The sequence below is a fragment of the Bradyrhizobium sp. SZCCT0231 genome (assembly GCF_018130245.1).
GTDB classification, from domain to species: domain Bacteria; phylum Pseudomonadota; class Alphaproteobacteria; order Rhizobiales; family Xanthobacteraceae; genus Bradyrhizobium; species Bradyrhizobium japonicum_F.
This window is the reverse complement of sequence record NZ_JAFCKP010000003.1, coordinates 1-55,142: the sequence shown is the minus strand read 5'-3', so window position 1 is coordinate 55,142 and position 55,142 is coordinate 1. Positions and strand designations below refer to the sequence as shown.

55 protein-coding genes and 2 tRNA genes (1 of these 57 running past the window's edge) are annotated in these 55,142 nt (G+C 64.7%); 21 read left to right on the top strand and 36 right to left on the bottom strand.

Annotated features, from left to right (window positions below; translation table 11 throughout):
* Positions 1 to 839, bottom strand: the 5' portion of a protein-coding gene (gene ispH / locus JQ566_RS10660; RefSeq protein WP_212372198.1) for a 4-hydroxy-3-methylbut-2-enyl diphosphate reductase. It extends 130 nt beyond the left edge of the window; the window shows 839 of its 969 coding nt (coding positions 1–839); the start codon lies at positions 837 to 839; the stop codon falls past the left edge of the window.
* Between the two features lie 264 nt (positions 840 to 1,103).
* Here ispH and JQ566_RS10655 point away from each other — a divergent pair, with 264 nt between their 5' ends.
* A complete protein-coding gene (locus JQ566_RS10655) occupies positions 1,104 to 1,799 on the top strand; it encodes a DUF1013 domain-containing protein (RefSeq protein ID WP_197966587.1) in 696 nt (231 codons plus the stop codon).
* Between the two features lie 155 nt (positions 1,800 to 1,954).
* On the opposite strand, the gene JQ566_RS10650 is transcribed toward JQ566_RS10655, so the two are convergent.
* The 5 genes from JQ566_RS10650 to JQ566_RS10630 all read right to left on the bottom strand — a co-directional run bounded on the left by JQ566_RS10650 (position 1,955) and on the right by JQ566_RS10630 (position 7,980).
* Positions 1,955 to 2,701, bottom strand: coding sequence for an OmpW/AlkL family protein (locus tag JQ566_RS10650; protein ID WP_212372197.1), 747 nt, complete (start codon positions 2,699 to 2,701; stop codon positions 1,955 to 1,957).
* 192 nt (positions 2,702 to 2,893) lie between these two features.
* Positions 2,894 to 3,163 (bottom strand): hypothetical protein, encoded by a 270-nt coding sequence (locus JQ566_RS10645; RefSeq protein WP_212372196.1) that lies wholly within the window; start codon positions 3,161 to 3,163, stop codon positions 2,894 to 2,896.
* Between the two features lie 238 nt (positions 3,164 to 3,401).
* Positions 3,402 to 5,348 (bottom strand): propionyl-CoA synthetase, encoded by a 1,947-nt coding sequence (locus JQ566_RS10640; protein ID WP_212372195.1) that lies wholly within the window; start codon positions 5,346 to 5,348, stop codon positions 3,402 to 3,404.
* Between the two features lie 349 nt (positions 5,349 to 5,697).
* Entirely contained in the window at positions 5,698 to 7,089 is a 1,392-nt protein-coding gene (locus tag JQ566_RS10635) for a tetratricopeptide repeat protein (RefSeq protein ID WP_212372194.1), read from the bottom strand.
* Between the two features lie 132 nt (positions 7,090 to 7,221).
* Positions 7,222 to 7,980 (bottom strand): tetratricopeptide repeat protein, encoded by a 759-nt coding sequence (locus tag JQ566_RS10630; protein WP_212372193.1) that lies wholly within the window; start codon positions 7,978 to 7,980, stop codon positions 7,222 to 7,224.
* Between the two features lie 82 nt (positions 7,981 to 8,062).
* On the opposite strand from JQ566_RS10630, the gene JQ566_RS10625 reads away from it, so the two are divergent.
* Both JQ566_RS10625 and JQ566_RS10620 read left to right on the top strand, forming a co-directional pair.
* A complete protein-coding gene (locus JQ566_RS10625) occupies positions 8,063 to 9,640 on the top strand; it encodes a cation:proton antiporter (protein WP_212372192.1) in 1,578 nt (525 codons plus the stop codon).
* Positions 9,641 to 9,878: 238 nt separating this feature from the next.
* Positions 9,879 to 10,649, top strand: a complete 771-nt coding sequence (locus JQ566_RS10620; protein ID WP_212372191.1) for a hypothetical protein — start codon at positions 9,879 to 9,881, stop codon at positions 10,647 to 10,649.
* Between the two features lie 93 nt (positions 10,650 to 10,742).
* Here the strand turns inward: JQ566_RS10620 and JQ566_RS10615 are convergent, their stop codons facing one another.
* The 5 genes from JQ566_RS10615 to JQ566_RS10595 all read right to left on the bottom strand — a co-directional run bounded on the left by JQ566_RS10615 (position 10,743) and on the right by JQ566_RS10595 (position 15,905).
* A complete protein-coding gene (locus JQ566_RS10615) occupies positions 10,743 to 11,549 on the bottom strand; it encodes an SDR family NAD(P)-dependent oxidoreductase (protein ID WP_212372628.1) in 807 nt (268 codons plus the stop codon).
* Between the two features lie 60 nt (positions 11,550 to 11,609).
* Complete coding sequence (locus tag JQ566_RS10610; protein ID WP_212372190.1) at positions 11,610 to 12,023, bottom strand: DUF1850 domain-containing protein; 414 nt, start codon at positions 12,021 to 12,023, stop codon at positions 11,610 to 11,612.
* Positions 11,984 to 14,095, bottom strand: a complete 2,112-nt coding sequence (locus JQ566_RS10605; RefSeq protein WP_212372189.1) for a TRAP transporter permease — start codon at positions 14,093 to 14,095, stop codon at positions 11,984 to 11,986. The genes JQ566_RS10610 and JQ566_RS10605 overlap by 40 nt, the downstream gene beginning before the upstream one ends.
* 199 nt (positions 14,096 to 14,294) lie before the next feature.
* The gene (locus JQ566_RS10600) at positions 14,295 to 15,242 is read right to left on the bottom strand and encodes a TAXI family TRAP transporter solute-binding subunit (protein ID WP_212372188.1); all 948 of its coding nucleotides are present in this window, start codon (positions 15,240 to 15,242) and stop codon (positions 14,295 to 14,297) included.
* Positions 15,243 to 15,425: 183 nt separating this feature from the next.
* A complete protein-coding gene (locus tag JQ566_RS10595; protein ID WP_212372187.1) occupies positions 15,426 to 15,905 on the bottom strand; it encodes a hypothetical protein in 480 nt (159 codons plus the stop codon).
* Between the two features lie 196 nt (positions 15,906 to 16,101).
* Here JQ566_RS10595 and JQ566_RS10590 point away from each other — a divergent pair, with 196 nt between their 5' ends.
* Positions 16,102 to 16,404, top strand: a complete 303-nt coding sequence (locus tag JQ566_RS10590; protein ID WP_212372186.1) for a hypothetical protein — start codon at positions 16,102 to 16,104, stop codon at positions 16,402 to 16,404.
* A gap of 200 nt (positions 16,405 to 16,604) precedes the next feature.
* Here JQ566_RS10590 and JQ566_RS10585 read toward each other — a convergent pair whose 3' ends face one another.
* Complete coding sequence (locus tag JQ566_RS10585) at positions 16,605 to 17,825, bottom strand: hypothetical protein (protein WP_212372185.1); 1,221 nt, start codon at positions 17,823 to 17,825, stop codon at positions 16,605 to 16,607.
* A 56-nt stretch (positions 17,826 to 17,881) separates the two neighbouring features.
* A complete protein-coding gene (locus JQ566_RS10580; RefSeq protein ID WP_212372184.1) occupies positions 17,882 to 18,508 on the bottom strand; it encodes an NUDIX hydrolase in 627 nt (208 codons plus the stop codon).
* A 68-nt stretch (positions 18,509 to 18,576) separates the two neighbouring features.
* Between JQ566_RS10580 and JQ566_RS10575 the strand changes: the two genes are divergently transcribed.
* From JQ566_RS10575 to JQ566_RS10560, 4 genes are all read left to right on the top strand, one after another.
* A complete protein-coding gene (locus JQ566_RS10575; RefSeq protein WP_212372183.1) occupies positions 18,577 to 19,002 on the top strand; it encodes a PaaI family thioesterase in 426 nt (141 codons plus the stop codon).
* A gap of 296 nt (positions 19,003 to 19,298) precedes the next feature.
* Entirely contained in the window at positions 19,299 to 20,309 is a 1,011-nt protein-coding gene (locus tag JQ566_RS10570) for an aldo/keto reductase (RefSeq protein ID WP_212372182.1), read from the top strand.
* Between the two features lie 12 nt (positions 20,310 to 20,321).
* Positions 20,322 to 21,635, top strand: coding sequence for a tetratricopeptide repeat protein (locus JQ566_RS10565; protein ID WP_212372181.1), 1,314 nt, complete (start codon positions 20,322 to 20,324; stop codon positions 21,633 to 21,635).
* A 203-nt stretch (positions 21,636 to 21,838) separates the two neighbouring features.
* On the top strand, positions 21,839 to 22,417 hold the full coding sequence (locus JQ566_RS10560) for a hypothetical protein (RefSeq protein ID WP_212372180.1): 579 nt from the start codon (positions 21,839 to 21,841) through the stop codon (positions 22,415 to 22,417).
* Positions 22,418 to 22,420: 3 nt separating this feature from the next.
* On the opposite strand, the gene JQ566_RS10555 is transcribed toward JQ566_RS10560, so the two are convergent.
* Entirely contained in the window at positions 22,421 to 24,001 is a 1,581-nt protein-coding gene (locus tag JQ566_RS10555) for an oleate hydratase (protein WP_212372179.1), read from the bottom strand.
* 75 nt (positions 24,002 to 24,076) lie between these two features.
* Positions 24,077 to 25,924 (bottom strand): AMP-dependent synthetase/ligase, encoded by a 1,848-nt coding sequence (locus tag JQ566_RS10550; protein WP_249139374.1) that lies wholly within the window; start codon positions 25,922 to 25,924, stop codon positions 24,077 to 24,079.
* A 90-nt stretch (positions 25,925 to 26,014) separates the two neighbouring features.
* Here JQ566_RS10550 and JQ566_RS10545 point away from each other — a divergent pair, with 90 nt between their 5' ends.
* Positions 26,015 to 26,362: a DUF3088 domain-containing protein gene (locus tag JQ566_RS10545; RefSeq protein WP_212372178.1), complete on the top strand. Its 348-nt coding sequence runs from the start codon at positions 26,015 to 26,017 to the stop codon at positions 26,360 to 26,362.
* Positions 26,363 to 26,698: 336 nt separating this feature from the next.
* Positions 26,699 to 27,013: a hypothetical protein gene (locus JQ566_RS10540; RefSeq protein WP_212372177.1), complete on the top strand. Its 315-nt coding sequence runs from the start codon at positions 26,699 to 26,701 to the stop codon at positions 27,011 to 27,013.
* 54 nt (positions 27,014 to 27,067) lie between these two features.
* On the opposite strand, the gene JQ566_RS10535 is transcribed toward JQ566_RS10540, so the two are convergent.
* The 6 genes from JQ566_RS10535 to JQ566_RS10510 form a co-directional block, all read right to left on the bottom strand.
* Positions 27,068 to 28,339, bottom strand: coding sequence for a flavin monoamine oxidase family protein (locus JQ566_RS10535; RefSeq protein ID WP_212372176.1), 1,272 nt, complete (start codon positions 28,337 to 28,339; stop codon positions 27,068 to 27,070).
* 52 nt (positions 28,340 to 28,391) lie between these two features.
* Positions 28,392 to 29,066, bottom strand: coding sequence for an FABP family protein (locus tag JQ566_RS10530; protein WP_212372175.1), 675 nt, complete (start codon positions 29,064 to 29,066; stop codon positions 28,392 to 28,394).
* A gap of 185 nt (positions 29,067 to 29,251) precedes the next feature.
* Complete coding sequence (locus JQ566_RS10525) at positions 29,252 to 29,500, bottom strand: hypothetical protein (protein ID WP_212372626.1); 249 nt, start codon at positions 29,498 to 29,500, stop codon at positions 29,252 to 29,254.
* A gap of 308 nt (positions 29,501 to 29,808) precedes the next feature.
* Positions 29,809 to 32,448, bottom strand: coding sequence for a bifunctional diguanylate cyclase/phosphodiesterase (locus JQ566_RS34835; RefSeq protein ID WP_212372174.1), 2,640 nt, complete (start codon positions 32,446 to 32,448; stop codon positions 29,809 to 29,811).
* 291 nt (positions 32,449 to 32,739) lie between these two features.
* On the bottom strand, positions 32,740 to 33,519 hold the full coding sequence (locus tag JQ566_RS10515) for a DUF2182 domain-containing protein (RefSeq protein WP_212372173.1): 780 nt from the start codon (positions 33,517 to 33,519) through the stop codon (positions 32,740 to 32,742).
* A 63-nt stretch (positions 33,520 to 33,582) separates the two neighbouring features.
* Positions 33,583 to 34,215: a DUF1326 domain-containing protein gene (locus JQ566_RS10510; protein ID WP_212372172.1), complete on the bottom strand. Its 633-nt coding sequence runs from the start codon at positions 34,213 to 34,215 to the stop codon at positions 33,583 to 33,585.
* Between the two features lie 601 nt (positions 34,216 to 34,816).
* Between JQ566_RS10510 and JQ566_RS10505 the strand changes: the two genes are divergently transcribed.
* The 7 genes from JQ566_RS10505 to JQ566_RS10475 all read left to right on the top strand — a co-directional run bounded on the left by JQ566_RS10505 (position 34,817) and on the right by JQ566_RS10475 (position 41,226).
* A complete protein-coding gene (locus tag JQ566_RS10505; RefSeq protein WP_349643317.1) occupies positions 34,817 to 35,407 on the top strand; it encodes an aminoacyl-tRNA deacylase in 591 nt (196 codons plus the stop codon).
* A 112-nt stretch (positions 35,408 to 35,519) separates the two neighbouring features.
* A complete protein-coding gene (locus JQ566_RS10500) occupies positions 35,520 to 35,939 on the top strand; it encodes a CBS domain-containing protein (RefSeq protein WP_100232197.1) in 420 nt (139 codons plus the stop codon).
* Positions 35,940 to 36,434: 495 nt separating this feature from the next.
* Entirely contained in the window at positions 36,435 to 37,562 is a 1,128-nt protein-coding gene (locus tag JQ566_RS10495) for a TRAP transporter substrate-binding protein (RefSeq protein ID WP_212372171.1), read from the top strand.
* A 116-nt stretch (positions 37,563 to 37,678) separates the two neighbouring features.
* On the top strand, positions 37,679 to 38,281 hold the full coding sequence (locus JQ566_RS10490) for a TRAP transporter small permease subunit (RefSeq protein WP_212372170.1): 603 nt from the start codon (positions 37,679 to 37,681) through the stop codon (positions 38,279 to 38,281).
* The gene (locus JQ566_RS10485) at positions 38,278 to 39,627 is read left to right on the top strand and encodes a TRAP transporter large permease (protein ID WP_212372169.1); all 1,350 of its coding nucleotides are present in this window, start codon (positions 38,278 to 38,280) and stop codon (positions 39,625 to 39,627) included. Before JQ566_RS10490 ends, JQ566_RS10485 begins: the two co-directional genes overlap by 4 nt.
* Positions 39,614 to 41,059, top strand: a complete 1,446-nt coding sequence (locus JQ566_RS10480) for an amidase (protein ID WP_249139373.1) — start codon at positions 39,614 to 39,616, stop codon at positions 41,057 to 41,059. The genes JQ566_RS10485 and JQ566_RS10480 overlap by 14 nt, the downstream gene beginning before the upstream one ends.
* The gene (locus tag JQ566_RS10475) at positions 41,056 to 41,226 is read left to right on the top strand and encodes a hypothetical protein (RefSeq protein WP_212372168.1); all 171 of its coding nucleotides are present in this window, start codon (positions 41,056 to 41,058) and stop codon (positions 41,224 to 41,226) included. The genes JQ566_RS10480 and JQ566_RS10475 overlap by 4 nt, the downstream gene beginning before the upstream one ends.
* 73 nt (positions 41,227 to 41,299) lie before the next feature.
* On the opposite strand, the gene JQ566_RS10470 is transcribed toward JQ566_RS10475, so the two are convergent.
* Positions 41,300 to 42,127 carry an NAD(P)H-dependent oxidoreductase gene (locus tag JQ566_RS10470; RefSeq protein WP_212372167.1) on the bottom strand — a complete coding sequence of 276 codons (828 nt, stop codon included), beginning with the start codon at positions 42,125 to 42,127 and terminating at the stop codon, positions 41,300 to 41,302.
* Positions 42,128 to 42,230: 103 nt separating this feature from the next.
* On the opposite strand from JQ566_RS10470, the gene JQ566_RS10465 reads away from it, so the two are divergent.
* Positions 42,231 to 43,154, top strand: a complete 924-nt coding sequence (locus JQ566_RS10465; RefSeq protein WP_212372166.1) for a LysR family transcriptional regulator — start codon at positions 42,231 to 42,233, stop codon at positions 43,152 to 43,154.
* A 31-nt stretch (positions 43,155 to 43,185) separates the two neighbouring features.
* Here JQ566_RS10465 and JQ566_RS10460 read toward each other — a convergent pair whose 3' ends face one another.
* The 9 genes from JQ566_RS10460 to JQ566_RS10420 form a co-directional block, all read right to left on the bottom strand.
* Complete coding sequence (locus JQ566_RS10460; protein WP_212372165.1) at positions 43,186 to 43,365, bottom strand: hypothetical protein; 180 nt, start codon at positions 43,363 to 43,365, stop codon at positions 43,186 to 43,188.
* Positions 43,365 to 43,440: transfer RNA gene (locus tag JQ566_RS10455), tRNA-Phe, on the bottom strand. Before JQ566_RS10455 ends, JQ566_RS10460 begins: the two co-directional genes overlap by 1 nt.
* Before the next feature lie 186 nt (positions 43,441 to 43,626).
* Positions 43,627 to 43,809 (bottom strand): DNA gyrase inhibitor YacG, encoded by a 183-nt coding sequence (gene yacG, locus JQ566_RS10450; protein ID WP_212372164.1) that lies wholly within the window; start codon positions 43,807 to 43,809, stop codon positions 43,627 to 43,629.
* A 154-nt stretch (positions 43,810 to 43,963) separates the two neighbouring features.
* Positions 43,964 to 44,593: a Maf-like protein gene (locus tag JQ566_RS10445; protein ID WP_212372163.1), complete on the bottom strand. Its 630-nt coding sequence runs from the start codon at positions 44,591 to 44,593 to the stop codon at positions 43,964 to 43,966.
* A gap of 311 nt (positions 44,594 to 44,904) precedes the next feature.
* Positions 44,905 to 45,372 (bottom strand): arsenate reductase ArsC, encoded by a 468-nt coding sequence (locus JQ566_RS10440; protein WP_212372162.1) that lies wholly within the window; start codon positions 45,370 to 45,372, stop codon positions 44,905 to 44,907.
* 5 nt (positions 45,373 to 45,377) lie between these two features.
* Positions 45,378 to 45,875, bottom strand: coding sequence for a UPF0262 family protein (locus JQ566_RS10435; RefSeq protein ID WP_212372161.1), 498 nt, complete (start codon positions 45,873 to 45,875; stop codon positions 45,378 to 45,380).
* Positions 45,872 to 47,167 (bottom strand): histidinol dehydrogenase, encoded by a 1,296-nt coding sequence (gene hisD, locus JQ566_RS10430; protein ID WP_212372160.1) that lies wholly within the window; start codon positions 47,165 to 47,167, stop codon positions 45,872 to 45,874. The genes JQ566_RS10435 and hisD overlap by 4 nt, the downstream gene beginning before the upstream one ends.
* A 251-nt stretch (positions 47,168 to 47,418) precedes the next feature.
* Positions 47,419 to 47,862 (bottom strand): DUF2948 family protein, encoded by a 444-nt coding sequence (locus tag JQ566_RS10425; RefSeq protein ID WP_212372159.1) that lies wholly within the window; start codon positions 47,860 to 47,862, stop codon positions 47,419 to 47,421.
* A gap of 166 nt (positions 47,863 to 48,028) precedes the next feature.
* Positions 48,029 to 48,967, bottom strand: a complete 939-nt coding sequence (locus JQ566_RS10420; RefSeq protein ID WP_212372158.1) for an SDR family oxidoreductase — start codon at positions 48,965 to 48,967, stop codon at positions 48,029 to 48,031.
* Positions 48,968 to 49,055: 88 nt separating this feature from the next.
* Here JQ566_RS10420 and JQ566_RS10415 point away from each other — a divergent pair, with 88 nt between their 5' ends.
* The gene (locus JQ566_RS10415; RefSeq protein ID WP_212372157.1) at positions 49,056 to 49,697 is read left to right on the top strand and encodes a TetR/AcrR family transcriptional regulator; all 642 of its coding nucleotides are present in this window, start codon (positions 49,056 to 49,058) and stop codon (positions 49,695 to 49,697) included.
* A gap of 51 nt (positions 49,698 to 49,748) precedes the next feature.
* Here JQ566_RS10415 and JQ566_RS10410 read toward each other — a convergent pair whose 3' ends face one another.
* The 5 genes from JQ566_RS10410 to JQ566_RS10390 all read right to left on the bottom strand — a co-directional run bounded on the left by JQ566_RS10410 (position 49,749) and on the right by JQ566_RS10390 (position 53,994).
* Positions 49,749 to 50,573: an alpha/beta fold hydrolase gene (locus tag JQ566_RS10410; RefSeq protein ID WP_212372156.1), complete on the bottom strand. Its 825-nt coding sequence runs from the start codon at positions 50,571 to 50,573 to the stop codon at positions 49,749 to 49,751.
* Between the two features lie 123 nt (positions 50,574 to 50,696).
* Positions 50,697 to 51,206, bottom strand: coding sequence for a hypothetical protein (locus JQ566_RS10405; RefSeq protein WP_212372155.1), 510 nt, complete (start codon positions 51,204 to 51,206; stop codon positions 50,697 to 50,699).
* A gap of 328 nt (positions 51,207 to 51,534) precedes the next feature.
* Entirely contained in the window at positions 51,535 to 51,843 is a 309-nt protein-coding gene (locus JQ566_RS10400; RefSeq protein WP_212372154.1) for an EthD family reductase, read from the bottom strand.
* A 216-nt stretch (positions 51,844 to 52,059) separates the two neighbouring features.
* Entirely contained in the window at positions 52,060 to 53,766 is a 1,707-nt protein-coding gene (locus JQ566_RS10395; protein WP_212372623.1) for an FAD-dependent oxidoreductase, read from the bottom strand.
* A gap of 39 nt (positions 53,767 to 53,805) precedes the next feature.
* On the bottom strand, positions 53,806 to 53,994 hold the full coding sequence (locus JQ566_RS10390) for a hypothetical protein (RefSeq protein WP_212372153.1): 189 nt from the start codon (positions 53,992 to 53,994) through the stop codon (positions 53,806 to 53,808).
* 316 nt (positions 53,995 to 54,310) lie between these two features.
* Here JQ566_RS10390 and JQ566_RS10385 point away from each other — a divergent pair.
* Together JQ566_RS10385 and JQ566_RS10380 are read left to right on the top strand one after the other, a co-directional pair.
* Positions 54,311 to 54,385, top strand: a tRNA-Thr gene (locus JQ566_RS10385).
* A 79-nt stretch (positions 54,386 to 54,464) separates the two neighbouring features.
* The gene (locus JQ566_RS10380) at positions 54,465 to 54,815 is read left to right on the top strand and encodes a RidA family protein (protein ID WP_212372152.1); all 351 of its coding nucleotides are present in this window, start codon (positions 54,465 to 54,467) and stop codon (positions 54,813 to 54,815) included.
* Positions 54,816 to 55,142: the final 327 nt, after the last annotated feature.

Sequence of the window (55,142 nt, the reverse complement as noted above, 5' to 3'; positions counted from 1 at the left end):
ACTTCCGGCGCGGAGGCGCCCGCGGTGATGCCGAGGCTGGCGATGTTGCCGAACTTGCCCCAGTCGATGTCGGTGGCGCGCTGCGCCAGCACCGCGATCTTGCAGCCCTCGCGCTCGGCGACCTCGCGCAGGCGCTGCGAGTTCGACGAATTGGGAGCACCGACAACGATGAGCGCGTCCACCACCGGTGCCACCTTCTTCACCGCAAGCTGGCGGTTGGTGGTGGCGTAGCAGATGTCTTCCTTGTGCGGGCCGTTGATGTTCGGGAAGCGCTCCTTGAGCAGCGCGACGATCTCCGCGGTGTCGTCGATCGACAGCGTGGTCTGGGTCACGAAGGCGAGGTTGTTGGGGTCCTTCGGCGTGATGGTCTTGGCGTCCTCGGCGGTCTCGATCAGGGTCACGGCGCCGGGCGGAAGCTGGCCGAGCGTGCCGACCACCTCGGGATGGTGGGAGTGGCCGATCAGGAAGATCTCGCGGCCGCGCTTGAAGTGGATCGCAGCCTCGCGATGCACCTTGGTCACCAGCGGGCAGGTCGCATCCAGCGAAAACAGATTGCGGGACTGGGCGTCGGCCGGAACCGATTTCGGCACGCCGTGGGCCGAGAACACCACCGGGGCGGTGGTATTCTCCGGGATTTCAGCCAGTTCCTCGACGAAGATCGCGCCCTTCTTCTTCAACCCGTCGACGACGTACTTGTTGTGCACAATCTCATGGCGAACATAGACGGGGGCGCCGTACTTATCGAGCGCCCGTTCCACGGTGTCGATCGCCCGGACCACCCCGGCACAAAAGCCGCGGGGAGAACAAAGCACGATCTTGAGGTCTGGTTTGGCTGACATTGAGCAATCTCGGGACCGAATCACCCGTTTCGCCTTCTGGCGGGGGCGGTCGATGGATGGAATAGGGCTTAAAACTGTCGGCTTGAACCTTACAGCGGTTCAAAGGGAATTGGGCCCCCTTTCGGGCGGTGTCAAGGCACTATCTATAGCAGAACCATTGCATGGCCAGCCCCTCCGGGCTTATATAGCGCGAATTCCCTGTCATCGCTGATGACCACCGGTTTCGCCTCCAGAGGGGTGGGCGAAGCACAAAGGAGATTTGCCATGAGCAACGCACCTCTGATGCCCAAGGCGACCGCCGTCTGGCTGCTCGACAACACCGCGCTGACCTTCGACCAGGTCGCCGATTTCACCAAGATGCATCCCCTCGAGGTGCGCGCCATCGCCGACGGCGACGCGGCCCAGGGCATCAAGGGCATGGATCCCCTCTCCAACGGCCAGCTGACCCGCGAGGAGATCGAGAAGGGCGAGAAGAACCCGGACTACCGGCTCCGCCTTCAGGAGAGCAAGGTGGTGCTGCCGCCCCAGCCCAAGCGCAAGGGACCGCGTTACACCCCGGTGTCGCGCCGCCACGAGCGTCCGAGCGCCATCCTCTGGCTGCTGCGCAGCCATCCGGAACTCAAGGACGCCCAGATCATGCGGCTGGTCGGCACCACCAAGAGCACCATTGCCAGCGTGCGCGACCGCACCCACTGGAACACGTCCCAGCTCACCCCGATCGACCCCGTCACCCTCGGCCTCTGCTCGCAGATCGAACTCGATTTCGAGGTGCAGCGCGCCGCCAAGGAAAAGCCGATCGACGCAACCTATGGCGGCGCGACCCTGCTGCCGGCCTCCGAGACCACCCGCAAGGACGAGTACGAGCCCGCGGAGAAGTCCAGCGACGATCTCAACGTCGACGCCGTGTTCGCCAAGCTGAAGACGCTCGGCGGCAAGAAGCACGAAGACGAGGAGGAGTAGTTCCTCTCTCTTTCTTCGTTCGGTGCAAACGCAAAAAGCGCGGCAGGGAAACCTGCCGCGCTTTTGGTTTGTGTACCTCCACCCTCGGTGGTCGTCCCCGCGTTCGGGACGACCACGGAATTTGTCGCGGCGCCAATGCCCTCTTTTGGCGTCCCTCAGAACTTGTACGTCACACCTGCGCCGACCAGCCACGGATCGATATGCGCGGTGCCGGTGACCGGCAGGCCGGACACGGTCGCGCTGTAGTCAGGACGCAGCCAGAGCTTCTTGACGTCGACGTTGAGACCCCAGTGCCGGTCGATCATGTAGTCGAAGCCGAACTGGACGGCGCCGCCCCAGGCGTTGCTGACGTGCAGGTTCGTGGTGGTGGCGACGATCGCGGGCGGTCCGACGATGGCGGCCGGCGCGTTGGCGGCGGAGTTGTTGAAGAACACGGTGTAGTTCACGCCCGCGCCGATATAGGGCTTGAACGCGCCGAAATTGTCGAAGTGATATTGCAGCGTCAGCGTCGGCGGCAGCAGCGTGGTCTTGCCGATCGGCAGGTTCGCGAGCGAGCCGGTGCCGCTGATCGAGTGCCTGGTCACGCCGAGGATCAGCTCGGCCGCGATGTTCCTGGTGAAGAAATAGCTGATGTCGAGCTCGGGGACGACCTGGTCGCTGATCGAGAGGCCGGAATTCGGTGACGACAGCGAAGGCACGCCCGCGACGTTGACGGTGCTCCCGCCTGCATCCGGCAACACGCCGAGCACCCGCAGGCGCACCATCCACGGATTGAACGCCTCCACCGGCGGCGGCGCCTTCTTGTAGACCGGCAGATCAGCAGCCTGCACTGATGCAAGAGTGCCCACGAGCATCGCGCCAATCGTGGCGAGCCGCGCCAGATTTCTTGTCGTTCTCTGCATTTCAATCCCCTTCAGCCATCTCTCGCGCGTCGTTGCGCAACATCAGCGTCAGAGCAGAAAGGGGATGGTGAAGGATTTGATGCCGATCAAATCAGGACAAACGCGACACGATTTGGCCGTGGCGTTGCAGATGTGTCACGGAAAGCGCGAATGCGAGCTACGTGGCGCGGCAACATAGTGCCGCACCTCTCATCACGGCCGCTCGGGATGGTTCAGCATGTACTCGCCGAGGTCTCGCTGGCGGCGGTCGGCCCGGGCGGTGGCGGCGTTGCGCTGGACGTCGCGGTCCTTGCGGCAGGCCACATATTCCGGCGAGCCCTGCGCATAGCCGCGGCTCTGGCAGACCGCGTCGTCATCGTCGCCGCCCACCGCCACCGGCGTCTGGTAGCGCGCCGAGCAGGCGGAGAGAGCGATGGCGAGAGCTAAAGCGATCAGCAGGCGTGGCGCGGCGGCGAGTGGCATACGAGGTCCCCTATCGGCCGGCCCTGTTTAGCGCGGAATGCGGAGAATGTAAGTCCTCGGGCGCCGTTCCCCGCTCGCTGTCATTCCCCGCGAAGGCGGGGAATCCAGTACGCCGCGGCGGACATTGGGTCACACAATTGCCGCGCGAAGTACTGGATCACCCGCCTTCGCGGGTGATGACAGCGGAGGTTGGGATGCGCCGTCGCGCCTCACTGGCCCGGCGACCGAAGCGCAAACCTCACACCCGTCCCTTCAGCGCCTCCCCGATCTCGTCGAGCGCCTTGGGATCCTCGATCGTCGCCGGCATGGTCCAGGATTCGCCATCGGCGATCTTCTTGATGGTGCCGCGCAGGATCTTTCCGGAGCGCGTCTTGGGCAGGCGGCCGACGGTGATGGCGAGCTTGAAGGCGGCGACCGGGCCGAGCTTGTCGCGGACCAGTGCGACGATCTCCTTCTCGATCTCGGCGGGCGGGCGCTTCACGCCGGCCTTGAGCACCAGGAAGCCGCAGGGCACCTCGCCCTTGATCGCATCCTTGACGCCGAGCACGGCGCATTCGGCGACATCCGGATGCGAGGCCAAAATCTCCTCCATGCCGCCGGTCGACAGGCGATGGCCGGCGACATTGATGATGTCGTCGGTGCGGCCCATCACCCAGACATAGCCGTCCTCATCCTTGTAGCCGGCATCGGAGGTCTTGTAGTAGCCGGGGAATTCGGTGAGGTAGCCTTCTTTAAAGCGCTCGTCCTGATTCCAGAGCGTCGGCAGGCAGCCCGGCGGCATCGGCAGCTTGATGACGATCGAGCCCATGGTGTTGGCTGCGACCGGCTTTGCCGCTTCATCGACGACATCGACCTGGTAGCCCGGCATCGGCACCGTCGGCGAGCCGTGCTTCACCGGCAGCATGCCGAGGCCGACCGGATTGCCGGCGATGCACCAGCCGGTCTCGGTCTGCCACCAATGGTCGATCACCGGCACCTTCAGCTGCTGCTCCGCCCATTCCACCGTCGGTGGATCGGCACGCTCGCCGGCGAGGAACAGCGTGCGGAACTTGGAGAGATCGTACTGCCGGATGAACTTTCCTTCGGGATCCTCTTTCCGGATCGCGCGGAACGCGGTCGGCGCGGTGAAGAAGGCCACCGCCTTGTGCTCGGAGATCACGCGCCAGAACGCGCCGGCATCGGGCGTGCCGACCGGCTTGCCCTCGTACATGATCGAGGTCGCGCCATGAAGCAGCGGCCCGTAGACGATGTAGCTGTGGCCGACCACCCAGCCGATGTCGGAGCCGCACCACCAGACCTCGCCCGGCTTGACGCCGTAGAGGTTGAACATCGACCATTTTATCGCAACCAGATGGCCGCCATTGTCGCGCACGACGCCCTTCGGCACGCCGGTGGTGCCGGAGGTATAGAGGATGTAGAGCGGATCGGTGGCGGCGACAGGCACGCAAGCCGCCTTCTTGCCGTCGTTCAGCGCCTTGCGGCGCAGGCTCGCCCAGTCGTAGTCGCGGCTCGGCGTCATCTCACAGGTGAGCTGCGGACGCTGCAGCACGATGCAGGCCTTCGGCTTGCTGCCGGCAAGCCTGATCGCCTCGTCGAGCAGCGGCTTGTATTGCACGATGCGGCCGGGCTCGATGCCGCAGCTCGCGGAGAGGATCAGCTTCGGTTGCGCATCGTCGATGCGGGTGGCGAGCTCCTTCGCGGCAAAGCCGCCGAACACCACCGAGTGCACCGCACCGAGCCGCGCGCAGGCGAGCATCGCGACCACCGCCTCCGGCACCATCGGCATGTAGAGAAGGACACGATCGCCCTTGCCGACACCGAAGTCCTGCATGACGGCGGCGAGCGCCTGGACCTCGTTCAGCAGTTCGGCATAGGTGAGCTTGGTGACCGAATTGGTCAACGGCGAATCATGGATCAGCGCGACCTGGTCAGCGCGGCCGCCCTCGACGTGGCGGTCGAGCGCGTTGTAGCAGGTGTTGACGACGCCGCCGGCAAACCAGCGGCCGTAGGGTCCTTGCGAAGGATCGAAGATCTTCGTCGCAGGCTCGATCCAGTCGATCTCCTTCGCCGCCTCGGCCCAGAAGCCTTCGGGATCGGCCAGCGAGCGCGCATGGACCTCATGATAACGACTTTTGCCGTCGACGTTTCCCTGGACGTTCCCTTGGACGTTTCCTTGGACGTTCATTCCCGCGCTCCCGTGCCTTTATTCGCCTGGCCCCGACCCTTGTGGCAGGACAGGCGCCCCGCCATGACCAGGATCAATTGCCGGCCTTGTTGTGGGCCTATTTTCGCGGGAACGGGCCGCGGTTCAAGCTGAAAAGGATGGGCCTTTTGAAGGAGCCGCATCGGCGGTGCGCTCCCTCGCCCCGTTCTTACGGGGCCGCGACGAGCTCCGCTCGCGCTGAGAGGGCTGGGGTGAGGGGCTGCATCGGCGAATACGGTGAGAGATGAGTTCGCGGAGAGCCCCCCTCACCCGGAATTTGCTAATCGCAAATTCCGGCCTCTCCCTGCATGCGGGGAGAGGCGAAGAACGCCTAGCTCTCCATCGCGTTCAATCGCTGTAACCGCTCCTGCATGACTTTCTTCAAATCATGGCCGGGGCGACGGAAACTCGCATCGCGCGTGGCGAGGAAATCGCGCTGGGACTTACGCAGGCTGTCTGCGGAGCGCCTGCTCGCGGATTTCAGCACACGCTCGTAAGCCTCGGCGATCTGGCGGTCGAGCACGCCGAGCTGCGGATCGGCGCAGATCACCTTCTCGACCTCGCGCTTGGCGGTGGTGCAATCGAAGGACGGACCGCTATCGTCGGCCGAGCGCGCATGCATCGGGCCCGGGGACGCCGCACCGAACCTGGCGATCTCGGCGATCATGCTGCGGCGGCCGTTCGCCGCATTCTCGTTGCCGGGATCCAGCTTGAGCGCCGTCTCATAATCGGCCAGCGCCTTCTTCCGCTCCCCCATCTTCTTGTAGAGCACCGCGCGGTTGTTGTAGGTTTTTGCGAAATTCGGATCGAGCTTCAGCGCAGCCTCGTAGTCGCTCAGCGCTGCCCCGAGCTCGCCCTTGAACTGGTAGGAATCGCCGCGGTTGGTCAGGAAGTTGGCGCGCTGCTCCCGCCGGATCGCCTGGTCGTAATCGGCAATCGCCTTGTCGTACTCGCCCATCGCCGCATAGGTCAGGCCGCGGTTGTCGTAATATTCCGGCGCCTTCGGATCGAGCCTGATCGCCTCGCCGTCATCGGCGACCGCCTTGTCGAGCTGGCCCAGCTTCTTATAGGCCGCACCGCGATTGGTATAGGTGCGCGCGCGGTTGGGATCGAGCCGCAGCGCCTCGTCGAAATTCCTGATCGCCTTCTCGTTGTCGCCGCCGAGATAATAGGCCACGCCGCGGTCGGACCAGGCTTGCGCATCGTCCGGCTTCAGCTTGATCGCCTGGTCGTAATCGGCGAGCGCGCGGTCGAGCCGGCGCTGATTGGTGTAGACGACGCCGCGCAGCTCGTAAGCTTCGGCATCCTGCGGATCGAGCTCGATCGCCTTGGTCAGATCCGCCGCGGCGCGATTGAGGTCGCCGCCGGCCTCGCGCAACAGGTCGCCGCGCACGCGCCAGGCCTTTGCATTCTTGCCGTCGAGCGCGATGGCGCGGTCCAGATCCCGCAGCGCCTGTGACTGGCCTCCGAGGGTTCGCGCATTGGCTTCGGCGCGGACGACGAGGGCCGCGCTGCGATCGGAGGTCGGATTTGCGGTCTGGTCGATGATGGCGCTGCATGCCGGGATCAACTCGGCCGGGTCAGCCTTGCTGCCCAGCACGCATTCGGTGCTCGCCGAGGCTGGGGCCGCGAGAACAAGACTCATTGCCGCGCCAAGGAAGAAGGCGCGAAGCGAGATCTTGGCAGGCGAAGGCGCTTGCGCGGAGGCTTGAGTGCCGCACATGACATAGGGCTCCGTGACGTCGGGTTCTCACCGTTGTCGCAGCTGGCAAGGGATGGGTTCAAACCGGGCCTGTCGTCAGGGGTGGGCGGTGCCTGCACTCCCTCGCCCCGCTTGCGGGGAGAGGCGAAGGACTCAATACCCATCCACCCCATTCAGCCGCCGCAGGCGCTCCTGCATCGCCTTCTTCAGGTCGTAGCCCGGCCGGCCGAAATCGGCATTGCGGCGCGCAATGAACTCGTCCTGCTCGCGCTGGAGCGCCTTCACTTCAGCCGCATTGCGCGCCTCCCGGATCGCACGGGCATTGGAGGCAAAAACCTCACGATCGAGATCGGCGAGCTCGCGATTGCCGCAGATCGCCCTTTCCACCGCGCGACGCGCTCGCGCGCAATTGAAGCTGGGCTTGCCGGCGACCGCCATCTGCGCGCCGATCCGCTCGATCTCGCGCGCCATCGCCTTGTGATTGGCCTTGGCCTTCGCGTGGTCCGGATCGATCCTGAGCGCCGCACCGAAATCCTGCACCGCCTTGGGCTTGTCGCCCTTCTTCAGCCATAGCTCGCCGCGCGCATTGAAAATATCCGCAAGGCCCGGGTCGAGCAACAAAGCACGGCTGTCGTCGGCGATGGCACGGTCGACCTGGTCGTGCCGCGCATAGAGCGCGCCGCGCGCGATGAGTGCCTTGATCAGGTCACCCTTCGCCGTCTTCTCATTGTCGATCACGGCGGCGCAGGCAGTGGCTGCCTGGTCCATGTCATCAGCCGCGGCCGCCGCGAGGCAGGGCGCGACATCGACCTGCGTCACGGCCGACGGCTCGCCGCCGGTCGCAGCATCGGCCGGGGCCAGCGAGAGTGCGTAGAGCAGCCCGGAGCCGAACAGGTGAATGAGAAAACGCATGCTCGTTGCAGTTGGAGATCTTGTCTTGAGGTCTTGCGTTGGGGCCGTACTATCCATCATGCGGCCAGATTGGTGCTAGCTTGTGGCGCGGCTCAAACCGGCTTCGGGAATCATCGTGTCGACATTCGAATGGATCATCGCGCTGCTGCTCGGCGCTGTTGCCTTATCGGCGCTGGCGCGGCGGATCAAGGTCCCCTACCCGACCTTTCTCGCCATCGGCGGCGCGCTGATCGCCTTCGTGCCGTCGAGCCCGTCCTGGACGCTGGAGCCGGACCTGGCCTTGGCGCTTTTTGTCGCACCGGTCCTGCTCGATGCCGCCTTCGACACCTCGCTGCGCGATCTGCGCAACAACTGGGTTCCGGTCTCCACCCTGGTCGTCGCCGCGGTCGGCCTGACCACGGCGGGCGTCGCCTATGTCGCGCATCGGTTGATGCCCGACATGCCATGGGCCGCCGCGGTTGCACTCGGCGCCATCGTGGCGCCGCCGGATGCGGCCGCCGCGGTCGCGATCCTGAGTCAGGTCAAGCTGCCCCACCGCATGGTCAAGGTGCTGGAGGGCGAGAGCCTGCTCAACGACGCCAGCGCGCTTCTGATCTATCGCATCGCCGTCGGCGCGGTTGCCACCGAGCATCTGACCTGGAGCCAGGTCGCGCCGACCATGGCGCTGGCCCTGGTCGGCAGCGTCATCGCCGGACTGCTCGCAGCCCGCCTCATCTCGCCCATCATGGAGCGCGTGACGGAAGCCCCGAGCGCGATCATCGTTCAGTTCGCCACCACCTTCATGATCTGGATCGGTGCCGAGCATCTCGGCCTGTCCGGCATCCTCACCATCGTGATCTACGCCATTGCCCTCGCGCGCACCGCGCCGGCGCGGATGCCGGCACGGCTGCGAGTGCCGTCCTATGCGGTCTGGGAGACGATGGTGTTCGTGCTCAACGTGCTCGCCTTCATGCTGATCGGCATGCAGATGCGGCCGATCTGGACGCGGCTCGATGCCGACGTGCGCTGGGAATATTGCGTGGCTGCCGTCTGGATCCTGCTCACGGTAATCCTGGTGCGCCTCGGCTGGGTGACGTTCTATCGCACGACCTTGCGTGTGCTGGTGGCGCAGGGGATCTATCATCCGAAGGATCCCAGGGCCGTCGCCTCGCCCAAGGGCGGCCTCATCATCTCCTGGTGCGGCATGCGCGGCCTTGTCACGCTCGCCACCGCCTTTGCCCTGCCGGAGAATTTTCCCTATCGCGACTTCATCGTCTTCATCGCCTTTGCGGTGGTGCTGGGATCGCTGGTGATCCAGGGCCTGACGCTGCGGCCGCTGATCCTCGCCTTCGACCTCAAGGACGATGATCCCGTTGGCATCGAGGTCGCCCGCGGGCGCGCGGTCGCCTATCGCGCCGCGCTCGATGCGATCGAGAGCGATCCGTCGGAGGAGGCGGAGATCCTGCGGCTCGAATATCGCGCCATCCTGATGCAGACCGAGACCGATCCGAACGGCGGCATTGCCAACGGCGAATTGCCCGCCGATCCCCTGCGCCGCCGCGCCATCGAAGCGGCGCGCAAATCGATCTTCGATCTCCGCGCCACCGAGGTGATCGGCGACGATGCTTTTCACCGGCTCGAAGAGGAGCTCGATCGCGCCGAGCTGAGCGCGGGGGGATGAGGCTCGCGGCAGCTACAAGCTCCGCTGTCGTCCCGGACAAGCGCGCCCAAAGCGCGCGCAGATCCGGGACCCATAGCCACGAAATTGTGTTTGGCGAAGACTCGGAGTTGCCAGCGAGCGACACACACAATCCCGGGGTTATGGGTCCCGGATCTGCGCTTGCGCTTGTCCGGGACGACACCGGAGGGTGGACGACAGCGAGTTTGAACCAAACGCCACCTTTCCAGACTCACTGCTGATGACGACCCTGATCGACGACCGTCGTGTTCGCGCGCGTGATGCGTCGCCTGCACGATATTTTTATTTCCACATGGCCCTGGCCTGCGCGGCCACCGCCTTTCTCGGCTTCGCACCGACCTATTGGGTGCCGCTCGCCCAGCGGACCTTCTCCGCAAGTCCCGTGATTCACTTTCACGGACTTTTGTTCTTCACCTGGTCGCTTTATTTCGTGCTCCAGACCTGGCTCGCGGCCTCGGGCCGCGTGGTCAATCACCGTTCGCTCGGCATCGCCGGCGTATCGCTCGCGACGGCGATGACGATCTTCGGCTTCCTCGCCTCCGTGCACGTGATGCAACATTCCGCCGCGCTCGGGCAGAAGGACGCCGGCATCGGCTTCTCGATCGTGCCGATGAGCGGAATCGCGTTCTTCGCCGTGGTGTTCGTGCTGGCGATCATGAACACGCGCAGGCCCGAGATTCACAAGCGCCTGATGCTGCTGGCGGCGGTCTCGATCCTCGATGCCGCGATCGCGCGCTGGTTCCTGACCTTCCTCGCACCTCCCGGACCGCCCGGTCCGCCGCCGGTGCCCGTGACGATTGCGCCGGCTGTCGTCGCCGCCCTTCTGCTCGTCGTCGCCATGGTGCGCGACTGGCGCACCGAAGGGCGCGTGCATCCGGTCTACATCACCGGCACGCTCGCGCTTTTGGCGGTGAAGGTGCTGAACTGGCCGGTCAGCGAAACGGCCGCATGGCATGCGTTTGCCGGCGGGATCCTGGCGCTGGCGCAGTAATCACCGCTGTCGTCCCGGACAAGCGCAGCTCCAGAAAACGCGCAGCGTTGACTGGAGCGGAGCGCCGATCCGGGACGACGGTCGAGATTGGAATTACGCCCCCGCCTTGCAGGTGATCCCGCCGTCCACCACGAGCTCGATGCCCGTCACATATTTCGACTCGTCCGAGGCCAGGAACAGCGCTGCGTTGGCGACGTCGAAGGCATCGCCCATGTGGCCCATCGGCACTTGTGCGTCGCGTGCGCGCCACATCGCCTCGACGTCGCCCTTGGCGTAGCTGGCGGCAAGGCCGGCGGAGTGCTCGACCATCGGCGTCTTCATCAGGCCGGGCAGGATCGCGTTCACGCGCACATGATGGCGCGCAAACTCGATCGCCGTGGTGCGCGTCATCTGGTTCATCGCCGCCTTCGAGGTGCCGTAGGTGACGTAGGAGATGCCCATATGGCGGATCGAGGCGATCGACGAGATGTTGATGATCGAACCGCCGCCTTGCTTCACCATCACGGGAATGACGTGCTTCATGGCGAAATAGGCGCTCTTGAGGTTGACGCTGAAGACGCGGTCCCAGCTCTCCTCGCTCACCTCGACCACGCTGCCCATCTCGGCGATGCCGACATTGTTGTCGAGCACGTCGATGCGGCCATAGGCCTTCAGGCACGCCGCCACCATCGCCTCGATCTCGGCAGGCCGCGAGACGTCGGCCGTGAACGCGGTCGCCTTGCCGCCTTCGCCGGTGATGATCTTCGCGGTCTCCTCGGCCGCGGCGCCGTTGCGGTCGACGCAAAACACCTGCGCGCCCTCGCGCGCGAACGTCACCGCGGTCGCCTTGCCGTTGCCCCAGCCCGGTCCGATCGAGCCGGCCCCCACCACCATCGCAACCTTGCCCTTGAGCCGATCCATCATGTGTTTCCCTTGTTGTTATTCTTCTTGTAGCCCGGATGGAGCGCAGCGCAATCCGGGCTACGGATCGCTGCAAATTTTCATCGTAGTGACGTTAGCACCGATCGGGTGCCCGACAATCTCCGACATCGCCCGGCACTTCCCGTCGTGGCACAGCCGCCACTCTCCCGCCGCACCGGAATTGCCGAGCACCACCTCCTGCATCGGCGCGCGGTTCGGCCGCCATTGAAACCAGCCGTCGACCAGCCGCGCCTCGGGCGGCGGCTCCATGCCGGGGCCGGTGCCCTTGACGCGTGCCTGCACCAGCTCGAGCCCGGCAGGCGTGACGCGCCAGTCCTCCTGCCACTCGACCTTCGCAATCGAATGCGTCCATGCAAGCGTGAACGCGGACAGCGCCAGCGCCTTCACGCCGACCGCTGTTGCGAAGCAGAGGCTCACGCCGCCTCGACCGCTGCCGGCGGACGCTGCCGCCATTGCCACAGCACGAGCGCCGCAGCGAGCACAAACCCGGCGGTGTCGCTGAGCGGGAAGTCGCCGAGCAGGCAGAACGCGGCGCCGAGCGCGGCCAGGCGCTCGATCAGCGTCAGCCGCGTGAACAGGAAGCCGATCGCGACCATGCCGAACAGCGCGATCGCCACCAGCGCCTTGGTGGCGGCCAACGCCACTGCGCCGTAGAAGCCGAGCTTGGCCGCCATGGGATCGCCGGCCTGCAGCATCAACGCCGGCGAATAGACGAAGATGAAGGGGATGACGTAGCCGGCGAGCGCGATGCGCATCGCCTCCCAGCCGATCTTGTCCGGGTTCTCCTTGGCGATCGGCGCCGCCGCAAGCGCGGCGAGCGCCACCGGCGGCGAGAGGTCGGCCATGATGCCGTAGTAGAACGCGAACATGTGGCTCGCGATCAGCGGCACGCCGAGCTTGGCGAGGGCCGGCGCGGCGAGCGCGGCAGTGATGATGTAGGTCGGGATGGTCGGAATACCGGTGCCGAGCAGGATCGACAGCAGCATGGTCATGACCAGCGCCAGGAACAGGCTCTTCTCGCCGAGCCCGATCACCCAACCGCCGAAGATGGTGCCGACGCCGGTCTGCGACATCATGCCGATGATGACGCCGACGATGGCGCAGGCCATGCCGACGGTGATGGCGGATTTCGCGCTCTCGGCCAGCGCATCGCGGCAGGCGCGCAAGGCGGCGAAACCGCCGCGTACGAAAGCGGTGATCACGATCAGCCCGACCACGACGCACGCGACCGGCACGATCTGAAGGCCCTCACGCGAGAGCGCGGCGACGACCAGCGCGAGCCCGATCCAGAAGATGTAGCGGATCGCTGTCGCGGAGACGCCTGCTGTGATGCTGGTCCCCAGGATCAGCGCCACGGTCAGCGCAAGGCCCATGCTGCCGGCATAGAGCGGCGTGAAGCCTTCGAACAGCATGTAGACCAGGGCGGCGAGCGGCAGCACGAGATACCAGCGCGTCACCAGCGCCTTCCAGGCGCTCGGGATCTCCGAGCGCTTCATGCCGACGAGGCCGTGCTTGCCGGCTTCCAGATGCACCATCCAGAAGGCGGAGGCGAAATAGAGGATCGCGGGAATCGCGGCCGCCTTGACGATCTCCGAATATTGCACGCCGAGCGTCTCCGCCATGATGAAGGCGACCGCGCCCATCACCGGCGGCATGATCTGGCCGCCCATCGAGGCCGTGGCCTCGACGCCAGCCGCAAACGCGCGGCGGTAGCCGAACTTGATCATCAGGGGAATCGTGAACTGGCCGACGGTGACGACGTTGGCGACGCCCGAGCCGGAGATGGTGCCCATCATGCCCGAGGCGAACACCGCGACCTTGGCCGGTCCGCCGCGGGTCCTGCCAAACAGCCCAAGAGAAACATCGGTGAACAGCTGGATCATGCCGGCGCGCTCCAGGAACGAGCCGAACAGGATGAACAGAAAGATGTAGGTCGCCGAGACGTAGATCGGCACGCCGTAAAACCCTTCGGTGCCGAACGACAGATGCGTGACGATCTGGTCGAAATCATAGCCCCGATGGTTGAGCGGCGACGGCAGGTACTGCCCGAAGAACCAGTAGAGCAGGCTCGCGCCGCACATCAGCGGCAGCGCCGCGCCCATCAGGCGCCGCGTGCCCTCGAAGATCAGCACTGCGAGCAGCGTGCCGACCACGAGGTCGAGCCGGGTCGGATCGCCGTCGCGCGCGATCAGGTCGGCATAGAAGATCCACTGGTAGAGGCCGCAGAAGAAGCCGGCGCCGCCGATCACCCAGCCGAGCGCGCGGCCGAAATTGCTCTTCGCGGTGAAGTTGGCGATCAGGCCGAAGGTGAGCAGAACGAGGAAGCCGACATGGACGCCGCGCACCACCTGGCTCGGCAGATAGTTGAAGGCGGCGACGTAGAGCTGGAAGGTCGCGAACGCGATGCCGATCCAGTAGGCGAGCTGGCCCCACCAGCCCGGACCGAAGCCTTCGGGGAAGCCATGCTCGAAATTGTCGAACTCGACCTTGATGGGCTCTTGAGTGCCCTCAGCCTTTTCCAGCATTTCAACCCATCCCAATCGTCGAGCGCTTATATCACTGGCACGGTCGATCCGCGCCGTCATGCCCGGGCTTGTCCCGCCTGCGCGGCCGAAGCCGCTTCGGCGAGGCGAAGGCCCGGGCATCCACGGTCTTCTCGCCTGCCCATAGAACGTGGATGGCCGGGACAAGCCCGGCCATGACGCCCTGCCGCGAGAGCCGACCTTACTTGATCAGCCCCTTTTCCTTGTAGTAGCGGATCGCGCCGGGGTGCAGCGGAACCGGGCTGCCAGTGGCGGCCGTCTCGAGCTTGATCTCCTTGCCCGCCGCGTGTGCGTTGACGAGCTCCGGCAGCGACTCGTAGACCAGCTTGGTCATCTGATAGGCGAGATCGTCCGATACGGCGGAGCTCGTGACGAGATAATTAATCACGGCCGCAGTCGGCACGTCCTTGTCCTGGCCGGTATAGGTGTTGGCCGGAATGATCGCGGAGACGAAGGGCGGGCCGATCTTGTCGACCGTTTCCTTGGGCACCGACACCACCGTGATCGGGCTCGAGGTCGACAGGTCTTTCAGCGAGGCGACGCCGAGCCCGGCCGATTGCAGCGTGGCGTTGAGCTGCCGGTTCTTCATGAGATCGACGGATTCGGCGAACGGCAGATATTCGACCTTGCCGAGATCCTTGTAGCTCATGCCGGCTGCGCTGAGGATCGCGCGGGAATTCAGCTCGGTGCCCGACTTCGGCGCGCCGACCGACAGGCTCTTGCCCTTGAGGTCCGCCAGCGTCTTGATGCCGCTGTCGGCGGTCGCGACGATCTGGATATAGTTCGGATAGATCGCGCCGATGGTCCTGAGCTTGTCGAGCTTGGTCTTGAAGCCCGCCTCCTCCTCGCCGTCCCAGGCCGCTTTCAGCGAGTCGCCCAGCGTGAACGCCAGCTCGCCGCGGCCCTGCTGCAGCAGGATCAGGTTCTCGACCGACGCCTTGGTGGCCTGCACCTGCGTCTTCACGTTCGGAATCTTGTCGCCGTAGATCTTTCCGATTGCGACCCCGAGCGGATAGTAGACGCCCGAGGTGCCGCCGGTCAGCACGTTGATGAAGGATTGCGCATGCGCGCAAGGTGCCGACGCCGCCAGAGCAAGAGCCGCGGCCACACCGAAAATCGTCCGTTTCATGGTTGTTGTACTCCCCAAACCGGCGGCGAAATTGGCCGGAATGATGGGTGCGGGTCAACCCATCCAAAAGGCAAAACAGGACTGCGGCAAAGGGCCGATCCGGCTGGATTTTTCGGGAACCTGTGGGTGCGGCGAGGTGGCGCAGTCAGGCGGTGGAGCGCACCTCGCCGTCACCGGCAAGTCCTACTGGAACGTCATGTCCAGGCATTTGGAGATGTCGGAGCCGAGGCCGGAGGAGATGATGATGCAGCCGCGCACCTTCTGCGCGCCGACGTCGGCGGCCCAGACCGAATAGCCGCCGGGACCGAAGAACGAGTTGGTGTTCGGCGGCTCGGTCTCGGTGGCGTCGAAATCGTATTTGCCGTCGGTCTCGAAAATGCGCGGCTTCTTGGTGCAGCCGCCGTCGGTCTGGACGTTGATGACTTCCTTGTTGTCGCGGGTCAGCGCCAGGGAGACCTGGCAGCGGAAATATTCCGAGGTCTTGGTGTTGAAGAGGTAGGTGTAGGACTTGCAGGTCGCCGTGTTCAGCTTGCCCGGGGCAAGGCCGCGGCTGCACGAAATGCGCTGGTTGTGGCTGAGCTGGTAATCATCGGCCCAGGCTGCCGGCGCCAGCGCCGTGAGCAGCAGCGCGGCAGCCGAGCAGGCTTTAACGACATGGTTCATTCGAATCATCCCCACCAATATTTTTGTCGAATTGCGTTCTAGACGGAAAGCGGAACATAGTCGCGAGGGGACGAAGGGAAAATCACAAGCTGCTGGGTAAGACGTGATGCGCTGCGGCGCTTTCGCAAATTGACCGGAAAATACCGTTCGTGATTTGTTCAAGCCGGGGCACGCCGAGGATGGGGAGGATGGAAACATGGCATTTTCAACGAAGACATTTGCAATCGCAGCCGCGCTCGCGGCATTCGCAGCACCCGCATTGGCGCAAGCTCCGGCGACGCCTTGGGAGCTGAAGCCCGACACGGGCTACGCCTATGACAAGGACGGCAAGACCTATTCCTACAAGATGGGCACCAGCAACGCCGGCGAGCTCTTGAAGGGCGCCAAGAAGGTGCCCAAGGGAACGCTGTTCTTCATCGGCCACAATGGCCAGCTCTACATGCGCACCGGCCCTTACCTGGAGGGCGACGGCAAGTTCAGGTTCGGCCCGGATCAGTAGATAGGAGGGCCGAGCCAAACACTCGCTGTCGTCCCGGACAAGCGAGCGAAGCGGAGCGCTGATCCGGGCCCCATAACCACAGGAAGATGTTGGGACGCGAGCTTTGCGTTACCGCGTCTTCGCCAAACTTGATCCCGTGGTTATGGGTCCCGGATCGGCGCGCGCTTATGACGCGCTTGTCCGGGACGACGGCGTGTTTCCTAAAACGCCCCCGCCAGCTCCCTTGCGCCGGCTTTGCTGCTGTTCGCGTCCATGCGCACATCCGTCACCGCGAGCAACTTCGCCACCGTGTTGTGGCGGATCGCGACGGGGTTGCGCTCATAGCCGCCGCGCTGGAAGAAGTTCGAGGTCGGCACCTGCTCGCGCATCGCCTGCGGCATCGTCACCATGTCGAGGCCGGTGCCGTCGCCGGTGAGATTCATCATCTCGAGCTCGGCCGCGGTGAGCGGGCGGCTGTAGCCCTTGGCGCGGGCGAACAGCACCGAGGTCAGCAGCTTGTGGGTCTGCAGCATCGGCCCGATGTCGATGTCCAGCACCATCGCATGCATGGCCCAGCCCTGCGGCGTGTTGCCGATCTTCTCGTGCTCCGACCAGGTGTCGGGCACCGACTTCGCATGCGCCACCATCTTCTTGAGCACGGCGAGCTTGTGCTCGAGCGCCTGGCGCGCAGGCCCCGAGGTTCGCGCCACCTTCTCCGAGAGCGCACGAATGAATTCATGCCCCTGTTCGGCGAGCAGCTCGACGCTGTTGGTGGTCAGCAGCTGGTTGTAGCCCATCGCGGTCGAGATCGCGCGCTTGCCGCCATGCTCGATGCCCGCCTGCACGTCGTAACTGCCGGTGCCACCGGTTTCGAACGAATAGACCCGCACCGCCTGCTCGCGCGTGAGTCCTAAGGCCAGCGCGTAGCGCGCATAGGCGCGCTTGAACTCGAGCTCGCTGGACGGGCGTTGCGGCGTGAACTGGTAGAGCTCCTGCGCCGCGCGCAGCAGATCGGCGACAACCGGAATGGGTTTTCGCGGCGGGCGCTCCGGCGTCTCCTCCGGCTCCGGGTTCACCGGCCGCTTCGGCCCGGTATAGAGCGGCGGATGCTCCAGCACGTAATCGTCGAGCGTGATCTGCTGTCCGCTGCGCCGCTTGGCGTTGCGGGCCTTCCTCTTCTCGGAGATCTGGCTCCAATAGGCGCCGGCCTCGGCATCGAAGGCGGCGCGCGCGGCCTGATATTCCGCGAGCTTGCGGCGATATTCGAGCACCGCCGGCGAAGCGCCCGCGCTTTGCGCGAAAAACTGCGACAGCAGCTGGGCGTTGGCATTGCGAACGGCCGGCGGCAGCGTATCGGCCTCGCCGCCGCGCGCGGCCGGCGCGAGCAGCACGAGCGCGAATGGAACCAGCGTCAGGGCGCGTCGAATCGGTATGTGATGCATGCTGCCCTCTTAGCAGGCATCCGGTAACCGTCACGTTAACGCGCCGTTTACCATCGTCACTTCCAGGCGAATACCGGCTGTTCCAGGTCGGTGACGCGGGTGTGCCGCCCCGCCAGCACCTCGCGGAACTGGTAGATCAGCGCTGCCGTCGGGGCGTGGATCAGGCTCATCTGGTGATGGAAGCGGATCACGCGACGGCTGCTTTCGGGGATTGCAGTGAAATCGAAGGCATCGTCGCGCTCGATCGTGGCGAGCGCGATGCGATGGACGGACGCGACCTCGTCCGGATTCGGCCTGATCGCGGCGCTATCGGCGGCCCAGACCACGACCGGCGTGATCAGATAGCCGGAACGCGTCGGGTAATCGTCCAGCGTACCGAGCACGTCCGCATTCGTGAGGCGAAGGCCAAGCTCCTCGTCGAGCTCGCGCAACGCCGCTTCGACCGGCGTCTCGCCGGGATCGCAGCGGCCGCCAGGCAGCGCCCATTGACCGCGATGGGCGCGCAGATGCGATGCCCGCAGCGTGAGCAGCAGCGCAGTGTCGTCGCCCTCGCTCGCGGTCAGCGCAACCGCGACCGCAGCGCGCTTCAGCGTCGCCGGCGCATCATCGTCCCCCAGCCGCGTGAAGGCCGCGCAGGCCCCTGCGATATTCCGCCGTGTGGCATCGTCGAACGGTCTCATCATGCTTGACTACACCACGTCCGGCCCCGATGAAATGAGCTCGCAAGGCCCGCACAGGAACGGACGACGAGATGACGAGCAAGGCCGCCGCAAGGCTCAAATCAGAGGGCTGGAGCATCCTGGAGACCACGGGCTTCCTGCACCTGATCGGCCCGTTGTGGCAGCGCAAGGTCGACGGCCATTACGAGTTCGCGCTCGCCACCGAAGACAAGCACCACAACCGCCGCGGCATGGTCCAGGGCGGCGTGATGATGACGTTCGCCGACCGCACCTGCGGCATGACCGCCCGCTACACCTCCGGCAAGGAGTTCATGGCGACGGTGCAGCTCGACACCCACTTCGTGGAGGCCGGCCAGATCGGCGACATCCTGATCTCCCGTCCGCGCGTGGTGCGCTCGACCCGCAGCCTGATCTTCATGAGCACCGAGGTGACGGTGGACGACCGCTGCATCGTGATGGCGAATGGCGTGTTCAAGATCTTGAAGGGGCCGGGGTAGGTTCGCGTTAGGCGGCCCCCGCCGGCAACCACACCCGCACCTGTCATTCCCCGCGAAGGCGGGGAATCCAGTACGCCGCGGCCTCTCGATCGATCACCACCGTCTCGGAGTACTGGATCGCCCGCCTTCGCGGGCGATGACACTGAATATAAGGCACAAGCGTGCCACCGTCATTGCGAGCGCAGCGAAGCAATCCAGGTTCTTTCCGCGGACACATCTCTGGATTGCTTCGCTGCGCTCGCAATGACGGGCGTTGCTGGCTATGCTGCCGGCCAGCAAATATCGAGGACCCGCCCATGCAATACCGCCAGCTCGGCCGTAGCGGCCTGAAAGTCTCGCCGATTTGCCTGGGCACCATGATGTTCGGCGGACCGACGGATGAAGCCGCGTCAAAGCGCATCATCGACAAAGCGCACGGCGCCGGGATCAATTTCATCGACACCGCGGACGCCTATTCGAAAGGTGCATCCGAGGAGGTCGTGGGCCGCGCGATCGGCAACAATCGTCACGCCTGGGTGCTCGCGACAAAGCTCGCAAATCCCATGGGCGATGATCCCAACCGCGGCGGGCTGTCGCGGCGTTGGGTATTGCAGGCCGCCGACGAGAGCCTGAAGCGGCTCGGCACCGATCACATCGACATCTACTACCTGCACAAGGAGGACCATTCGACTCCACTGGAGGAGACGGTGCGCGCGATGGGCGACCTGATCCGTGCCGGCAAGGTGCGCTATTTCGGCATCTCCAACTACCGCGCCTGGCGCGTCGCCGAGATCTGCAACATCTGCGACCGTCTCGGCATCGACCGGCCCGCGGTGAGCCAGCCTTACTATAACGCCATGAACCGCATGCCCGAGGTCGAGCACTTCCCGGCCTGCTCCTATTACGGCCTCGGCATCGTGCCCTATAGTCCCTTGGCGCGCGGCGTGCTCACCGGCAAGTACAGGCCCGATGCAGCCCCCGACAAGGAGACGCGCGCGGGCCGCAACGACACCCGCATGATGCAAACGGAATGGCGGCCGGAATCGCTCCAGCTCGCGCAGGAGATCAAGGCTCACGCCGAGAAGAAAGGCATCACCGCCGGCCAGTTCGCGGTCGCCTGGGTGCTCGACTCCGCCTTCGTCTCGTCGGTGATCGCCGGTCCCCGCACCGAGGAGCAATGGGACGGCTATATCCGCGCGCTCGACTATCGTTTCACCGCGGAGGACGAGGCGCTGATCGACCGGCTGGTGACCCCAGGCCATCCCTCGACGCCCGGCTATAACGACCCGGCCTATCCGATCGAAGGCCGCCGCGCGCGGACGGCTTGAAAGGGAGCGTCGATGATGCATGAAGATCGCTACGGGAATGCCTTCACAACGTCATCGGACGAAACGGCGGATGCCTACCGCGAGGGCGTCGACCTCCTGCTCGCGAGCTGGCAGGGGACGGCCGAGGCTTTCGAGCGCGCCATAGACGCCGATCCGGATTTTGCACTGGCGCATGTCGCCCGCGCGCGCGTGCATTCCTTCTATCAGCAGGGCGATCTCGCGCGGAAGAAGGCTGCGATAGCGCGCGAACTCGTCGCAGGGCGGGGCTCGATGCGCGAGCGATCCCATGTCGAGACTCTTGCGCTCGCGGTCGAAGGACGCCTTCCCGAAGCGATTGCCGCGACATTGAAGCATATCGACACCTGGCCGCGCGATGCCGTGGTGCTGTCGCTGCCGCTCGGCGCCTTCGGCCTGTTCGCCTTCTCCGGCATGGCCGACCACGATCGTGCGCGGCAGGATCTCTGCGACAGTGTAGCGCGTCACTATGACGAGGACTGGTGGTTTCTCACAACGCACGGCTGGACGCTGACCGAGAACGGCAACGTCTCGCGCGGCCGCGCGATCACCGAGCGCGGCTTCGCCTTGCGACGGGAGAACGCCCATGGTGCACATACCGTGCTGCACGCGATGTTCGAGGATGGCTCGATCGAGGAAGCCGACCGGTTCGTGGAGCAATGGATCCCGGCTTACGACCGCTCCGGGCTCCTCTACAGCCATCTGCGCTGGCACCAGGCATTGGTCGCGCTGGAAAAGGACGACGCACCACGCGCGCTGGCGATCTACGCCGACGTACTGCACCCCTCCGTGACGAAGGCGGCGCCGCTCAATATGGTCACCGACATCGCCTCACTGTTGTGGCGGCTCTCCGCCTATGGCCATACCGTGCCGAAGCGTCTCTGGTCGGAAGCTGATGCTGTCGCGCAAGGCCTGTTTCCGAAATCCAGCCTTCCTTTCGTCGACGTCCACATGGCCTTGTTCGCGGCCGCGAGTGACGACCCGAAGGCGCTCCAAACGCGCCTTGCCGCCATCGAGCAGCGCCTCGCCGACGGCAAGCTGCCGGCCGGCCTTGTGGTCCCCGCGATCTGCCGCGCGCTGGCGGCCTTTGCCGAGGAGGACTATGCGGCTTGCGTACGCTTGCTCGCGCCGGTGCTCGGCGAGGTCGTGCGCATCGGCGGCAGCCATGCCCAGCGCGAGCTGATCGAGGACACCTTTATCGTCGCGCTGATGCGCAGCGGTGAGCTGCCCCGCGCCCGCGCCGTGCTGGACGCCCGCCTCCACCGCCGGCCGTCCCTGCGCGATACGCGCTGGCAGGCGGCAACAGGCTAGCTCCGCCACGAAAAAAACACCGCCCTGATGGCATGTGGCCCGATGGGACGGATCGGGCGATTTGGGCGAATCGTCGTCGGGGTAACGCGGTGGTATTCCAGACCGGAATTACAGAACAAACGGGATCGCAACCAATTTGCGGTTCGATGGTTATGGTGCGGAGCCTTTCCGCCGCAACGGCCCCCTGGCACATGAGCCCGACGATGCGCCTCTGCCGACCGGTCCTCGCCGCGTTGCTCGTGGCCTTGGCAAGTCCTTGTTTTGCCGAGACTTCCAAGCCCATTCCTGTCAACAACCCGCAGCTGCAGCAGAACGCCTTCATCGATCTGCTGGCGCTGATCTCCGGCCACTGCAAGACGTTCAGGGTCGCAGGCCGCACCTTCCCGTGCAAGACGGTAGCCTATGCCCACGGCGACACGGGCCGGGTCAACTTCGCGGTCGCGGTCGACGACCCCTCCGATGACAGCCACGTCGTGTCGTTCTCCGGCGAGAACGGCAAGCGCGCCGACGACAATTCCTACGAGCTGCCGATTGACCGCATGCTGCTCAACTCCAAGGACCGCCCCAGGGTCGACGGCCTGCCGGTGCCGGCCGAGCAGACCTCCACGGGCGTCTGCCGCCAGACCGGAAATTTCGCCGCCAGGAAGGTGAAGGACGTCACCTGCTCGGCCACCGACAACCAGGGCCGGAAATACGAGCTCTTGTTCGTCTCCGACGGCACGCCGGTCAGCGTGCGCCGCATCCGCCAGTCGGCGCCGTCGATCCAGGACCCGTTCAAGTAGCCATCACGCGAACGCCTTTTCCAGCGTCGCGAAGATCACGGCGAGCGACTTGTCGTGCCGCGTCACCGGCGGCACCGGGCGATCGATCTTCATGAGCTGATAGACCGCAATCTGCGCCGCACGCACCGAATATTCGACGGTGAACACGACGTCGTCAGGAATTTCGACGAACTGGCTGACGAAGGCGAGATTGACGGAATTCCTGGGCACCGGCAGCGGCCGGTCGGCCAGATTGCGGGGCATGAACATGCTGGTGATGTATGGCATGCGGCAGGGAATGCAGATCGCTTCCTCGAACACGGCAGGATCGAAGTTCAAATGACCGCAGAGCTCCTTCAGGATCTCGGCGCCGCCGCAATCGGACATCGGCTTTGCCACGAAATTGCCGACGCGATCGGGATGCAAGGCATAGCCCCAGAACACCTGCACGTTCTTCGACTGTCCCGCGAAATGCGGCTGGTGATAGAGCACGACCGACATCAGCCAGTTGGAATCCTTGAACGTGACGAGCCCGCCGGTGCCCGCCCTGTTGCCGGAGAACGCCTCCATTTGGTCGAAGAACCGTGGATCGCGGCAGGTGACGGTGAAGGACAGCCAGTAGGATTCGGGGATCGAATTGTTGAACACCGACGGATTGCCGAATTCGGGACGTCCTTTCGCGATCGTCTCCCATAGCGCCCAGCCCTGACTGTCGGCCTTGGTCAAGCGCGGCGGCGGCTCGGTCATGGTGCCGAGGCTCGATGCGTCCGTCATCGAGCCGTTCTGGAAGAAGACGATATCGTCGTCTTCGAGCCGGACGTTGGCGGTGCGGCTGTCGCGGTCCAGCGTGAGCTGGCGCACGCGCAAGCGCGCGCCGTCGGCCTCGAACGCCATGTCGGTGACACGCGTGCCGCGCACGAACTGCACGCCCTGGCGCTTGAGCCAGTCGGCGAGCGGCCGCACGATCGCGTCATACTGATTGTAGACGGTGCGTTTGACGCCGCCGAGCGTCTCGATGCGCGGAAACTCGTTCATGAAGCGGTGGAGATAACGCTTCAGCTCTACCGCGCTGTGCCAGGGCTGGAAGGCGAAGGTGGTCTGCCACATGTACCAGAAATTGGACTCGAAGAATCCGGGCGACAGCCAGTCTGTGATGCGGCTGTTGCCGAGCGTCTCCTCCGCAGCCTCGGTGAGCCGCAGCAGCTCGAGCCGGTCGCGCGCGGAGAAGCCCATATGCGAGACATCGACCTTGAAGCGGTTGCGATCGACCAGACGCGCCCTGGAGTGCGCCGGATTCTCCACGTTGAACGCGACCGTCTCCTCGCGCACGCTGAGGCCGGGATGTTCGAGCGAGGGAATGCTCGAGAGCAGGTCCCAGGTGCATTCGTAATGGTCGGTGGTGAGCATGCGCCCGCCGCGGAGCGAATAGGCGCCGTTCGCGAGCTGCGCTCCGTCGAGGCTGCCGCCGACCAGCGGCTGCGCCTCGTAGATCACGATGTCGCGCCCCGGCAGCTGCGCATCGCGAACGAGGAACGCTGCGCCTGCGAGCGATCCAATGCCACCGCCGATGAAATACGCCTTCATGACCTGCCTCGATTTTCTCATTCGAATGTCGCGGCGACATTGCATCGGGCGGCGGCGGTCAAAGTTGCGCTGGATCAAGGGCGGCGCGAGGCGAAATCACGTCGACGTTATCGCCACCGGCTTCTTGGCGTAGACCTGCTCGATCTCGGCGGCGAAGCGGCGCTCCAGCGCGGGGCGCTTGTTCTTCAGCGTCGGCGTGAGCAGGCCGCTGGCAATGGTCCACGGATCCAGCGTCCACCATACCGCACGCGGTGTCGCGTAGGACGGATAGGCCTTCACGGCTGCCGCTATTCTGGCCAGCAGCGCCGTCCGTTCCGCCTCGCTGCCTTGCTTGCCGCTCGCCGCGAGCCTTTCCTTCTCTTGAGCCCAGGCTTTTGCGTTCAGCACGACCAGTGCGGCGAGGAACGGCCGCTGTTCGCCGATCACGAAGGCCTGCTCGAACAAGGGGTCGGCGAGAATCGCGGTCTCCAGGTCGACCGGCGCGATCTTCTCGCCGGTTGAAGTGACCAGGATGTCCTTGATGCGGCCGATGATGGTGATGCGCCCGTTCTCGATGCGGGCCTGATCGCCGGTATGCAGCCAGCCGTCGGCCTCCTTGACCCTGCGCGTCTCCTCCGGCTTGTGCCAGTAGCCGAGCATCACGCTGGGGCCGCGCACCAGCAACTCGTTGTTCTCTCCGAGCTTGACCTCGATGCCATCGCGGACACGGCCGACCGAGGACGGATCGTTGTCGTCGGGCGTATTGACGGACACGACTGGCGATGTCTCGGTCATGCCGTAGCCCTGCAGGATGTCGAGCCCGAGCGCGAGAAACAGACGGATGACCGGCTCGGCGATCGGAGCGCCACCGGAGACCGCAACGCGCAGGCGTCCGCCGAACTGGACCAGCACCTTGTCGGCAACGAAACGCTTCAGGAGCGGCCAGGCCAGCCGGTCGAACAGCGACAGCGAACCACGCCCTTGCCGCGCATCGAAGCGCCGCCCCCCGACGGCAAGCGCAAGATCGAGCAACGCGCGTTCTGCACCACCGGCCGCCGCGCGATGTTGCATGATCCGAGCGTAGATGCGCTCATAGATGCGAGGCACGGAGACCAGCACCGTCGGCCGTACCATCTTCAGGTCTTCCGCGAGCTGCGGCACCGAGCGCGCATAGGCGACGCAGGCCCCCACCGCGATCGGATAATAATAGCCGCCGGTGCGCTCGAAGGTGTGCGAGAGCGGCAGGAAGGACAGGAACACGTCGTTCGGCACGGCCGCGATGCGCCGCGCGACGGCCTTCACGTTGGCGACGATGTTGCCATGCGACAGCATCACGCCCTTGGGCCGGCCGGTCGTGCCCGAGGTATAGACGATGGCGGCAAGATCGCCCGGCTCGACCGCGACGTCAGCCAGCGGCGCGCTTGCGCCGGAGGATTCCGCGAGCCAGCGGTCGAGTGCGACGATACGGGCATCGGCGGCAGTGAGCCCCGCCGCGTCCGCGCAGACGATGCGCTTGAGATGGTCGAGCGGCTGGCCCGTGGCGGTGATCGCCTGCCAGCGCGCCAGCGTATCCACGAACAGCAGCAGTGCGCCGGAATCGGCGAGGATGTAGGCGATGCTGTCGGGGTTGTCGACGGCATGCATCGGCACCGGCACGAGCCCGCTCGCCAGCGCCGCCTGGTCCATCGCGACATGCGCAATGCCGTTCGGCATCAGGATGGCGACGCGCTCGCCGGGTGAAAAACCCTCCGCAGCCAGCGCCCGCCGCCAGCGCTCGAATTCCGCGTCGATCTCCTGCCAAGACCGGCTGATCCAGCGCCCTGCCGCCGCGTCGAAATGGCGATAGGCCTCTGCCGTCGGCGTCGCGCGGACACGCCAGCGCAGGAGCTCCGGCAATGTCCCGACGTCAGCGAGCGACTGCGGTTGACTGATCGGCCCCGGCATGGCGTTCTTTCTTGACCTCATCGATCCCCAATCATTTGGGGCCTCGACACTAGGCCGGCCAGACCGCGCCGCCTTGATCCTCAGCAAGGCGGCCATGCTTCGGAGCGACCCATGACGCGCGACCGCCTGTTTCTGCTGCGTCCCGGTTTCGAGGATCCGGCTTTTCCGGGCCGCCGATTCTATTGCTGGCATTGTGCGCTGATCGAGGGCGTGCTGGCCTCGTTTCCAGAGCTCGCCGACAAGCTCGATGTCGAGCGGATCCCCTGGCCACGGCCGCGGCAAGCCGTGATGGCGCTGGTCGGCGAGGAGAACCAATCGCTGCCGCTGCTCGTGCTCGCGACTGGGGCGACTTCGCCGCACCAGACCGGCAGCCACCAGGGCCGTGCCTTCATCGCCGACAAGGACGCAATCCTCGCCGTGCTCTCCGAGCGCCACGGCTTTGCCGATCCGCATCCGTGAGAGGTATGCGAAAATCTGCGTGCCCACTCTCGTGTCCCGGACGCGCTGCAGCGCTCCTTGCGCTGCTGCGCAGAGCCGGGACCCATGCAGCGGGCCCATCGGGAACATGGACCCCGGCTCAGCAGCGCATCGTCGAAGAGACGCTGCGCTGCGTCCGGGGCACGAGTCCGCAGGCAACGCGTGGTCATGCGACAATAGAACGCGCGGCGTTCAAACATCCACAGACGTTAACGCGCGTTAATCGGAACTCACGTCTGCGTCGTTTCGACGCCCGCACTGGCGGGAACGTGCTGGATGCTCAGGTGTTGTCGCACGACATTCAACTGGAGTGATGCCATGAAATATCTCATTGTCGCGATGGCCGTCGGCGCTGCGGCGCTTACCGGCGGATCGGCGGCGAACGCGGCCGGCAGCATGAGCGCCAAGCAGACCGCGCAGGAAAGCCAGTCCACCGACATCAGCGCGCACCGCAGGCATTATCGCTGGCATGGTCACCACCATCATTGGGGGCATCGTCACAGCTATTACCGGCCCTATTACAGAAGCTACGGCTATTACCCGCGCCACCACGGCTATTACGGCGGCGGACCGTACGGCTATTACGGCGGAGGTCCCGGCGTGACGTTCAGCTTTGGCGGCAGTCGCTGGTAAGACACAAGAGCTGGCAAGAAGGACAAGAGGCCCGCAGCGATGCGGGCCTTTTTGTTATCCCTGCAAGATCATCCCCGCCGTCTCCAGGCCACTCGCGAGCGCCGCCTCGACCGTGCCCATGTCGCGGCCGCGATAGAGCGCTTCGCCGGAAAACAGCACCCGCCCCTCGGTGCGTGCGAGGATTGCCTGTGCCACCCGCGTCCGCGGCGTCGCCCACGAATAGGCGCCGCGCGCGAAGCGATCATGCGCCCAGTTGGTCGCAGCCGCCGCCACCAGCTCGCGCGCGATGTCATCGCGCGGCAGGCCGAAGACGGCGGCGAGCGAGCCGAGCCCGGCATCGATCAGTCCTTGCGGGTCGAGGCTGTCCAGCTCCGTCGTGCGCGGGCCACCGAACCAGCCCGTGAGCACGGCATGCTGGCTCGGATATTGCGTCCACCACACCGGGATCGCCTGGTCGGACAAGAGGAAAGTCATGTCCGCGAGATTGTCGTTGCGCTCGCGCCACCATGGCCGCGCGAAGCGCAGCAGGATCTTGATGACGTTGCCAAAGCCGATGTCGTCGGCAGCAGCAAGCTTCGCGCGCGCGCCCGCCGGCAGCGCGATCTCGCGCAGCAGCGGCAGCGGCACGGTGAGGATCACGCGATCGCAGGCGTGCACGTCGCCGCCGGCGCAGCGAACGGTCACCGCGCCGCCCTCCTCCGCAACGGCCGACACGACGCAACCCAGGCGGATGGTCGCGCCGTGCCTGCGGCAGTCGGCGGTCAGCACCTCGATCATCGCGCCGTAGCCGCCATCGATGCGCGCCAGCGGAGCGTGTCCGCCATCCATCCATTCCGCGCGCAGCGCCAGCGTCGACGCGCGCTCAGGGTCGGCTGCGTCATAACCCTCGACCATCCGTTCGATCGAATGGCGCATCGGCGCGTAGTCGTCCCCGGCGAAATGCCGGCGCAGGAAATCGGCGACCGTGAGGTCGTCCTTCAAGTCCCGCAGCACGGCTTGAAGCTCCGCCTCATGGGGATCGAGGCGCTCCTCGCGGGAGAGCTTGGTCCCGTCAAAGCTCCACTGCTCGCCTTCGATCTCCTGGAGCGACAGCCCGGCCTCGCGCAGCAGTGCGCGCGTGACCGGCGCCTCGCCATGAACGAACTCTGCGCCGCCATCGGCGGGATAGCCGAACTCCGAGGCCGGCAGCGGATGAATGCGGCCGCCGCAGCGCTGGCGCGCCTCCAGGATCGTCACCTTCCGACCGGCACGCGCCAGCTCGCGCGCCGCCATCAGGCCGGCCGCGCCGGCGCCGATGATGACGATGTGTTCGGATGTGTCGGACATGGCCGCGCCTTACCGGCTCGCGGCTTGCGGATCGTTCTTGATCAGATAACGCTCAGGCCGCCGATCCATCGCCACCTGCATTCTCCTTGGCACGATCGTTCACGATCACCGCTAGCGGATTGAGCCTTGGCGGCGCGACGAGCTGGAGCGTGTTGGTGTCGCGGTGATTGAACGGCGCGCCGCGTACGAACAACTCGGTCTGGATCAGATAGGTCCAGCTGCCGTCGTCGTTGAAGGTGATGTCGCAGCGGTAAGCATCGGTGCGGAAGGCTTGTTCCAGAAAATCGGTCGAGCAGATCCCGTAGGCGGTGTCGCCGCGCTTCGCGGTAACGGAGATCGTCTTGTCGTTCGGCCCGGCCTTGCCCGAGGCCAGCAGCACCTGCCCGCGCGGAATCGCCAGCGTCTGCATGATCAGCCCGGTCGCGGGCTCCCACAGCCAGTAGCCGACCTGGTCGTGAAAGGTGATGTCTTCCTCGGGCGTGTTGATGTGGATGTGATAGCGCAGCCCGTACAGCAGCTGCGGCCCGTTGGCCTGCGGATCGATCGGGTCCATGCGGATGCGCTCGATGAACGTCCGCCGCTCCGGCCCTTCCGCCTTCGGATTGATGTCGATGCCCTTGTCCGCCTGCCAGGTGCCGGCAAGACGGCGCAGCGGGCCGAGATTGGCAAGTCCGTCGGGCGAGACGTCCTCGGGCTCGGTGAAGATATCGGCGGGAATGGGGAGCATGGAGGCCTCGCGGGATTGGCAGAGGCCAGCAATATCACAGGCAGCCGTGGCGTGAATTCAACTCCTGCCCCGGACAAGCATTCGAGCCATGCGATGATGCTCGTTGCATCCGGCCCCGTCCTCGAAGCGACAGCCTGCCGGCTGGCGCAGTTGCTGACGTTGCCGGTGTAAGCCGCGAACCACTCTCAAGCCGCTTGCGACATTGATCTCGCGCGCTGCTCGAGCACGCCGATCGTCGCGACCAGGTTGTCGCGTCGGGCGCGAAGGTTGAGCGCGAGCAGCGGATAGGTCGGCTGGTGCACGTCGAACACCCCGGCGCGGGCCTCCTCCTCGAGAATATCGGTGTTGATCAGCCGAACGCGCCACCACAAATCGGCGATCAACGCGTCGAGCCGGAGTTCATCAGCAGCACCAGAACGGGACATTTCTTGCATCGCTTGCCTCAACCTGAAACGGCCTCTCCGCCGAGGCCTGACTTTGGTCCTGACTGAGCAAGCAGAGTGCCAGGAATGGGCGGATGCGATCTGGCTCGGGAATTGGCGCCGCGCGGCGCGGTCCTTCTGGCTCTCAGCGGACGCCGAACGTGCCAGGGGACCACCGGGCCCCACCCTTCTAAGCCATTAATAATACGAGGCAATTCAGACGAGGGAGGTTCCCCTGCTCAGCTTCTTGCTCAGCTTCCTACCCTTGGCGCAAGGGCTGCAGTGGCGGGCCATGATGACAAATGCCGGAGGCATTCAGCTCACGCCGCCCGCCGTTTCCGGCGCGCCGTGGGGCCTTGCCAGGAAAGGCCGGCGAGCGGCACAGGCTTGCTGAAGTGAAATCCCTGGCCGAGCGGGATGCCGAGCGATTGGAGCCGCCTGACCTGTTCGGAGGACTCGACCCCCTCGGCGACGATCGACAGCTTCAACGTCTTCGCGAGCTGCACGATGGACTTCAGCACCGCGACGGTCTCGCTGCGGTCGATCCGGTCGATGAACGATTTGTCGATCTTGACCTTGTCGAACGGAAACGCGGTCAGATAGGACAACGACGAATAGCCGACACCGAAATCATCGAGAGCAATGGAGACGCCGAGCGCCTTGAGGCGCTGGAGCGTCTTGAGGTTCTCCTCGGTGTCGGCGAGAAATACGCTCTCGGTAATCTCGAGCTCGAGCCGGGTTTGCGGAAGGCCGCTCTGCGCCAACGCAAACGTCACGGTGTCGACGAGATTGGTGCCGGCAAATTGCAGGGCGGAGAGGTTGACAGCGACCTTGACGTCGGCCGGCATGCTCGTCGCATCGCGACAGGCCCTGGCCAGCACCTGATTGCCGAGCTCGACGATCAGGCCCCCTGCCTCCGCAACCGCAATGAACTCTGCCGGAGGAATGTAGCCCTTGGTGCCGTGATGCCAGCGCGCCAGGGCCTCGACCGACTTTACCCGACCGGTGCCGAGCTCGATCACGGGCTGATAAAACACCTCGATCTCCTCGCGCCAGATCGCTTCGCGCAGCTCGATCTCGAGCACGTTGCGCTGATCCGCTTCGGCCTTGAGCTCCGCTGAATAGACGTGGAAGCAGCTTCGGCCGGCATTCTTCGACCTGTAGAGCGCAAGATCGGCGTTGCGAAGGATCTCGTCGACCCGCGTGCCGTGCTCGGGCACGAGTGCAAGGCCAATGCTACAGCCGATCACGACGGGATGGCCGTCGATGTGGTAGGGCTCGGCAATGGCCTGGACCAGCCGCGCCGCCAGGCTCGCAGCGCCGTCGCGCATCGCGGCCCGGCCCGGCGCCACGATCACGGCAAACTCGTCACCGCCGATTCGCGCCGCCGTATCGGCGTCACGAATCTGCGACTTGATCCGGTCGGCAACCTGCTTCAGCAACGCGTCGCCGCATTGATGGCCGAGCGCATCATTGACGGACTTGAACTTGTCGAGATCGAGCAGGAGTACCGCGAACGCGGGCTCCAGCCGGCGCGAGCGGGCCAGCGCCGCGTCGATGCGCTCCTTGAACAGGTTGCGATTGGCAAGACCGGTCAGGCTGTCATAGTGCGCCAGCCGCTCGATGCGGTCCGCCGACGCCTGGCGCTCGGTGATGTCCTCATGCGTAGCAACCCAGCCGCCCCCCTCGCGCCGGCCGTAGGAGATGTAGACGACCCGTCCATCCGGAAACTGCACGGTGTTCGAGATCTGCTCCGACTGGGCGAGCCGATTCTTCAAATCGACGAGGTACGCCTCGACGTCGAGCACGGCGGTCTGCTTCGCGAACACCTCCCGGAAGTCCATGCCGATCCGGATATCTTCCGGTACGAGTCCGTAGAGTTCGAGCCATTGCCGGTTGAACGCGATCAGGCGGTCACGGCCATCGAACATGCTCAAGCCCTGGGGAAGATTTCTGAGCGCATCCTCGAACTTGCTGGCAAAATCGTGCAGCTCACGGTGGGCGCTATCCAGCGCCTGCTGCCGCCGCCAATGGAATGTCGTCGCGGCCAGGATGATGAACGTAAGCAGCAGTGCGCCGCCGAGATAGACCTTCTGCCTGAAGGCGGCGCGGGAATAAATCTCCTGCTCCGAAATTCCGACGGTGAAGATGAGCGGAAACGCGTGCGACCTGCGCGCGGTGATCAGCCGGTTGCTGCGGTTCGGTCGGTTCTCGTTCCAATATTGCGCGTAGAAGCCGTCCCCCAGCTCGCCCTCGACGCGGTTCGGTGCGCGTTGTCCCAGCACGGAGCCCTGGTCCATTCCCCGGGCGGCGAGCACGACGTGGTTCGCATTTCTGAGCACCAGCGTTCCTCCGACGCCGAGCTTTGCGGTGTCGTAGAACCTGCCGACGACGTCGACGCTGATCGAGCCGACGACCACGCCTAGCGGATTCCCGGCGAGGTCGAACAGCTTTCGCGCGAGCTGGATGGTCCATTTGTGCGACGCCCGCCCCAGCACTGGCTTGGCGACGTAAAGACGGTCATCGGCTTGCGCCATGACATTGATGAAATGCTCGCGATCGCCGAGATAGAGCGGCGGGCCGGAATAGCCCGTGGTCGTATCGAGCATGTAGCCGTCCAGTCCGATCAGTGCGAACTGAACCACGTCGCCGGTCGCAATGCGGGCCTTGTCCGACCATGACTTCAGGCTGAAGGTGAGCGGATCCTGGGCATAGAGCGCTCGCACCACCAGCAATGACTGATCGACGCGCTCGAAGATGCGTTCGGTGTTTTCCTCGAACAATTCGGCGACGCTGTCGCCGTGCGACCGCGCCTGCTCGACCGCATCCGCCCGCTCCGATGACGTGATCGCGAAGTAGCCGATCCAGACCAGGGGCAGGAAGAACAACGCGACCTGCAGCGGGGCATTGCGCAGAATCGTCAGCGCCGCCCTGCGGATTGATCTCGCGAGCGTCATCATGCCCACTCCCGCGTCGGCCGCAGGGGCAGAACAGGGCTCATCGCCGAAAACAGCACCGCCTCTCTCCGCCTCGATTGCACAGGGACGGCCACAGCCGGAAACGGGACGCGGGCCTGTCCATGACCCGAAGCTAGTCAGGACAGCCTTAAGTTTTGGTTTGGAACAAAGCTCAGTTCTTCGGCTTGCGACGTCCGTATGATCACGGAGGTCAGCCGTTTTTGAGCGACCGGACGGTATTGGCATATTGGGAAGACGGCATCTCAGGAGCCCCTCCCCCCGCAGTTCCGGGGCTCACACCGCTCGCGCGAGAACGATCGCGCCGGACAGGATGAGGATCGCGCCTGCCGCATAGCTCAATCTTCGGCCGAACGGCAGCAGCTTCTCCGCGGCCACGTAGAGCGCGATACCGATGACCCAGACCAGGTTCATCACGCCGCCGACGAACAGCAATATCATCAGAAACCAACAGCAGCCCACGCAGTAGCTACCGTGGCGAAGCCCCATGCGGATTGCCCCTCGCGTGCCGGGCCGCCAGTGCCTGCTGAGAAACAACAGCGGGCTGTCGCAGTAGCGCAAGCAGGCCTGTTTGAGCGGCGTGAACTGATACAGCCCCGCGGCCATCAGAGCGCCGCCGCCCAGAATCGCGCTGGTGCTGGCCATCGCCATCGACAGCAACCCGAAGCGTTCGAACGCTGCTTGCACCAGGACCGCAGCGAGACTGAACCCGGCCCACGTCACGAGATAGCCGGCGAGAAAGATCCAGGTGTCGATCGCGGCGCGGGAGGCAGTCTCCTGCTTGCGCTTGACGGTCGCATACAGGAGAACGGTGGGCGCCGCGCTCGGTGCCATCATCGCGATCATCATCACCCACCACATCGCGAACAGCAGCACTGCATAGAGCGGCGTCCATGGCATCGGTGCCATGTCCGGCATGTCGGCCATCATCTCGGTATCCATGCCGGCGCCCGCAGCGAGATAGGCCCAGGCGAGCGCCACCACTGCGGCGGTCCCGATCGCGACGATCAGCCGGTCGCGGTGGAGCAGGTGTTCCAACATCAGCCGCCCCTGCATCGACTTGTCCAGGATAGCGATGAGGAGCTGACACCGGGATGTTGTCTCGGTGTCAGCGCCGCATCACGCCGCGACGCCCTCGGGCGTCTGCACGACATTGGCGAGCGAGCTATGCGTACCGCGGGTCTCGAACGGGATCGCGCCGGTCGAGCGGATGTTGGCGGATGCGACCTCGGCCGCCCGATGTTCGAATCCCTCGGGCATGACCACCTGGATGCGGTGCGGATCACCGGTCACCGGATTCTTGATCGGCTCGACATCGGTCTCGAGCACGCCCCTGGCGACGAGTTTTGCGACGCGTCCGTCTTTGTCGAAGGAAAACTCGAACGGCGCAAACACCGGATCGTGGATCTTGGTAACGATCATGCTGACGATCTGGAAAAGCGTGCCTTCGGCCGAATGCTTGCCGGAAAAGATATCGAGCAGCGCCTGACGCTGCTCCGCCGTGGCGCGTTCGTCGATGATGGGCTGGATTGTCCCGTTGCCCTCATGCAGCGGCCCAGGGAAATCGACCGTGATCGCAAAGCAGAGACCATCGAGCCTGGTCCCTTCGAAATGTCCCTTGGCGATCCGCATGGCGACCATTCCCTTGCAATAGCCTTGGGTCGGCCGCGCATTGAAATCGCAGGGACAGCCAAACGCGCAGGTGCAGTTCTTCATCCATTCGCCTTCGAGACGCCAGTCCGATGCAGCCATGGCACATCTCCCAATGTGAGCGGGGACGCGGCAGCCGTTGACGAATTTGTTCAGCGTTGTTGTCGAGGCAATGCGAAATGGCGCGAGCGGGATCGAGTTCGATCAGAAGGCCGGCATCGCAGAATTAAAGTATGGTGGCGAGCTGCCGTTTACCGTTTAAGGATCATATCAGCGGCAGCCGTGCACGTATAGCGAAACGAGGGTAGTGGCTCAGCAGCAGCCACATCTCGGGGATGTCCGACGTGAGGGACACGGCGCCCCATTCAAACAAAGCTTCGAACTCCTATACATCTGAAATATCGATACAATTCAGCCACTAGCCTGCCGTCGTCCCGCCCATGACAGCAGCGCCAGCGTGCATGGATTGCGCCGGCGTAGCGCCAGTACACAGGTGCCGCGCTCTGGCGCGCGGCCCACACCGTCATCGTCCGACGAGACCAGCACCAGATGCGGGCGCCGCGCCAGACCAGATGAGATGGGCACGGTGCGCTTCGAGTGTCCAAGAGCCGTTTCCGCTCCGATTGAATCGGAACCGGGCTTGAGATGCCTGTCTTGCGCGTTTTCTCGCGCGAACCGGCGTCCACTTCGCTGGAAAAACGCTTTGATTGCGGCCTTCGAGGGCAAGGTCTATGCTGAAGGCCGGCAAATCACGCGGCCGCCCATCGTGCGGCGGAGCAGCCTCACGATGGATGGCTCGCACATCCATCCGAAAGGCTACGCCATGACCATTGCCCCCACATTGCACCGGTATCTGACTGCCGAGAACATCGAGTATGCCGAGATACCCCACACTCTCACCATGACATCCGCGCGCACGGCACAGGCCTGTCACGTCTCGGGCGATCACCTCGCCAAGGCCGTCGTGCTGCGGCATGACGGCGGCTATATGCTCGCGGTCGTGCCGGCATCGCACCATCTCAACCTGCCGGACCTGAAGGAGAGGCTCGGCGAGGATCTCGCCATGGCCAACGAAAGCGAGATCAACCGGCTGTTCGCGGACTGCGCGCCCGGAGCCGTTCCGGCGGTCGGCCGGTGCTACGGCCTCGATCTCATCGTCGACGACAGCATCCAGGCCCAGCCTGAGGTCTACATCGAAGCCGGCGATCACGAGACGCTGCTTCAGCTCACCCATGCGCAGTTCGCGCGCCTGACGGCCAATGCACCGCATGGACGCTTCAGCATGCACGATTGACGGCATGACAGCAGGATGATTCCCGGCACGCCCGTCGCGGCGACGCGTGCGGTTGCGCCCGGTTCGGTGTATAGTCACATCGCGGGGGCTGCGTTCGCAAGGGAGGTCCTCCATGAAAGTCAAGGACGTGATGCACAAGGGCGTCGATTGGGTCAGCCCCGACACCCCGATCACCGAGATCGCGAAGTTGATGCGAGGGCACGACATCGGCTGCATTCCGATCGGCGAAGACGACCATTTGATTGGGATGGTGACCGATCGCGACATCGTCTGCAAAGGCCTTGCGCGCAAGGACTTCAACGCCGCGGGCATGACAGCGCGGGACGTGATGACTGAAGGCATCCATTGCTGCCGCGAAGACGACGATCTGGCGAAAGCCGTGCACCACATGGAGACGCTGAAGATCCGCAGGCTGCCTGTGATCAACAAGAGCAAGCGGATGGTCGGCATGATCAGCCTGGGTGATGTCGGGCAATCCGCCACCGCTGATCTGTTGACGCAATGCGTCAAGGGCGTGTCGGCCCATCATTGAGGCTACGCCCGGCTCGAGTCCGAACCTTCGTCGGGTCGCAGCCCCCGCGGCCCGCGGAGATCTTGCGAGCGTGCATGAGCGCACTGTCACCGCGGTTCGGATTCACCGCACTCGACGGCGAGTGTTTGCACTGCGTCAATTCCCGTAGAGACAGGAGCCACAGAACTCTTTCGGGTTCGTTGTTGCACTTCGTATCTGACGGGTCGGCCGCGCCGCTCAATCCTGCAGCAACTCGTCGGGCGGGCTGGACGCCGCCCCAATGGCAGAAGTCCGCCTGCATCTTTGCTGCACCGCGACGGACGCGTGAATATCCGCCTGCTTAGAGCCCGAATGGGATCGCCCAAGTCTAAAATGCGACATCGGGCGGCTTGTCGGATGACGGCAATGCGTCCAAACTGTGATCAGAGTCGCTGGAATGCGGCACAGCTCCAGCGGTTATCAACGAAACGCGCGCCGAAACGCGTTCAAACAACAACGCCGCTAGGGAGGACGTCCATGACTGCAAAGTCTGAAAAGACCAGATCAACTCGTCGCAAATTCCTGCTGGCCGCCGGCGCGACCGGCGCTGCTACCATCGCCATGCCGCAAGTCAGCCGGGCGCAGACGGTAACCATGAAGATGCAGGGCTCGTGGGGCAAGGCCGATGTCTTCAACGAGATGGCGGAAGATTATGTGAAGCGTGTCAACGATATGGCCGGGGGCCGGCTGCGCATAGACTATCTGGTCGGTGGCTCGGTCGTGCATCCGTTCCAGGTGTTCGACGGCGTTCACGGCGGCCAGATCGACGCGGCACACACCGTGACGGTCTACTGGTACGGCAAACACAAGGCAGCATCGCTGTTCGGCACAGGTCCCGTGTTCGGCTTCAACGCCAACGAAGGCCTCGGCTGGATCCACAACGGCGGCGGCAAGGAGCTGTTTGAGGAGCTCCAGACCCAGATCATGCAGGTCAACATCAAGAGCTTCTTCGCCATGCCGATGCCGACCCAGCCGCTCGGCTGGTTCAAGAAGCCCATCACCAGCGACGCCGACCTCAAGGGCTTGAAGTATCGCACGGTGGGCCTTGCCGCCGATCTCTTCCAGGCGATGGGTGCATCCGTCGCGCAGTTACCCGGCGGCGAGATCGTGCCCGCGATGGAGCGCGGCGTGATCGATGGGTTCGAGTTCAACAACCCGACCTCGGACCGGCGCTTCGGTGCGCAGGATGTCGCCAAGAACTACATGATGGGCAGCCACCATCAGGCGACGGAATATTTCGAGATCATGTTCAACCGGACGAAATTCAACGCGCTGTCGAAGGAACAGCAGGCGATCCTGCAATACGCCGCCGAAGCTGCTTCCTCCGCCAACGAATGGAAGGGCATGGATTATTATTCCAAGGACCTGCAGGAGCTGATCAACAAGGACAAGGTCAACGTCCTGCGGACGCCGAAGTCGGTGTTCGACGCGCAGATCAAGGCGTGGGACGGTCTGATCGCCCAGCTCGCCTCGGATCCGTTCATGAAGAAGGTGATGGACTCGCAGAAGGCCTGGGTGCGCCGCGTGGTCTACTACAACATGTACAACGCGACGGACTACCGCGGCGCCTTCGAGCACCAGTTCCCGGGCGTGCTCAAGGTCTGAGGCTGTCGCGGCGCTTCGCGTGAGGCCATAATCGTGACGGGCGGCGCAATCGAAGCGCCGCCCACGAATTTGGAGGGGGACGTCCGGATGTACTGCTCGCAGCGAGCTCGGCTCGCATGACGAAATTCCTGTTCTTCATCGACGAGCTCAGCACGTGGGTCGGCAAGGCGTTCGCCTGGCTGATTCTCGTCCTTACGCTGGGTGTCAGCTACGAGGTATTCGTGCGCTACGTGCTGCGTGCGCCGACCACCTGGGCTTTCGACGTCAGCTACATCACCTATGGCGCGATGTTCCTGATGGCCGGCGCATATACGCTCTCGCGCAACGGCCATGTACGCGCCGACGTGGTCTACCGCCTCTGGTCGCCGCGCACCCAGGCAACGATGGACCTCGTCCTGTATATCCTGTTCTTCCTGCCGGCGATCGCGGCGCTGATGTATTCGGGCTGGAATTACGCCCAGATGTCGGTGCGATTCCGCGAAGTCAGCATCTTCAGTCCGGCCGGCGTGCCGGTGTTTCCGCTGAAAGCGCTGATCCCGCTCACCGGCTTCCTTCTGTTTCTGCAAGGGTTCGCCGAGATCGTTCGCTGTGTGCTGTGCATCCGCACCGGCCGATGGCCGCAACGCCTGCACGACGTGGAGGAGACCGAGAGCCTCGTCATCCGCGAACATCAGCAGCACGCGGCTGAGCCGCAGAGCGAGAAGGGACCAGGCGCATGACCGATCCTCAACTCGGCATGCTGATGCTGGGCCTCTTCATCTTCATCATCATGCTCGGCTTCCCGATCGCCTTCACGCTGATGGCGATGGGCGTCTCGTTCGGCTACTATGCCTACTACACCCCCGGTCAGGACTTCTTCCAGAACCGCATCTTCACGCTGCTGGTGCAGAAGACGTTCGAGGTCACATCCAGCGACGTGCTGGTGGCGGTTCCGCTGTTCCTGTTCATGGGCTATTTGATCGAGCGCGCAAACATTCTCGACCGCCTGTTCTACTCGCTGCAATTGTCGATGAAGAACGTGCCGGGCGCGCTTGCGGTGGCCACGCTGATCACCTGCGCGATGTTCGCGACCGCCACCGGCATCGTCGGCGCCGTCGTCACGCTGATGGGCCTGCTGGCATTGCCCGCGATGCTGCGCGCCGGCTACGACACCAAGCTGTCGGCTGGTGTCGTCTGCGCCGGCGGTTGCCTCGGCATCCTGATTCCGCCGAGCATTCTGCTGATCGTCTATGCGGCAACCGCCGGCGTTTCGGCGGTCAAGCTTTATGCGGCCGCGTTTCTTCCGGGGTTCTTGCTGGCTCTGTTTTATGTCCTCTATGCAATGGCGCGCGCGATCATCAATCCCGCGCTCGCACCGAAGCTGCCGCCCGAGCAGACCAACGTGCCCATCAGCACGGTGATCTGGGCGCTCGCCACGTCGTTCCTGCCGCTCGCGTTGCTCATCGTATCAGTGCTCGGCGCGATCCTGTTCGGCCTGGCAACGCCGTCCGAGGCGGCGGCGGTAGGCGCGCTCATGAGCATCGTTCTGGCCGCCGCCTATCGTTCGCTCAACTTCACGATGATGCGCGAATCGGTATATCTGACCGTGCGCGCCACCGCGATGGTCTGCTACCTGTTCATCGGTTCGTGGACATTCTCCGCCGTGTTTGCCGTCCTTGGCGGACAGACCGTGGTCGAGCAGTTCTTCATCTCGATGAATCTGTCGCCGACCGGGTTCCTGCTGTTGACCCAGGTGATCATCTTCCTGCTCGGCTGGCCGCTGGAATGGACCGAGATCATCATCATCTTCGTGCCCATCTTCCTGCCGCTGCTTCCCCAGTACGGCATCGATCCGATCTTCTTCGGCATCCTGGTGGCACTGAACACGCAGACGGCGTTCAATACGCCGCCGGTCGCGATGGCCGCCTTCTATCTGAAGGGCGTGGCGCCGCCGCAGGTGAAGCTGACCGATATCTTCTCCGGCGCGCTTCCCTTTGTCGGCCTGGTCTTCCTCACCATGGCACTGGTCTACATCTTCCCGGAGATCGCATTGTGGCTGCCGAGCTATCTCTATGGATCGCGATGAGCGCGCCCGGCAAACCGACGAAAGGCTGCGCATGAGCCTCAACACGCTCGGCCTCATGGAAGCGGCGGCCGGCATCCGCGACGGCCGGCTCAGCTCAGTGGAGCTCGTCGGCGACTGCCTCAGGCGCATCGATGAGGTCGATCGCGATATCCATGCGTGGGCGTTCCTCGATCGCGACCACGCGATGCAGCAGGCCGAGGCCGCCGACGATCATCGCAAGCAAGGCAAGGCGACGGGGCCGCTGCACGGCGTCCCGGTCGGCATCAAGGATATCTTCGACACCGGCGACATGCCGACGGAATTCGGATCAAGTCTTTGGGCCGGACGCACGCCGCGCCGCGATGCGGCGGCCGTGGCGCGTCTGCGCGCGGCAGGAGCTGTGATCCTCGGCAAGACGGTGACCACCGAGTACGCGTATTACAATCCGGGCAAGACCCGAAATCCGCACAACCGGGATCACACGCCCGGCGGATCGTCCTCGGGCTCCGCCGCGGCCGTTGCGGCGCTGATGGTGCCAGGTGCCATCGGCTCGCAGACCAACGGCTCGGTGATCCGTCCTGCCGCCTTCTGCGGCGTGGTCGGCTTCAAGCCCACGCACGGCCTCATTCCGCGCAGCGGCGCGCTCGAATTGTCGCGCACACTCGATCATGTCGGCGTGTTCGGGCGCAGCGTCGAGGACGTGGCGCTGCTGGCCGAGGTATTGGTCGGGTTCGATCAGGAGGATCCGGACACGCGGCCTGTTGCGCGTCCGCCATTCTCCGCCGTAGCGGCGAGCGAGCCGCCGTTGCCACCGCGCTTTGCCTTTGTGCGCTCTGCGGTCTGGGATCAGGCCGAGCCGGTGACGCGTGACGCCTTTGCTGAGCTTGTCGAGGCTTTGGGCGAGGCTTCGAGCGAAGTCGAGCTTGGTCCAAGCTTCGACAAGGTCGTCGATATGCACCGCATCATCATGGAAGTTGACATGGCGCACAATCTGCGGCGTGACTACCAGCGAGGCGGCGACAAGCTCAGCACTCGGCTGCGGCAGGCGATCGAGCGCGGCCGCACACATCTCGCGGTGGATTATTGCAATGCCCTGGCCGGGATTACATCCCTCAACCGGGGTCTGGACCATGTTTTCGACGAATACGACGCCGTCCTGACGCCCGCGGCGCCAGGCGAGGCGCCCGGAATCGAGACGACCGGCAGCCCGATTTTCTGCACGAGCTGGACCTATCTCGGTGTGCCCGCCATCAGCCTGCCATTGATGAGCTCCGAAACCGGCCTTCCGCTGGGCGTTCAGCTTGTCGGCCGTCGCGGCAACGATGCCCGCCTCTTACGCACGGCGCACTGGCTCGTCAATAAAGTCGGGCACACTCGTCGTGGCGGTCGGCGCAAAGTCCCGAGCGCTGGGTCGCAATCGGGCCCCGGTGCGGAGAAAAGGAAAGTGCGATGACCAATCTGATCACCGGAATCATCGGCCTCGCGCTTGTGATGACATTTCTTGGAATCCTGGTGGTTTGGATCAAGGCCATCCCGCTCATCGTCATTGTTGTTGGCGTGATGATTCTGGCGGTGATCGATTTCGTGCATTCGCTACGGACGAACGGCGTGCTTCGCTGACTGACGATGCGCGCTTCGACGTGGCGCGCGTGTTCCCCGGCGCTTCCACTTGCCCTCCGAAAGCGGCGACCTCTCAATGCACTCCTCCCGATTTGGCTCTCGAACTTTCCGTCGCGCTGGCGCGGCTCACATGCAGCGAAAAGCCCGACGCACCTGCGTCCTCAAGCCCGGGCTTCAGTTGCATGCTGGGGATGAAGTAGTCGCCCCCGTTCTGTTGCCGGTAGGGAATCGGCGCCGTTGTCTCGATGGTTCTCATGCGCCCGCGCAGGCGCTCGGCCGCGCGATCGAATTCACCATCGCTGAAACGATCCACTCTGTAGACGAGAAACGGCGGCAGCACGTCGTAGCCCGGATAATACAGGATCCCGTGGTTGATCGGGAACAAGAGGTCGTCGATCGGACCGTTGACGCCGCGATCCGAGTAGTGGTCCTCCCAACCACCGGTCGTCACCACCAACATGGCCCGCTTGCCGGCCAGCGTGCCTTCCCCGAAACGATCACCCCAACGCTGTTCGCTGTGTTCGCCAACCCCGTAAGCGAACCCGTATGCAAACACTCGTTCGACCCATCCCTTCAGGATGGCCGGCATGCTGTACCACCACAGCGGAAACTGAAGGATCAACGTGTCTGCCCAAAGCAGGCTCTCGATTTCGGCTTTCACGTCCGCAGTGAGGGTGTCGGATTCGAAAGCCTTCTTGGAGGCCAGGCCTGCGATGAAGCGCTCGCCGGGCGGCCACGCCGGGAAGTCAGCGCGGTCGACTTCCGACTTCCAGCGGTCGGCATACAGGTCCTTGACGCGCACCTCATGCCCCTGCGCCTTCAGCTCCTCGATTGCAATATCGCGGAGCGCTCCGTTGAGTGAATTCGGTTCGGGATGTGCGAAAACCAGCAGAATTTTCATGGACTGAGCTCCCAAGCGGAAAAGACGAACCTTCGTCCCGGCAAGAGAACACCACCGTCAGCTATATTTGAAATCACGGAAATGCTCGGCTACTATCCACAGCATGGATACCAACCGCCTCGACCTCAATCTGCTCGTCACGCTGGAGGCGCTGCTCGTGGAGCAGAACGTGACTAAAGCCGCCGCCCGCCTGCACCTGAGCCAACCCGCAGTCAGCGCCCAGCTGAATCGCCTCAGGAATGAATTCGATGACTTGTTGCTGATCCCTGCCCAGCGAGGGATGACGCCAACCGTCAAGGCCATCGAACTGCTCGATCCGCTGCGCCGGGCGCTGGATCAGGTTCGCGCCACCGTGGCCACACACAGGCACTTCGATCCCGCCAAAGCGAAGTTGAGCTTCGCGATCGCCTGCACGGATTATTTGCAGGCGGCGCTGGTCGAACCGCTGGTCATGCAGCTCAGGACGAGGGCGCCCGGGGTACGCGTAGCGATCCGCAATCTGGATCTGCTGCAGCTGGAAACACAGATGGAGCGGGGCGACGTGGATCTCGCGCTGATGACGCCGCAAGATGCCCCGCCCAGGCTTCGCACCAGACATCTGTTCGACGAGCGGTATGTGCTCATTGGCCGCCGCGATCACCCGCGACTTCGCGGCAAGATCACGGTCAAGGAGTTTGCCCAGCTGGAGCACGTGATCGTGTCGCTTCGCGGGGGTGACTTCGTCACACCCGTGGACGACGCGCTGGGGGCCTTCGGACAGAAAAGACGAGTGGTGCTGTCGGCCGCTTCATTCCTGTTCGTTCCCGAGATCGTGGCCCGGTCCGACTTCGTGGCCCTGGTGCCGGAGCGGCTGGTCGTCGGCCGCGCCGACAAGCTCAAATTGATCGACTGTCCATTCCCCATCGACGGGTTCGCAGTCGGGATGGTGTGGCACGAGCGCAGTCACGGACACAGCGGTCAACGCTGGATCCGAGAGACGATCGTGTCGATGATCAACGCTCAAGCCGGCGCGCGCCGGCGCCGGTGAGCCCGGTAGAGCTGTCGCTTGATGCCGAAATTCATCCCGATCTCTCGGGCGACGGTCCATTTACGACGATGATCGGACTCGAGAAGCCCGTCGTGCAGAGCAAGCCATGGATGGTGAAGAGCGGGCCCAGCGCGGCCTCGAGTGCCGCCAGAACGACCGGCATGTAGTCCGGACGGCAGCCCGCCATGCCGTCGCACAAAATCGTAGTCATGGTGCCCAGGGGCGGAATCGAACCACCGACACTGCGATTTTCAGTCGCATGCTCTACCAACTGAGCTACCTGGGCGTGCTCCAAGAGAGGGGCCAAAGCCCATCGAGCGGGCGGTTTATAGTGGGCTAGAAGCGGCCTGTCCACCCACGCTTCGCCTTTGGCTTCGCGGGGCACGGCCCGGCTGTGCACAAGGCCGGGCCTTCCTGCCAAGGCTTACGCGCGGCGCATCGATCGCACGTGTAATGAGTTGATTTTACTTAGTTATTCGACGTCGTCCACGTCGTCATCGCGACCGGGGATGACGTAGGAGCCTTTCAGCCAGCGGTTCAAATCGACGTCGCGGCAGCGCGAGGAGCAGAACGGGCGGGTGGCCTGCGCCTGCGGCTTGCCGCAGATCGGGCAGGTTTTGAGTGGGCCGGCGGGCTTTTTGACTTGGTCGTCCATGAGGTGCGCAGCTTACACGGGGTGAGGAAGTTCAAGCGCCTGTCGGCAAACGGGTTCCTGGTGCAACGGCACATGCGACGCGGCCCGGACCCGGCCGGGCCATTCTACTGTGCATGGGGTTGTTTTCGAGATTCTTGTCAGCCAGCCGTCGCACTCACACCGCGGTGGCGTTGAGCCAGCCGAAGCGGATCGGAAAACCTTCGCCGCCGAGCAGCGCCGTGGTTTCGTAGAGCGGCAGGCCGACGACGTTGCTGTAGGACCCCACCATCTTCACCACGAAGGAACCGGCGATGCCCTGCACGGCATAGCCGCCGGCTTTGCCGCGCCATTCGCCGGAGCCGATATAGGCCTGGATGTCGTCCTCCGAGAGACGCTTGAAGCGCACGCGGGTCTCGACCAGGCGCTGACGGAAGGCTTCGCGCGGCGTGACGAGGCAGATCGCGGTGTAGACGCGGTGGTTGCGGCCCGACAGCAGCCGCAGGCACTGCGCGGCCTCATCGACCAGATTGGCCTTGGGCAGGATGCGGCGACCGACCGCCACCACCGTGTCCGCCGCGAGGATGAAGGCGCCGCGCAGCTCGTCGTCGAGTTGCACCGATTTCAGCGCGGCGTCAGCTTTGGCCCTTGCGAGCCGGTTGGCGCAGGCGCGCGGCAGCTCGCCCCGCCTCGGCGTCTCGTCGACGTCGGCCGGCCGGAGCGCGTCCGGCTCGATGCCGGCCTGGTTGAGCAGCGACAGCCGACGCGGCGAACCGGAGGCAAGTACGAATTTGGGGCGGCCAAGCATCAGGTGATTTGGGGGATGTAGCGGGGTGAATTGCGCGCGGAACCTATCGGAAGGGGGCCGGTTTCACAACCCGGGAACCGGAGGTTTGGTGGTTCGAGGTTTCCGACATGGCTGTGCCTGCGCTCTGTGACGCGGGTGTTACGGGAGGTCTCGTGTCCCGGACGCGGCGCGGCATGAAATGCCGCGACGCTGAGCCGGGACCCATGCACGGCAGATCGCGGTGAGATGGGCCCCGGCTCTGCAGCGCCAAGCGTGTCGAAGACGCGCGTAAACGCGCTTGTGGCACGCTGCGCCGCGTCCGGGACACGAGATCACTCCGATGCTGCCCCCACCTTGGCAAACCGCTTGCGGATGCGCATCAAGAGCTGATCGCAGACCTCGCGGTAGGCGGCGAGCTTCTGGTCGCGGCTGCCTTCGATGGTGGTGGGATCCTGCATCGGCCAGTATTCGACCTCGGCCGCGAGTGTCCGCGTCAGCTCCAGCGCCTTGTGATGCGCCTCGGGCGAGAGCGTGATGATGAGGTCGAAATTCAGCCCCTCCCAGTCCTCCAGCTCCTCGAAGGTCTGCGGCTTGTGAGCCGAGATGTCCTGGCCGAGCTCGGCCATCACGACCACTGCGAATGGATCGAGCTCGCCCTTCCTGCTGCCGGCCGACTTCACGTAGAGGCCCTGCGGAAACATGTGCTGCAACAGGCTCTCGGCCATCGGCGAGCGCACGCTGTTCATCGCACAGGCGAACAGCACCGATTGTGGATCGCGTGCGCGTGGCGGACCCGCCATCGCGCCTAGCCCTTCCAATGAAGGACAGTAATGAGCGTGAACAGCCGGCGCGAGGTCTCGAAATCGACCCGCACCTTGCCCTTCAGCCGCTCCTGGAGCGTGCGCGATCCCTCGTCATGGATGCCGCGGCGGCCCATGTCGATGGCCTCGATCTTGTCCGGGGTCGCGGTGCGGATCGCCTGGTAGTAGCTGTCGCAGATCATGAAATAGTCCTTCACGATCCGCCGGAACGGCGTCAGCGACAACAGATGCGCGACCACGGGCGATCCGTCCTCGCGGCGGATGTCGAACATCAACCGGTTGCCGGTGATGCCGATATGCAGCGTGAACGGGCCCTTGCCCTCGGCACCCTCGGGCGCGAACAAATTCTGCTCGATCAGATCGTAGATCGCGATCGCCCGCTCATGCTCGATGTCCGGCCCGGAACGGCCGATCGAGTCCTCGTCGAGCGTGACGCCGACGATACGATTGGTCGAGTCGTCCTGTTCGGGCGGCTTTGTCATGACAGATTGAGGCGCAATCCAACCGAGCGCGAATGGGCGTCCAGCCCCTCCGCCTTGCCGAGCGTCATCGCGGCCGGACCCAGCGCACGCAATTGATCGGGTCCGCATTTCAGGATCGAGGTGCGCTTCATGAAGTCGTGCACCGACAGGCCTGAGGAAAATCGCGCCGAGCGCGCCGTCGGCAGCACGTGGTTGGAGCCGCCGACGTAGTCGCCGATCGCCTCGGGCGTATGCGGCCCGAGGAACACCGCGCCGGCATTGCGGATCTTTGCCGCGAGCGCGTCGGGATCAACGGTCATGATCTCGAGATGCTCGGCCGCGATGGCGTCGGCGAGCGGGATTGCGTCGCCCAAGTTCTTCACCATGATCACGGCGCCGAAATCGGCCCAGGACGCGCTGGCGATCGCGGCACGCGGCAGCGTCTTCAGCTGCGCTTCGACCGCCTTTTCGACGTCGGCGGCGAGGCGCGCCGAGTCCGTGATCAGGATCGACTGTGCGCTCGCATCGTGCTCGGCCTGCGCCAGCAGGTCAGCGGCGATCCAGTCGGCATTGCCGGTGTCATCGGCGATGACGAGCACCTCCGAGGGGCCGGCGATCATGTCGATACCGACCTTGCCGAACACCAGCCGCTTGGCGGCGGCGACATAGGCATTGCCGGGGCCGACGATCTTGGCGACCGGCGCGATGGTCGCGGTGCCGTGCGCGAGCGCGGCCACCGCCTGCGCGCCGCCGACACGGTAGATCTCGGTGACGCCACCGAGATGCGCCGCCGCCAGCACCAGCGGATTGAGCTTGCCGTCCGGCGAGGGCACCACCATCACGAGGCGCGCAACGCCGGCGACTTTCGCCGGCACGGAGTTCATCAGCACTGATGACGGATAGGCGGCAGTGCCGCCCGGCACATAGAGGCCCGCGGATTCGATCGCGGTGTAGCGCCAGCCGAGCTCGACGCCGAGCGGATCGGTGAAGCGCTCGTCCTTCGGCAGCTGGCGGCGGTGATAAGTCTCGATGCGGTCCCGCGCCAGCTTGAGCGCATCCAGCGTCGCAGGCTCGCAGGCGTTCACGGCGGCCTCGATCTCGGCGGCGGACACCCGCAACTCCGAAGCATCCAGCGTCAGCCGGTCGAACTTTGCCGTGGCTTCGAGCAGGGCGGCATCGCCACGTTTGGCCACGTCATCGACGATCGCGCGCGCGGCGGCCTCGACATCGGCCGAAGCCTCGCGCTTGGCGGCGAGGAAGGCGGCGAATCGCTGGTCAAAATCGGCGCTGCTGCGGTCGAGGCGAACGGGCATGTTTCGCTTGGCTTCTGGCTGGTCTTGAGGGGCGGATCGGCGCACCGGTCCCCTGCTCAATGGCGCGGCGGCCACCCGCCGTCAACCCTTGCGAGATGTCGTCCCGGCGGACGCCGGGACCCATAACCCCAGGGCCTTGTTGTTGAAACGAGATGGGCCCCCGATTGTGCTCAATAATTACCCCCGGTGGCTGTGGATCCCGGCGTTCGCCGGGACGGCGCCGGTTTGCTGGGGGGCGCTGGCATACCGCCTTATTCCTCGATGCCCGGCCCTGTCCCCAACTCGTCGGCCCCGAGGTCGGTCAGCTCGCATTCCAGGCACTCGACGTCCAGGCGGATGGCACCGCCCCGGGCGAACAAAAGCAGGGCGCTCCCGCCGGGCTCCTCATGGCGCCCGTCCTGGGGGTGAAATTCAATGCCGACGAGATCCAGCACCTCGTCCGGCGCGGCGGGGTCGATGTTGCGCGACTTGCAGGCGAGCACACGGTCGAAGCGGAGCGCAGCGACCAGCCGGCGCGGCTCGGCCTCGCCCTCCAGCGTCTGCTCCCAGTCCAGCCGGCTCATTCCGACCACAAGCCGCTTCTCGCTCTGCCGCCAGATGATGTCGGACGTCTGGACCCGGGCGTCCTGGACATGGGTCGAGATCACGGCGAGATCGTCGGCGTCGAGCGCGATCAGTTTGAGCTGGGGCGACATCGCCGGACGCTTCTCCTTCGCAGTGGACAGGGCTCAACGCGCACGGGCACTGAAATTTCCGCACAAACTAACGGGCCGACAGGCTAGAGGCTATTGGTAGCCTCGATCTCCGGCACCTTGCGCGGATACCCCTCCCGGGCGACGCTGATCGCGATGTCCTCAAGGCTCATGCGGCGGCCGCGATCTCGTCGAAGGATACACCGGTCAGCGTTGCCGAGGCATCCCACAGCATGGCCGCCGCAGCGAGATCCTTCGCCCGCGCCATGATCTTCGCCGGCCCCGGTGTCCCCTTCAATTCGTAATACCCGTTTGGACCGTAATAGCTGCCGGGCTCGACGTCCGGAGCGGTCGCCGCAAACAGCGTGGGCAACGCGCCTTCGGCTGCGGACTGGCTGATCAACGGCTGCAACAGCCGGCCGACCCGCCACTGGAACGTATTGGCGCCGGGGCCGTTCGCAATGAGGTCGGTCCGCGCGTAGCCGGGATGGGCGGCAAGGCTCGTCAGGCCCCAACCGGCAGCGAGGCTGCGGCGCTGCAACTCCAGCGCAAACATCAGCATCGCCAGCTTGGATTGGCAGTAGGCGCGCCACGGACCATAGGAATGCTTGCTTTGCAGATCGTCGAAATTGATCGCACCGGAGCGGTGGGCAAGGCTCGAGAGATTGACGATGCGGGGCGCCTTGGCGCGGCGAAGCTGCGGCAACAGCCGCGCCGTCAGGGCGTAGTGACCGAGATAGTTGGTGCCGAGCTGCATCTCGAAACCATCCTCCGTCTGCTCCCGCTTCGGCAGCGCCATCACGCCGGCATTGTTGACGAGGAGATCGAGCCGTTCGTTGTCGGCGGCGAAGCGCCGGGCAAAATCGGCGACGGAGCCAAGGCTTGCGAGGTCGAGATGCTCATAGGCGATCAGCGCGTCGGGAAACCGCTCGCAAATGCCTTCGATCGCCCGCAGGCCCTTTGCGTCATTGCGTCCGGTGAGTATGACAATGGCACCGGCGCCCGCCAGCGCCATCGCCGTCTCGTAACCGAGCCCGCCCGTCGCCCCGGTCACGACGACGGTCTTGCCGCTGAGCGAGGGGATCTCTGCCGTGGTCCAGTCGGTCATGCCATGTCTCCGCGGCTTTCAGGGATGGAAAAGGCCCGCGACCGGTCTAAATGTGCACTGAGTGCAAGCTTGCAAGAGGTGGAATGATTTGAAGGCTTCGAAGGTCGCCGGGAAACGCGTCAAGTCATTGTCAGCGGCTGCAAAATCGCCGCCTGCTGCCGGCCTGCGCCAGCGCAAGCGGCAAGAGACCCGCGAGCGACTGACCCGCGCAGCGATGGCCCTGTTCCTGGAGCGCGGCTTCGAGGCCACGACCATCGACGACATCGCGGTGGCGGCGAACGTGTCGCGGCGCAGCTTCTTCCATTATTTCGCGTCGAAGGAGGACGTGGTCGCCGCCTGGCAGGAGGGCGCGGCAAGCGCACTGGTCGCCGAGATCGTCGCCCGGCCCGCGGACGAATCCATGCTGACGGCGGCGGAGAATGCGATCGCGGCAGCGGTCAAACGGCTCGACCCGGCGGAAGCTGCAGCGATGTCGCGGCTCAAGCGCGACAATCCCGCGCTGCAGGCGCGCGACCAGCTCAAATACGAAAAGCTCGAGCGGGCGGTTGCGGAAGGGCTTGCACGGCGCGCGAGAAACAAATCCGACCAGCTGAAGGCGCGCCTCGTCGCCATGATCGCCACCGGCGCGATGCGCGTCGGCGGCGAGAGCTGGATCGGCGAAGGTACGCGCGAGAAGCCGGAGGCTTTCGTCAAGCGCACCTTCGATGCGATCAGGGCGATATTGAAGTGAGGTTGCTTACCCTCCCCTGGAGGGGCCCTCCAGGGGAGGGTCAAGAGTCACTCACTCCCTGAAAAACGCCAGCAGGTCGGCGTTGATCGTTTCGGCGTGCGTTGTCGGCATGCCGTGAGGGAATCCCTTGTACGTCTTCAGGATGCCCTTCTTGAGCAGCTTGGCCGACAGCGGCGCCGAGTCGGCATAGGGCACGATCTGGTCGTCGTCGCCGTGCATCACCAGCACGGGCACGTTGATCTTCTTGAAGTCCTCGGTGAAGTCGGTTTGCGAGAACGCGACGATGCCGTCGTAATGCGCCTTCGCGCCGCCCATCATGCCCTGGCGCCACCAGTTCTGGATCACCGCTTCCGACGGTTTTGCGCCGGGGCGGTTGTAGCCGTAGAACGGGCCGGCGGGGAGGTCGCGGTAGAATTGCGTGCGGCTGGCGGCGAGCTGTTTCTGGAGATCGTCGAACACGCTCTTTGGGAGCCCGCCGGGATTGGCCGGCGTCTGCACCATCAGCGGCGGCACCGCGGAGAGGATCGCAGCTTTCGCCACCCGGCTCTCGCCATGGCGCGCGATGTAATGCACGACCTCGCCGCCGCCGGTGGAATGCCCGACATGAATGGCGTTCTTGAGGTCGAGATGCGCGGTGAGCGCGGCGAGATCGTCGGCATAATGATCCATGTCGTGGCCGTCGGCGACCTGCGCCGAGCGGCCGTGGCCGCGGCGGTCATGGGCGATGACGCGATAGCCGCGCGTGACGAAATACAGCATCTGCGCGTCCCAATCGTCCGATGACAGCGGCCAGCCATGGCTGAACACGATCGGCTGGCCCGCGCCCCAGTCCTTGTAGAAGATCTCGACGCCGTCTTTCGTGGTGATGGTGGGCATGGATTACTCTCTTTCGGTGAAATTGTTACGCGCGAACAGGCACGCGCCGACGATCCGCAGATGGTTATGCGATGTCCCGAATGCGATGCCCCGCATCACTTGCGAACGTTGAGAATCGTGTGATCAGGCAAACGCCATCGGCTTGTAGCGGCGCCAGGCGCCGATCGTCAGCACCACGAAAAACACCAGCACGATGCCCTGCACCACGGCGAACACCGGACCCGACGGCGGCGCCGGCGGCACGGCAGGCGCGAGCGCGGCGAGCGCCGGCACCTTCAGGAACGACTGGATCACCAGCACGAAGACGTTGAAATAGAGCGAGACCATCGCGGTCACGATGTAGACCGGACGCCAGACTCCGGCGAGCTTCATGCCGTAGAGCGCGATGCAGGCGATCGCGAGCAGCACCAGCGAGATGATGCCGATGATGTGCGAGGGCAGCAGTTCCTTGAACGGAAACAGGAATCCAGTGGCGCTGGTGAGAATGGTGAACAGCAGGAAGATCGCGGTGAGGCCCGGCATCGACTTCGAGCCGAGCAGGCCGAACATCACGACGAGGCCGGCGACGATCGCGATCAGGCTGATGACGACATGGATCAGCGTGAGGGCGGGCAGGCTCAACCCAAGCACCATGACATCTCTCCTACTCTCCGCATTGAGACAACGAGAGTAGTATTACGGTCCTCATGAGATTGCCACATGCGTTGGCGTCGCATGCATGCGCGAAGCCATGCGTCATCGTGCGATTCGACAAACGCATGGCTGAATTTCTTGCAGCGCTGTCACGAAGGCACTTCGTAGCCCGGATGGAGCCAACGGGTCGGCGCGAAGCGCCGCCCGATGACAGGCTCCGCGAAATCCGGAATCTCGCGCCTGGATGGTCCTGTCCCGGATTACGCTTCGCTCCATCCGGGCTACGGGCTACGAGATCGCCGGTTGCGACGAAAGTTGAAGCGATCCCTCACACGTCCTTGGTGTCGAAGATCAAGATGTCGGCGCCGCCGCTGGCGAATTTCGGCACGTCGGCGCCGGTCGCCTTGCCTTCCGGACTGGCGAACGCCGCCTGGATGTCGGCCACGCTGTCGAAGGTGAGAACGGCGACGAGATGGATTCCGGAAGGACCTGCAGGAGATGCGACCGGCCCCTTGCTGACGGCGTATTTCTTCAGGCCGGGAAGCTTCTTGGCGAGCGGAATGTGCGTCTCGGCATAGTATTTGTCGAAGGCGGCAGCATCCTTGGGTGTTTTGTACAGCACGACGATTTCAGCCATTTAGTCCTCCCGTTGAATCCTTGTTTTATGTCCACCCTCATGGTGAGGAGCGTGCGAAGCACGCGTCTCGAACCATGGAGGCCCGGCTGTTACACCGGGGCCTTCATCCTTCGAGACGCGCGCTTAGGCGCGCTCCTCAGGATGAGGGGATAGTCTGCAGTTGCCGGCGCGATGGCAAGCCACATTCGGCTTGCCATTCCCTTGTCTTCTGCTTGCCTAAAGCGCCGGTTTTGCGGCGTCGCCGAGATAGCCGTGCAGGGAGGCCACGACCTGCGCGCCCTCGCCGATGGCGCCGCCGACGCGCTTGACCGAGCCGGAGCGGACGTCGCCGACCGCGTAGACGCCGGGCACCGAGGTCTCGAGCGGCGCCACCAGTCTGCCCTGGTTCTGCTCGGACTGCGCACCTGTCACGACGAAGCCGCCGCGATCGAGCGTGACGCCGCAGCCGTCGAGCCAGGAGGTGGCGGGATCGGCGCCGACGAACAAGAAGAGATTGCGGATGTCGGCGGAATCCTCATCATCGGACAGCCGGCTCTTCCATCGGATGCGCCGCAGCAGCGAGGTCTCGTCGCCTTCGAGCGCCGCGATCTCGGCGTTGAACATCAATTCGATGTTCGGCGTCGCTTCGATGCGCTCGATGAGATAGCGCGACATGCTGGCCCCTAAGCCACCGCCGCGGATGATCATCAGCACGCGCTTGGCATGGCCCGACAGGAACACCGCGGCCTGGCCGGCCGAATTGCCGGCGCCGACCAGGGCCACCTCCTCGCCGGCGCAGAGCCTTGCCTCCACGGGCGAGGCCCAGTACCAGACGCCGCGGCCCTCGAACTTGTCGAGGTTGGCGATATCAGGACGGCGATAGCGCGCGCCGCTGGCGACCACCACGGCACGGGAACGCAAGGTGTCGCCGCAATCCAGCGCCAGCGCGAAGGTGCCGTTGGCACGCGAGCAATCCAGCGAGCTCACCGACATCGGAATCATGATGTCGGCGCCGAACTTCTGCGCCTGGGTGAAGGCGCGGCCCGCCAGCGCCTGGCCGGAGATGCCGGTCGGGAAACCCAGATAATTCTCGATGCGGGCGCTGGCGCCGGCCTGGCCGCCGAAGGCGCGGGTGTCGACGACCGCGACCGAGAGACCCTCGGAGGCCGCGTAGACTGCGGTCGCGAGCCCCGCCGGCCCGCAGCCGACGATCGCGACGTCGTAGATGCGGCCGTCCTTGGCGCCGCCGATCATGCCGATGGCGCGGCCGAGCTCGGTCTCGCTGGGATTGCGCAGCACGGTGCCGCCGGCCGTCACGACGAGCGGCCAATCCTCCGGCTTCGGCGAATAGCGCGCGATCAGTTCGGCGGCGTCATGCTCGCTCTCGGGATCGAGCAGATGATGCGGCTGGCCGTTGCGGGTGAGAAAGCCCTGCAGGCGCACCACGCCGGCGGAGTTCGACGGGCCGATCAGCACGGGGCCGCCGATGCCGCCCTGGATCAGATTGACGCGGCGCAGGATCAGCGCGCGCATGATGCGCTCGCCAAGCTCGGCTTCGGCCACCAGCAGCGCGCGCAGCCGGTCCGGCGGGACGAGGAGCACTTCGACATCGCCTTCGGCGCGGCCGTCTACCAGCGCCGGCCGGCCCGAGAGCTGGCCGAGCTCGGCCAGAAATTGCCCCGGCCCCTGATCGATCACCGGAGTGACGTGACCGAGCCCGTCGCGCTGGGTGATGGCGACGTGGCCCGCCAGCACCACGAACATGCCCGGCCCGGGCTTGCCGGTCTCGAACAGGAGCTCGCCGTCCTCATAGTGCCTGAGCTCGCCGAAATGGCGCAGGCGCTCGATCTCGATTTGTGTCAGCGTCGGAAAGGTCTGCTCGGGACGCGTGAACTGCGCCATCAGCGCCTCCCTGTCGGTTCGTTGCACCTCGTGCTGCGCCATCGTCATTCCCGCTCATTCCAAAAATCTAGCTGCCGGTCATCAATCGCCGGACTTGCCGGCGGTCTCCTCATTTAGGGAACCATCGTCGTTCTGCGAGGGCTCGGCGATTGCGGCGCGCTCGCGCGCCTGCAGCTTCCGCCGCTTCAGGTTTTCGCGAAGCGCCGATTTCAGCCGGTCGTCCCGGGACGCCCGATCCTGTTTCGAACTCTTGTCGTTCCGATCAGTCATCAAAGGTCCATCGCAGCGATCGGCCATAACATGCCCAACGAACATGGCAGCTCAAGAGGCCGGTGTGATCCGATCGTGCGAAACGCGAAATGGATCGAATCCGGGCCCCGGGCCAACTGGCCAGTTGGGCGGGGATATCGGACGCCGAATCGGCGGGAAGTCGGTCGTTTCGCGCGAAAATGGGCATTTTGGCCCCGATATCGACCCGATTTTCTCATTTTGACGGGGCTAGCAAGCTTGCACAGGAGGGGGGCTTGTGGCAGATATCGGCCCGCTTGGTAGGCCCCCGTGGCGGCCGATTCTAATCCCAGCACATGCTGCCGTAGCTCAGTGGTAGAGCACTCCATTGGTAATGGAGAGGTCGACAGTTCAATCCTGTCTGGCAGCACCAGCTTTCCCCACTCAAGCGAGCCGTCTTGAAACAAGCCTTGCGCCCGGCCAGCGCGCCCGCAACACCCACGGATGCGATCGTGATCACACGTTCCCTGCCCTATGAAGGACTGCTCCACGAGATCGTCGAGCATAATGGCGTGCTCTATCTCGGCGGCATCGTTCCCGAGGATGCGGGGCTCGACATGGCCGGCCAGGCCGACGATGTGCTGCGCCAGTTGAAGACCCTGCTCGAGGGGGCCGGCTCCGATCTCTCCTGCGTTCTGCAGGTGACGATCTTCGTGGCTGACCTCGCCGACAAGGCCGCGCTCAACCAGGTGTGGAAGCGCTATTTCACCGCGGACCATCTGCCGGCGCGTGCCGCCGTTGGCGTTGCGGATCTCGGCCCGGGCGTCAAGCTGGAGCTGACGGCGATCGCCGCCCGCCGCTGATCCTCAAGCGACATCGGCGAGGCGAGCAAGCTGGGTCGTTTCGCCAGCACCAGTGTTCCACACATGGCTCAGCATTCTCGCGGCCCGAAACGCCCGAGTTTTGCTCGTTTCCTTGCCCCTCTTCTGTGAAGAGGGCGCAGGGAAGGCCGCATAGGCGTTAAGTTTATTCTTGAGTGTTGGAATCACACGTGATTCCAAGGGGCATGGCAGACGAATCGCTTCTGAACGAGGACTGGACGAGAGTGGTTGCGCAGCTGGGTGGAGCTGAGCAGCTTGAGACGAGTGCGCGCCAGACGAAGGCTTTCGTGCGGCGGCGCCAAATTCCAG

What these genes read in the sequence shown, in the direction of transcription:
- JQ566_RS10655 (WP_197966587.1), top strand. Translation starts at nt 1,104, where the DNA reads ATGAGCAACGCACCTCTGATGCCCAAGGCGACCGCCGTCTGGCTGCTC.
- JQ566_RS10650 (WP_212372197.1), bottom strand. Translation starts at nt 2,701, where the DNA reads ATGCAGAGAACGACAAGAAATCTGGCGCGGCTCGCCACGATTGGCGCG.
- JQ566_RS10645 (WP_212372196.1), bottom strand. Translation starts at nt 3,163, where the DNA reads ATGCCACTCGCCGCCGCGCCACGCCTGCTGATCGCTTTAGCTCTCGCC.
- JQ566_RS10640 (WP_212372195.1), bottom strand. Translation starts at nt 5,348, where the DNA reads ATGAACGTCCAAGGAAACGTCCAAGGGAACGTCCAGGGAAACGTCGAC.
- JQ566_RS10635 (WP_212372194.1), bottom strand. Translation starts at nt 7,089, where the DNA reads ATGTGCGGCACTCAAGCCTCCGCGCAAGCGCCTTCGCCTGCCAAGATC.
- JQ566_RS10630 (WP_212372193.1), bottom strand. Translation starts at nt 7,980, where the DNA reads ATGCGTTTTCTCATTCACCTGTTCGGCTCCGGGCTGCTCTACGCACTC.
- JQ566_RS10620 (WP_212372191.1), top strand. Translation starts at nt 9,879, where the DNA reads ATGACGACCCTGATCGACGACCGTCGTGTTCGCGCGCGTGATGCGTCG.
- JQ566_RS10615 (WP_212372628.1), bottom strand. Translation starts at nt 11,549, where the DNA reads ATGGATCGGCTCAAGGGCAAGGTTGCGATGGTGGTGGGGGCCGGCTCG.
- JQ566_RS10610 (WP_212372190.1), bottom strand. Translation starts at nt 12,023, where the DNA reads ATGGCGGCAGCGTCCGCCGGCAGCGGTCGAGGCGGCGTGAGCCTCTGC.
- JQ566_RS10605 (WP_212372189.1), bottom strand. Translation starts at nt 14,095, where the DNA reads ATGCTGGAAAAGGCTGAGGGCACTCAAGAGCCCATCAAGGTCGAGTTC.
- JQ566_RS10600 (WP_212372188.1), bottom strand. Translation starts at nt 15,242, where the DNA reads ATGAAACGGACGATTTTCGGTGTGGCCGCGGCTCTTGCTCTGGCGGCG.
- JQ566_RS10595 (WP_212372187.1), bottom strand. Translation starts at nt 15,905, where the DNA reads ATGAACCATGTCGTTAAAGCCTGCTCGGCTGCCGCGCTGCTGCTCACG.
- JQ566_RS10590 (WP_212372186.1), top strand. Translation starts at nt 16,102, where the DNA reads ATGGCATTTTCAACGAAGACATTTGCAATCGCAGCCGCGCTCGCGGCA.
- JQ566_RS10585 (WP_212372185.1), bottom strand. Translation starts at nt 17,825, where the DNA reads ATGCATCACATACCGATTCGACGCGCCCTGACGCTGGTTCCATTCGCG.
- JQ566_RS10580 (WP_212372184.1), bottom strand. Translation starts at nt 18,508, where the DNA reads ATGATGAGACCGTTCGACGATGCCACACGGCGGAATATCGCAGGGGCC.
- JQ566_RS10575 (WP_212372183.1), top strand. Translation starts at nt 18,577, where the DNA reads ATGACGAGCAAGGCCGCCGCAAGGCTCAAATCAGAGGGCTGGAGCATC.
- JQ566_RS10570 (WP_212372182.1), top strand. Translation starts at nt 19,299, where the DNA reads ATGCAATACCGCCAGCTCGGCCGTAGCGGCCTGAAAGTCTCGCCGATT.
- JQ566_RS10565 (WP_212372181.1), top strand. Translation starts at nt 20,322, where the DNA reads ATGATGCATGAAGATCGCTACGGGAATGCCTTCACAACGTCATCGGAC.
- JQ566_RS10560 (WP_212372180.1), top strand. Translation starts at nt 21,839, where the DNA reads ATGCGCCTCTGCCGACCGGTCCTCGCCGCGTTGCTCGTGGCCTTGGCA.
- JQ566_RS10555 (WP_212372179.1), bottom strand. Translation starts at nt 24,001, where the DNA reads ATGAGAAAATCGAGGCAGGTCATGAAGGCGTATTTCATCGGCGGTGGC.
- JQ566_RS10550 (WP_249139374.1), bottom strand. Translation starts at nt 25,924, where the DNA reads ATGAGGTCAAGAAAGAACGCCATGCCGGGGCCGATCAGTCAACCGCAG.
- JQ566_RS10545 (WP_212372178.1), top strand. Translation starts at nt 26,015, where the DNA reads ATGACGCGCGACCGCCTGTTTCTGCTGCGTCCCGGTTTCGAGGATCCG.
- JQ566_RS10540 (WP_212372177.1), top strand. Translation starts at nt 26,699, where the DNA reads ATGAAATATCTCATTGTCGCGATGGCCGTCGGCGCTGCGGCGCTTACC.
- JQ566_RS10535 (WP_212372176.1), bottom strand. Translation starts at nt 28,339, where the DNA reads ATGTCCGACACATCCGAACACATCGTCATCATCGGCGCCGGCGCGGCC.
- JQ566_RS10530 (WP_212372175.1), bottom strand. Translation starts at nt 29,066, where the DNA reads ATGCTCCCCATTCCCGCCGATATCTTCACCGAGCCCGAGGACGTCTCG.
- JQ566_RS10525 (WP_212372626.1), bottom strand. Translation starts at nt 29,500, where the DNA reads ATGCAAGAAATGTCCCGTTCTGGTGCTGCTGATGAACTCCGGCTCGAC.
- JQ566_RS34835 (WP_212372174.1), bottom strand. Translation starts at nt 32,448, where the DNA reads ATGATGACGCTCGCGAGATCAATCCGCAGGGCGGCGCTGACGATTCTG.
- JQ566_RS10515 (WP_212372173.1), bottom strand. Translation starts at nt 33,519, where the DNA reads ATGCAGGGGCGGCTGATGTTGGAACACCTGCTCCACCGCGACCGGCTG.
- JQ566_RS10510 (WP_212372172.1), bottom strand. Translation starts at nt 34,215, where the DNA reads ATGGCTGCATCGGACTGGCGTCTCGAAGGCGAATGGATGAAGAACTGC.
- JQ566_RS10500 (WP_100232197.1), top strand. Translation starts at nt 35,520, where the DNA reads ATGAAAGTCAAGGACGTGATGCACAAGGGCGTCGATTGGGTCAGCCCC.
- JQ566_RS10495 (WP_212372171.1), top strand. Translation starts at nt 36,435, where the DNA reads ATGACTGCAAAGTCTGAAAAGACCAGATCAACTCGTCGCAAATTCCTG.
- JQ566_RS10490 (WP_212372170.1), top strand. Translation starts at nt 37,679, where the DNA reads ATGACGAAATTCCTGTTCTTCATCGACGAGCTCAGCACGTGGGTCGGC.
- JQ566_RS10485 (WP_212372169.1), top strand. Translation starts at nt 38,278, where the DNA reads ATGACCGATCCTCAACTCGGCATGCTGATGCTGGGCCTCTTCATCTTC.
- JQ566_RS10480 (WP_249139373.1), top strand. Translation starts at nt 39,614, where the DNA reads ATGGATCGCGATGAGCGCGCCCGGCAAACCGACGAAAGGCTGCGCATG.
- JQ566_RS10475 (WP_212372168.1), top strand. Translation starts at nt 41,056, where the DNA reads ATGACCAATCTGATCACCGGAATCATCGGCCTCGCGCTTGTGATGACA.
- JQ566_RS10470 (WP_212372167.1), bottom strand. Translation starts at nt 42,127, where the DNA reads ATGAAAATTCTGCTGGTTTTCGCACATCCCGAACCGAATTCACTCAAC.
- JQ566_RS10465 (WP_212372166.1), top strand. Translation starts at nt 42,231, where the DNA reads ATGGATACCAACCGCCTCGACCTCAATCTGCTCGTCACGCTGGAGGCG.
- JQ566_RS10460 (WP_212372165.1), bottom strand. Translation starts at nt 43,365, where the DNA reads ATGACTACGATTTTGTGCGACGGCATGGCGGGCTGCCGTCCGGACTAC.
- yacG (WP_212372164.1), bottom strand. Translation starts at nt 43,809, where the DNA reads ATGGACGACCAAGTCAAAAAGCCCGCCGGCCCACTCAAAACCTGCCCG.
- JQ566_RS10445 (WP_212372163.1), bottom strand. Translation starts at nt 44,593, where the DNA reads ATGCTTGGCCGCCCCAAATTCGTACTTGCCTCCGGTTCGCCGCGTCGG.
- JQ566_RS10440 (WP_212372162.1), bottom strand. Translation starts at nt 45,372, where the DNA reads ATGGCGGGTCCGCCACGCGCACGCGATCCACAATCGGTGCTGTTCGCC.
- JQ566_RS10435 (WP_212372161.1), bottom strand. Translation starts at nt 45,875, where the DNA reads ATGACAAAGCCGCCCGAACAGGACGACTCGACCAATCGTATCGTCGGC.
- hisD (WP_212372160.1), bottom strand. Translation starts at nt 47,167, where the DNA reads ATGCCCGTTCGCCTCGACCGCAGCAGCGCCGATTTTGACCAGCGATTC.
- JQ566_RS10425 (WP_212372159.1), bottom strand. Translation starts at nt 47,862, where the DNA reads ATGTCGCCCCAGCTCAAACTGATCGCGCTCGACGCCGACGATCTCGCC.
- JQ566_RS10420 (WP_212372158.1), bottom strand. Translation starts at nt 48,967, where the DNA reads ATGACCGACTGGACCACGGCAGAGATCCCCTCGCTCAGCGGCAAGACC.
- JQ566_RS10410 (WP_212372156.1), bottom strand. Translation starts at nt 50,573, where the DNA reads ATGCCCACCATCACCACGAAAGACGGCGTCGAGATCTTCTACAAGGAC.
- JQ566_RS10405 (WP_212372155.1), bottom strand. Translation starts at nt 51,206, where the DNA reads ATGGTGCTTGGGTTGAGCCTGCCCGCCCTCACGCTGATCCATGTCGTC.
- JQ566_RS10400 (WP_212372154.1), bottom strand. Translation starts at nt 51,843, where the DNA reads ATGGCTGAAATCGTCGTGCTGTACAAAACACCCAAGGATGCTGCCGCC.
- JQ566_RS10395 (WP_212372623.1), bottom strand. Translation starts at nt 53,766, where the DNA reads ATGGCGCAGCACGAGGTGCAACGAACCGACAGGGAGGCGCTGATGGCG.
- JQ566_RS10390 (WP_212372153.1), bottom strand. Translation starts at nt 53,994, where the DNA reads ATGACTGATCGGAACGACAAGAGTTCGAAACAGGATCGGGCGTCCCGG.